This is a genomic window from Legionella nagasakiensis, from assembly GCF_900639915.1.
GTDB classification, from domain to species: domain Bacteria; phylum Pseudomonadota; class Gammaproteobacteria; order Legionellales; family Legionellaceae; genus Legionella_A; species Legionella_A nagasakiensis.
This window is the reverse complement of record NZ_CAAAID010000005.1, coordinates 1-57,671: the sequence shown is the minus strand read 5'-3', so window position 1 is coordinate 57,671 and position 57,671 is coordinate 1. Positions and strand designations below refer to the sequence as shown.

Below are 57,671 nucleotides of genomic sequence, written 5' to 3'. Positions count from 1 at the left end.
GGCAGTCTGGCACCTGGCCTCATGAGCCAGAAAACCCTTGATGAATTTCATCAATTCGCACAACAAAGCTTGCCTTCAGCCATCGCTCAGCTTGTCTTAAATACAAAAGAACCCTTTCTACAAGCAATTTATGATTTATCAGTTCCCAGTAATTATCATCAAAACCTCCTGTTGGCAGGAGATGCCAACACCATATTAAGGCCGCATATTGGCAGTGGCGCTACAAAAGCATTACAAGAAGCGCTTGCGCTTGGTCAAGCACTAAATGATTACACTTCTATGGATGAAGCCTGCAAAGCTTGGGATAGAATTCGTAGTCAAGAGTGTCACCGTTTGGAAAAGCTTGCTCAACGAATGGGGAATGCCTTAGTGCTTACCTCGCAACCCTGGGATGCAATGAATCAGGAAACGACAACAGCATGGTGGAATAACCTCATGTCAGGCGATACCTGGTATGCCACGGACGGGAAACATGCTTAAAGGTTGTTTACTCAACATTATTTAGCCTTATTGACCAAAGACACAATCCTGCGTCGTTTTACCCCAGGTTCGTAAGGATTGAACGCCTGCCAGGACCACTGAGGAATCTCACAGTTTTTGTGGATAAACAGCTGATTTAAGTGTTCAATGAGTGCTTCTTTATCTCTTACGTCCGGATATACCTGGATACTGAATTGTTTCAAATCGTGCTGACATATCCGATAATCTTCAAAATCAACACCACTGCTTGCCATTTGTTGTCGAATCACATCCGCAAACAGTGGAATCTCTTCATTTTTTCTTTTTGCAAAACAAACATCCCCTAACCGACCTTCAATCGCCGACAGTTCAGTAAAACCTGAAGTAGATTCTTTTACAACCAAAACATCATCTAGACGATATCGAATGATTGGCTGCGTTGTACGCAATAAATCAGTAACCACCGGCACAAATCGCTTCTCGTCCAACCATTCTTTTTCGATAATGAGAAACTCTTCGTTCATCCGTAAATGATTTGTTTTTTTATCACTAATAGCAAGGAATCCCTCTGTACATTGATAAATTTGCGAGATTTTACAATCAAAATAATGAGATAATTGCTCTTCTTCCTCTTGTTCCAATACTTCCGCAACCGAAAATATTTTTTTGGGCTTGATGGTTAATCGCTGTTTTTGCCGAGCAAGCATCCGTAAAACACTGGCAGGGGCTGAAAGAATGGTTGGCTGAATCCGATTCAATCGTTGGATATGCGCCTCAAAATCAGCAAGCAAATCAAAAAAATAAAACTGAATGGTTTTGCTTTTATTCAACGTGGCATATAAACGATTATTTGCTCGTAAAAAGAACGCAATGCGTTCTTTTGTCCATATTCCTTTAGGCATTGCCTTGGCGAGCATGATACCAGCCCAAGCGTCACGCTCCTTCCCACTCGCTAAAAATAACCCTCGATTTCCAGAGGTGCCAGAAGACAAACCAACAGCAATGTTTTTGATCATCGGTGAAAAATCGCGCGTGCGTTCAGCCTTTAAGGCAATCTCCAAGGCCTGCTCTTTTTTAATATTCACTGTATTAATTTCATCAAACTGCTCCATCATAATTTTTTTATTAATGATCGGCCATTGATGAAACGGCTTATCCAAATAGGGCTGATAAAAAGGCGAATATTTTAATGCATCATTGGTCAATTTTTTTAAACAAATGTCTTGATAATGACGTAATACTTCTGAGTTTTTTAAGCGATTCTTCAAATAAGTTGTTTTAAAATAATAATAAAGAATTCGAGCTATCATCATGCATTACCCTGCACACGCTTCCTCGCATGTCCACAATGTGAAGGAATAATATCAATTGACTGATGATGCTGATATAACGCATGTAAGTTTTGAATCGTTTGCCGATAAGCCTTCCTATCATCATGGACCAGATAGGTTAATTCACTGGGATAAATCAATTCCTTAAAGGTTTCCTGATGCCAACAACTATCTGCAATTAAAAAAGTAGGAACCAATGAATCAAAATATAAGCCAATTTGCCCCGGGGCATGTCCTGGTAGCGGAATAGCAATGAAATGCCCATCATCAAACACATCAAAACCAAAGGAAAACGGGGCAAGCGTTGCATCAAGCCCAACTTTATTATTTAGAATGATTAACCGTTCATAAAAATCATCTGGTAAAAGCCCGGGTAAAAAACCTTTCAGTAAGGCACGCCACCCTGTTTTATGACAAACGGCATCAACAGCCTCTTGATGACAAATAAATTGAGCGTGCGGAAAATCACATAGCCCACCAATATGATCAGCATGGAAATGAGAAATGACAATATAACGAATGGCTTCTGGTTGAATATGAACGTCGGCTAATTGCTCTTTTAGTGATTTTCTTAATGTCACAGGCGTTAAACGTCGGTACAAAGAAGCAGGTAATTTTTGAGTTAAATGATAAAACCGCTCTGTATAGCCAGTATCAAATAAAATATAACCTTTTGTCGGATGATTTATTAACGCACAAAGTGCTGGATATTCGCAACTCCCTAAGCGACCAGACTTTAATGTCATTCGCTCGCAATGTTTACAAAAACCTGCTTCAAATAACTGATAAGGGATACTCATGACGTATACCATTGGACAAATTGACGAATACCTTCATCGATCGTTACCTTAGGACGATAACCTAACTCTTTTTTCGCAGCTTCAATATTCAACGTTTGTCCCAATGCCAACACAGCAGCAGTGTATTTGGTCAATCGTGGTTCAGAGTTCAATAAGAATAAACGATGTAGATTTTCTAAGCCAAAGGCGATTGGTTTTGCTAATGCATAAGGAACCAATTTGATGTTCAATGGTTTATGCAATGCAGTAAATAATGAAGAAAGAATGCTCTGCAAAGAACGAGGTTCATCATTGGTAATATTGTATTTATTGCCGCAACATTCTGGAGCAGCATTGGCTGCCAAAATAAGACTGTCTACAACATTCTCAACGCAGGTGATATCAATCACATTATTCCCCGTTCCAATCACAGGTAAAACACCATTCCGTTCAGCACTTAACAACCTTGGTAAAATAGCGCGGTCAAACGGTCCAAAAATTGCTCGTGGGCGTATGGTAATGACATTAAGATTATTGTCCTGATAAGCCTTATCCACCAAAGCTTCTGCCAATAACTTGGTTTTTACATAGTGATTGGCTGGTTTCAATGGTAAAATCACATCCTCTTTTATATTGTGTTTTTCACTAAAATCAAAATAGATGCTTGGCGTAGAAACGTGTACGAGGCGTGCCCCTGGCGGTGTCGCTGCAATCACATGCTGCGTCCCTACCACATTCGCTGCGTAAAAATCTTTGTATTTTCCCCAAGGACTGGATAAAGCTGCACAATGAAAAATAACTTTCGCTTCTTGGGTGATGGCTTGCAACCGTACTGGTTCACTTAAATCCAATGCTCTAAATTTAGCGCCCATTTGGGTAAGAATATGACCTAATTGTTCGTTTCGTCCCAGAGCAACAACCTCATGCCCTTCCTTTAGCAAACGGCGCGTTAAATTTAAACCTAGACAACCTGTTGCACCGGTCACGACGCACATCATGTTAATACTCCAAAATCATACCCGCCGCAGACAATCCGGCACCGGTACCCAATAAATAAACAAGCTGTCCTCGTTGTATTTTTTTAGTTTGCACTAAGTGATAAAAAGCAGAAGGCATGGAAGCTGCCATTTGATTGCCATGGGTCGCGTAAATGTCCACAAATTTTTCTTGTGGAATATCAAGTCGTTTTCTTAAGTGATGCATAGCAAGCATGCTGGCTTGATGTGGGACAACCCAATCAATATCAGAAAGCGTTATCCCAGTTTGCGCCAACAACTGTTCATGAAGCTCAACCACCATATGGGTGGCTAATTTAAACACTTTTTTCCCGTCCATAGAAAACAAACCATGCTTCTTATCGTAGTCTGAGGCGGGGGGAATTCGTGTTCCCCCAGCTTCCACCTGGCAAAAACCCACACCCGAGCTATAAGTATTCATATGACTTGCAAGAATTCGACTTGAGCCATTACTTTTCTCAAGGATACAAGCCGCCGCTCCATCACCAAAAATCGTACAAGTCTCCATATCCTGCCAATTCAATCCAGCCGATGGAATATCACTGGCAGCAATTAATACGCGGTTAAACCGTCCTCCAGCTATCAAATAAGAAGCAGTATCTAAGGCTGTAAGAAAACTTAAACACGTACTATTGACATCAAAACAGGGAATTCCCGATTGTTCAAGACCAAGCTGTTTTTGTATCAGAGCAGCTGAACAAGGAAGAAGTTGCTCACTTGCGCCGCAGGCACTGATAATCGCATCAAGTTTGGATAATGCTATTCCAGCCTGCTCAACCGCAACCAACGCAGCTTGTGCCGCCATAAACGAAGTGGTTTCATGTGCTTGGGCAAAACGACGAGAGACAAGCCCTGATTTTTTTTCCACACGTCCAGTTTCAAGTCCAAGTTTTGCATCCAATTCGGTTGAAAGAATTTTATTTAAAGGCAGATATTGCCCCATTCCAGTGATTTTTACCGCAGGCATGGAACACTTCCTAATCATTAAAATGACATTCATTATACTAAAAGTATATTTTTTTATCAAATAAATTGCTCTAACAACAAATGGATTAGATCACTCTGTTGATACCTCTATGGTTCCCAGATTTCTCTTGCCATAAAAATGGACAAATGTTAACCTTATGGTCTATTAATTGCCCTCACGATACCCCATGAAGATTCTGACTGTACTAGACAGTTATCCACCAGACCTCAATGGAGGGGCTTATTTTACCCATCGCCTAGCCAAATCATTGCAAGCAAGAGGCCATGACGTATTAGTCATATGCCCATCAAGAAACTTAAAGCAAGGCTATACAAATTATGAAGAGATTCCACTTTATACCGTGCGCTCATGGCCAGTATTGAATTACACGCATTTTCGCGTTTGCTGGCCCATCTTTATTAAACGTGGCATCATTAAAGCCATACAACAATTTCAACCCGATGTCGTGCATCTGCAAGGGAAATTTTTTCTGGGCGGGATATGTTACAAAGCCTGTCGCAAGCTAAACATCCCCTTAATAGCGACGAATCATTTCATGCCAGAGAATTTCTTTCACTATACTCATCTTCCCAGCCGATGTGAACCATGGTTTAAACGTTATACCTGGCGTATTGTAGTTGATATGCTATCGCATGTAGATGTTGTGACCACACCAACTCAGACCGCAGCGACCCTGCTGCAATCGGTCGACTTACATAAACCGATTCATGTCATTTCCTGCGGTGTCGATCTAAAAAAATTCAAACCAGGACAAGACGCCAATAAGCTTCGTCAACGTTTTCAAATTCCTGATAAACCAGTTTTGTTATACACAGGACGGCTTGATAAAGAAAAAAATTTACCCATAGTGCTCAAAGCATTTCATAGAGCAAGGCAGCAAGTAGATGCTCATTTTGTGCTTACCGGTCGTGGAAAAGAGCAACTCACGTTAAAAGAATTGGTAAAAACACTCAATATGACCCAGCATGTGACATTTACCGGTTATTTAAACGATGAGGAATACCCATTAATATACGGACTCGCCGATTGTTTTGTAAATGCAAGCACGGCGGAATTGCAAAGCATCGTTGCGCTTGAAGCCATTGCCTCCGGCCTACCGCTGATCGCCGCCAACGCTGTGGCATTGCCTGAACTGGTCGAACATGGCGTCAATGGCTATCTTTTTTTGCCTAATGATGTTAAAAATCTTGCACACTATCTCATTGAACTCCTTAAGAACCCAGAAAAAAGTCAATCCATGGGCAGCGAAAGTAGAAAAAAAGCTGAATCACATGATATCTGTAAAACAGCCGAACAATACGAACAACTTTACTTAAAGATGGTGCAGGCATGAAAGTATTAGTCAATCGTTATGTTACCCTCTCTCAAGAAGCAGGGTTCCTAAGATCCCTCTTCATCGGCTTTACCTTACTCATCATTAGCTTTTTTATAGCAAACAACGCCGGATTGTATGCCTCTGAGATGGCAGGAAATCCAGTGGATGATTTAATACTTAATTACTTACCGTTATGCGATGTTACTGTCCTGCATGTGTATGCTGCCTTATTATTTTGGCTCTTCGTTTCTATTTACATGTTGACTCAGCCTGGCCTGATCCCATTTATAACGAAAACAGCAAGTGTCTTTATTGTCACTCGCAGTGCATTTATTTGTCTAACGCATCTTGGTGCTCCTCCAAATCAGTTGATGATTCCTGAAGGTTTTTCCTCATTTTTTCTTTTTAATGGCGATTTATTTTTTTCAGGCCATGTCGGTGGACCTTTTTTACTGGCACTTTTATTCTGGCAAAATAAAATCTTGCGTTATTTTTCGCTCGCTGCCAGTGTGTTTTTTGCTTATATTGTTCTTGTTGGACATATCCATTACAGTATTGATGTATTTGCAGCACCTTTTATAACCTTTGGAATCTATGAATTGAGCAAAATACTTTTTGTCAAAGAGTACTCTTTTTTTGTTCAAGAGATTAAGACCCAATAAATTGGCCGTATTTTTTGTGTTCAATTAATTTTATGTTAGGCTTGTTTAAACAAGCAAAGGACAGCATAAATCCATGCATCATGAAACGATAACTTTTCAATTAGCCACGCATTATTTATCCAAAGTCGCCTTACGGCTGGAATGTCTTTTTCTGACCATCACGCAAGCACGCGAAGAAACTCATCCAGTCATTCACCATTATGCGTTAAAAAATATCATTGAAATTATTAAATTAATTGAAAAACCTGAACTTAAGAGTCGATTTTTAAAAGAGCTTATGCGTATTGAGCATATGTTAAACAAATCAGAACTATCCATATCAAACGCACTTTATGCCAATCTTTTTGTACAAATTCAGTTTCTAAGCCATGTTGCAGGACGCTTTGGCGGAACCATTCATAACGATCCTTTTTTACAATCCATTCGGCTTGCGCAAGCCGGTGATTATAGTGATTGTGAAATGCATTCACCCCAGCTTTTATTATGGTTAGAGAGTGAGCCACAAAAAAGACAACATGATTTGAATGCCTGGCTGAAACAATTACAAACTCTATTTGATACCGTTTCCGTGTATTTAGCCTTATTACGAAACACAGCTGAATTTGACAAAATTGATATGTTCAGTGGTTTTTATCAACGTTCCTTACCCTCAAAAACATCATGCCATTTGATTTTATTAAGAATGGATAAAGATTGTGGCATTGTACCCAAAATGCAACTTGGCCATCACGGCCTAAGTTTAAGATTATGCGAAGCCAACTCCATGAATGAGGTTCGGCATGCAAATACTGCCATTGATTTAGCCATCTGTCAGCTGTGAGAATGAATAAAAACCTCTTTACGGCAAAGAAAAAGCGACCAAGTATAAAATTAGGCAGGCATTTCAGGGTATAGGTTCTGCCGAATCAGATGAATAATATCCACATTGGCAGCGGGAAATTCAAACTGGGACAACGACGCTGTCTCTGCCCAGCACAAATCCATTTGCGATTCACGACATACGGCTTGACCCGTAAAACGGCTCACATGATAAATCAACAAATTAACTTCCCGTTGATCATAAACATAGCGTACATCACCTAAAAAATGATAGTCGATAACATCCAAGCCAACTTCTTCTTTTATTTCACGTATTAATGCAGAAGCTGGACTTTCTCCTTCTTCTAATTTTCCACCAGGGAACTCCCAAAATCCGCCATGGGAAACATGAGCTGGGCGTTTGGTAATAAGGATACGCTGCTTTGCATCAACAATAACCGCAACAGCAACCTTCATGCTATCTTACCGTGACAAGTTTTATATTTTTTTCCTGAGCCGCATGGACATGGATCATTACGACCAATTTTTTTCTCAACACGTTTAAAGGTTGTAATCCCTTGTTCTTCTTCGTCAGAGGATTGCACCTCACTTTGATGAATAAACTGCATTTTTTGAATTTGCTCAACACGACGTTGCTCTTCAACCGCATCTACATCTTCCTCGGTTTTTACTTCAACAGAAGAAAGCAAACGAATAATTTCATATTTCATGTTATCCAGCATCATGGAAAACAGAGAAAATGCTTCCCTCTTATATTCCTGTTTTGGATCTTTCTGGGCATAACCACGTAAATGAATACCCTGCCGCAAATGATCCATAGCCGCTAAATGTTCTCGCCAATGATTATCCAACGTTTGCAAAATGACTGATTTCTCGAATTGTGCCAAAACATCTCGACCAATATGTTTCGCTTTCTCCTGATACTGCTCTGTACAAAGTGATATTATTTTTTCTTTGATTTGTTCCGGTTGAATGCTGTGATCTTGCTCAACCCACTGTTGAATCGGTGTATTTAATTTAAAATCGTCACGCAAAACTTGCTGTAAAGCACTCAAATCCCATTGATCTTCCATGCTTTGCGGAGGAATATAGCTATCCACCAGCGCACCCAGCACGTCTTCACGAATGGCCTGCACAGACTCTAATGGATCATGCATCGCCATGATTTCTGAACGTTGTGAGTAAATAACCTTTCGTTGTTCATTGGCAACGTTATCATACTCAAGCAACTGTTTTCTTATATCAAAATTATGGCCTTCCAACTTTCGTTGTGCATTTTCGATGGCCTTTGTTACAAGACTATGCTCTATCGGTTCCCCAGGCTTCATTCCTAATCGACGCATCATGGCAGCCACACGTTCCGACGCAAAAATACGCATCAAATTGTCATCAAGCGATAAATAAAAGCGGCTGCTTCCCGGATCCCCTTGGCGACCGGCACGCCCGCGCAGCTGATTGTCAATGCGCCGAGACTCATGACGCTCCGAACCAATGATACGCAAACCACCAGCAGCAACGACTTCATCATGACGCTGTTGCCAATCTTTTTTCACCGCATCACGCTCTGCCTCGCCAGCCTCCTCTGCTAGTTCAGCAAGTTCAGCCGCCATATTACCACCCAATACGATGTCTGTTCCTCGGCCTGCCATGTTGGTTGCAATGGTCACCGCACCAGGACGTCCTGCTTCAGCAATAATTTGTGCCTCTTTTTCATGAAATTTAGCATTTAATACCTGATGCTTAATCGTTGATTTTTTTAGTAAATTACTGAGTAATTCAGAAGCTTCAATGGAAGCCGTCCCAACCAGTACAGGCTGCTTACGGGCTACACAATCACGAATGTCCTCAATGATTGCCATATATTTGTCTTGTTGGGTTAAATAAATTAAATCTGCTTGATCAACACGAAGCATTGGTTTGTTTGTAGGAATGACGACCACGTCCAGATGATAGATCTGTTGAAATTCATACGCTTCTGTATCGGCCGTACCAGTCATGCCAGACAACTTGTCGTAAAGCCGGAAAAAATTCTGAAACGTAATGGACGCCAAGGTTTGATTTTCATTCTGAATGGGTGCATTTTCCTTCGCCTCGATCGCTTGATGCAATCCTTCAGACCAGCGCCTTCCCGGCATGGTTCGGCCGGTATGTTCATCCACAATCACGACTTGCTTGTTTTGCACGATATAATCCACATCACGATGAAACATCGTATGTGCTCGCAAGGCAGCATTAACATGATGCATGAGCATAATATTACTGGCATGATAAAGACTTTCACCAGGATCTAATAGTTTCGCTTGAACCAGCAACTCTTCAATGTGTTGATGACCAGTTTCCGTCAGATGGGCCTGTTTTTGCTTTTCATCGATCGTGTAATCTCCACCATCGCCTTCTTCCTGTTGTATTTTTAATTGAGGAATGAGTTGATTGACTTTAATATAAAGCGCTGAACTATCCTCAGCGGCACCAGAAATAATTAGGGGGGTACGTGCCTCATCAATTAAGATGGAATCAACTTCATCGACAATGGCAAAATGTAACTCGCGCTGCACCTTGTCTTCCAGGCTAAACGCCATATTGTCACGTAAATAATCAAAACCAAACTCGTTATTTGTACCGTAAAGAATATCGGCCCGATAAGCCGCCTGCTTTTCTTCATGCGGCATATCGGGATAAATCACACCAACGCTTAAACCGAGAAACTCATAGATAGGCTTCATCCATTGGCTATCGCGTTTGGCAAGGTAATCATTCACTGTAACCACATGAACACCTTGACTGGTCAGCGCATTAAGATAAGCGGGTAAAGTTGCCACCAACGTTTTACCTTCACCAGTACGCATTTCTGCAATATTGCCTTCATGCAATACCATGCCACCAATTAACTGCACATCAAAATGACGCAGTCCCAAGGTACGTACAGATACTTCTCTGACTACGGCAAACGCTTCCGCCAACAGTTCATCCAGTGTCTCCCCATCGGCAATCCGGGCTTTAAAGTGTGCCGTTTTTGCTGCTAATTGTTCATTGGTTAAAGCCTGCATTTGGGATTCAAAGGCATTAATAGCCGATACAGTTTTCTCCATGCGCCTTAAAGTGCGCTCATTCCGGCTACCAAACATCTTCTTCATCAACGTATTCAGCATGGCCCTTACAATCCTCTCAACAATCCAAATTTCAAAATTGCTTAATTTACTAGAAATCGGCTACAAAAGCCACGAATACCCACGTTTCAATATGAGGGTAAGGTCATAACCTGAATTTATTTGACCAAATAATGGCGCGCTAAGACAATTTGTTTATTTTGCCGATCGATTGATTTTTTTTCCTATCTTTTGCCTTGGATTAAAACTGGATTTTTTCTTAAGCCGATGATTGTCCCTTTTAGAGGCAATCAGGTTGGCAACAGGCAAATGATGCGTGGGTTCGAAATCATCAATTTCGATGCGTTCAAGTTTTCGTTTAATCAGTTTTTCAATAGATTGCAACTGAACTGCCTCATCGGCGCTTACCAATGATACAGCAAACCCCAAGGCACCAGCACGCCCTGTTCTCCCTATTCGATGCACATAATCCTCAGGAACTTGAGGCAAATCAAAATTCACCACACAGGGAAGTTTTTCAATATCAATGCCGCGCGCTGCAATATCAGTCGCCACGAGAATCTGTACTTTACCGGATTTAAAATCTGCCAGCGCTTTGGTTCGCTGTGCTTGCGATTTGTTGCCATGTATCGCTGCCGAATGAATATGCGATTCGGCCAATTGTTTAACCAGCTTATTCGCACCATGTTTTGTGCGCGAAAATACCAGCGTTTGCCCCCATTTATTCTTATGAATTAAATGAGCAAGAAGCGCTGACTTGCGATGTTTATCCACTGGATGAATGGTTTGCTGAATGGCGACGGCCGACGTATTCCGGGGAGCCACATCAATTTCCGTGGGGTTATTCAATATTCCCTTAGCCAGGGTGCGGATTTCCTCAGAAAAAGTGGCAGAAAACATTAGATTTTGTCTTTTTAAGGGTAATAACTTGATGATTCTTTTAATATCGTGAATAAATCCCATATCCAGCATTCGATCGGCTTCATCCAGGATCAAAGCATCAATCTCAGCAAATTTAATGGCCTGTTGTTGATGTAAATCCAATAACCTTCCAGGCGTTGCAACAAGCAACTCAACGCCTGCGCGCAATCGCATCATCTGCGGATTAATTTTTACGCCACCATACACAACCGCAGAACGAAGCGACAAATAACGGCTATATTGAACAATATTTTCATGAACCTGCGCAGCTAACTCGCGAGTCGGTGTAAGAATTAATACCCTGACGTGATTCGATCTAGTACGCGGCTTTTTGCTGGCCTGCTGTAAAAGTGGTAATACAAAGCTTGCGGTTTTTCCTGTGCCTGTTTGCGCGGACGCTAACAAATCCCCGCCACGTAAAATAACGGGGATGGCTTTCATTTGTATGGGCGTAGGTTCGACATAACCCAATTCGCTAACAGCGCGAATTAACGGCTCAATTAAACCCAATGCGGTAAAACTCATGATGATTCCTTATTATAAAAAACCCATGGCAATGTGCATTGGGTGAATGAGTGGGAGTCCAGTGAAATCGTTCTGAATGTGATGTTACATTGATTCAAAGTGATTTTTTTTAAGCCATTATAACATAGATAATAAAAGAGAAGAATTCAAGCGATCAGAAAAAGAGGATAAACGCATCTAACTGTTGGCATTTGAGAAGTCCCTACCTCCTCCTTTTAAAAAAGGAGGAGGTAATATGATTTACAACTAGCAGTCGTTAAAATCAACGCCGTTTGTGGAGCATTGCGAAGGAGGATTGCTGTCATTATTAATGATGAGTGCTTGCACGGCTGTTTCATCGCCATTTTGTGCGATGGCCGTGACAAAACTAGCCGCACCACCTTCAAAGGTCACAACACCATTTGCCGAAATGCCAACTGCATCTGCAATACCTCCATTGATGGCATTGCCGGTGGTTTCTGCCGTAATGGTTGAATCATTTATCGTTGCATTACCATTAAACGCTAAAATACCAATCGCCGAAGCAAAACCACCATCCACATTGCCACTCGTCCTGGCTGTCACCGTAGCCTGACTGACTAAAACATTTCCTATTTCAGCATAGATCCCAAAAGCAATAGTATTACCTCCGTTGATGGCATTACCATTGGTTTCCGCCAGAATGGTTGAATCACTCACTATTGCATTACCACCAAACGCTGCAACAGCAAGCGCTCGGGCAGCAGCACCGTCATCAACATTCCCGCTGGTTTGAGAAGTTACAGTAGAATGATTAATAGTAATTTCTCCTCCAGCTACCCCATAGGAATCTGTAAGACCATTGTTAGCATTACCGCGGGTTTCTGTGGTTACAATAGATTGATTGACGGTAATGCTTGAAGCATTGACCCCAAAAGCACGCGCTGTACCTGCATTAAGTGCATCACCAGTCGCTTCTCCAATAATCGTTGAATTATTTACTATAATCTCGCCACCTGCTACCGCAGCCACCGCATCTGCATTCTCCCCATTACCATCCCCATGAGCCATCGCAGTGACAGCAGAACGAGAAATGGTCAAATTAAGACCTACTCCCACGCCAGTCGCTGATCTATTGCCTGCATCACTGAATGCCTGGATGTCGCTGTCATTCACCTCCAGGTTGCCGGTGGCATATAATCCGACTACGGTGGAATCTAGCCCCACACCATCCCCTATGACTTGATTGTTGTTCAAAACACGGATGTTATAGGCGGCACCATTCTCGATGGTGTTGAAATTCCCCCAGACCAGCCCACCCTGAATCAATGGTCGGTCATTTCCGAAGGCGGGTGTTAACCAGCCGATATTTCGTCCCCAGACTGATTGACCGTCTTGCAGGTTGGCCCAACGAGGACTATTGGCAGGAATCAGATAATTGCCTGATTCAAAAAATAAATTGGCATTAGGGGTAAGTGCTGCAATTTGTTCTGCGGTGGCCGTATCAATCGTCAAACATGGATTCTCTGCAGTGCAATTGGCCAACGTCGTATTCGCACCAGGAGGATAAGCGCCCGATGGGCTAAAAAACCAAACGTTGTCAAACAAATTAAAAGAAGAGCCTGTTGCCTGGAAATTCTGGCGTAAGGGAGCCGCTTCACCGTACGATTGCCTGGCCACATGGCGGATGATTGGGGATGTCATTTGATATTGAAGGGTATTGCGTGGCGCATCCGCCCCACCCAAATTCACTCGCAGCCCCACCGAAAACCGGTTTTTATTTTGGTTGTCGTAATTGTCTTGCAAGATTAATGAGGTACGTCGATTCACCGCCAGTTCAACATTGGCTTCAACGCCATTAATGTTCTTGCTGTTACGATAATTGAAATGATAACCACCCACTCGTGCCCAAGCGCCTTGGCCATAATCAATAAAACGGCCCACCTCAAGCTCCACCCCAGTACCTAATTCCTCTACCAGGCGAACGGGCGTATCAAAAATGGTATGGCCTGTGGCGCCCGCTAAATGATTTGCTCGTCCAGAATCTGCAATAACGCTTTGCGGTATCATGCTGGCAAATGTATTTAAATACCCTTGATTGCGCGAACTCAATGGAATGTATCCTTGCAATCGTGCCTCATAACGCGCCGTTAACCATTCCAGTCCAGGGTTTAATTGCCAAAACTGGTTTTTTAACGACGTCCGGTAATAGTCAGCAAACGCAAAGGCGCCAATCACACCCGTCCCAAACCGCATTTCCTTGATTTCACGATACCCTACACCACCACTATAAGTGGCGCGTTGATTCTGACCTAACAAAATCGTGCCATCCGTGAAAAAAATACGCCGCTCATTTCCCAACAGAGGAATCATCAAATCGCCAAAACCACCCAATTGTTGCTCATCCCCTGCTAAAAACTGACCAGTCGCTCTTGCCGGATAGGCCGATACTGGATAGCTCGAAAGTAGATTGGCATAACTGGCAGTAGCATTGAATAAAGCAAGGGCAACAAGTGATAATTTTGGTTTCATCCTTAAAGTCCTGTAGTATTAAAGTTAAAACATCATGAGCAATAGCGTTTTGTCATGCACCAAAAAGCATGGTAAACACCCATACTTTTTAATCCAAGTATTTGATGAAATGCTTATTTTTAAAGTAACAACATCTGAATGATTTGACAAATTTTTCAAAACCAGCCTTTAAGTCGCTGCCACCATTTTTTCCACCAGCTCTGCTGGCTGCATCAAAAAACGGTAAAAAGACCATATCTACTCCCAGTGCCTTAAGCGACTCGACCTGATTCGTATGTTGTGTCGAAACCGCAATCTTTCCTTGATAGTGATGCGCTTTAAGTCCTTTTACCAACATCATACGAGGATCATCATGCGTTAAACCAGGCGCACGTTGTGGGATAGCACAAACAACCCATTTAACATCTTTCAATGGAAGTGAGCCAATGAATTCAATGTCGCAAGCATCTCCATACATCGCATGTTGACCACGCTTTAGCCAGTTATTTACCTCGTCAGGGTTAAAATCAATAGCAAGTAGCTTAAAATTATTTCGCAGCAAATGCTCAGCAATGGCCTGACCATAACGGCCTAAACCAAACAGCACAATCTCATAATGTTTCCCTACTAACTGCTGTTGAACATCAGACTCTTCACGATAGGGAAATTTGCGTTCAAATATATTTAATACAGGTTCAAGCCACCGGTACAAGGATTGTGAATAGGTAATCATGTACACCGAAACTGCAATAGTAATTAACCCGACCAGCGTCACCGTTCCCAACGATTCGGCGTTTATATGACCGAGCTTTAAACCCATGGCCATGAAAATAAAAGAAAACTCACTGATTTGCGCGACAGTAAGACCGGCAAGGAAACTGGTACGCTTACGGTAGCCCATCACACCCATGATCACCAAGACAATCAGCGGATTGCCAATGAGCACAAACAAAGAAAAAATAACGGCAGGAACAATTTGCTCACCCAGTTGATTGAGGTTCAATTGTGAACCTAGAACAATAAAAAAGAACAGCAGTAAAAAATCGCGCACCGAAGAAAGCCGTGAAGCAATCGCATCTCTGAAAGGTGTGGAAGCCAGAGAAATCCCGGCAAGTAACCCGCCTAGTTCCTTGCTAAACCCTAAATAGCTGCCAAGGCTTGCTAAACACGCGGCCCAGCCAATAGAAAAAATGATCAGTAATTCAGGTGAATGCGCAATACCCTTCACTAATGGGTTTGCAACGTATCGAATAAAGAACCAAAGAAAAGATAAAACAACAATCGCCGACAAAAACATCATGGTAATATCGCTCGTAACCTCACCAGAGGTTCCGTCATCAATCTTCAGACCAAAAGCAGATAAGATAATCATTGCCAAGACCACCAGAATATCTTGTACTATCAAAAATCCGATCGCAATACGCCCATGCAATGAGTCTGCTTCTCGTTTATCGGACAACAGTTTGACGATAATGATGGTGCTGGAAAAAGTCAGTGCAACACTGACGTATAATGCATTGATAACATTCATGCCGACAGCCACGGCGATAAAAAAACCGATGACTGCAGTAAAAAAAACTTGACCTGCTCCTGTGGCCAGAGCAACGGACCCCAAGGTTCTTATAAGCTGAATATCCAACTTAAGACCAACGAGAAAAAGCAACACAGCTATTCCCAGCTCAGCCAGCAATTCAATAGAATCATAAGACTGAACAATGCCCAAAAATCCTGGCCCAACAAGAATTCCAACGGCAATGAAACTGACAATCATCGGCTGGCGCAGCATAAGACTGAACCAGCCAATCGCAATAGCAAAGAGCAAAAGAACGGTTAGCTCATAAAATGGAGAAGTATGCAAAAAGGCAATATCCATCATAAAACGTCACCATGACGGTTGCGCAAACTCATATAGCGCAAAGAAACAAGGCGCAAACGGAGTTGCTTTTCTATTTCAAGTGCCGCAAAAAAAACGATGCTAACCAGTATGATCAGAATCCCATCCAGGATGGGAACCGATTCCGTTGCGAAAATTTTTTGCAATGGCAACCAGTAAGTAATGGCAAATTGCGCAACGGTAATAACAACGATACTCAACCAAACCATTTTTGTTCCCCGTACAGCACTCCAAGTCAACGATGCTCCATAAAGATTACGAATATAAAACAAGTGAACAATTTCCATAACCACCAAGGTGTTCAACGCCATGGTACGGGCGAGCATCAGTGAATATCCCTTATCCACAGCGTAATAATAGATGCCAAAAACACCCCCTATAAACAACATTGATACAAAAAGCATGTGCCAGGCCAATGCCCCTGTTAGAATAGGTTCATTACGAGGGCGAGGTGGGCGCTGCATCGTATTGTCTTCGGTTGGCTCAAACGCCAGAGCTAATCCTAAGGTGGTTGCAGTAATCAAGTTAATCCATAAGATTTGAATAGGAGTAACCGGAAGACTTAAACCAAGAAATAACGCCAGAATGATAACCATTGCTTCTCCCGCATTCGTAGGTAAAGTCCAACTGATGACTTTTTTCAGATTGTCATAGACTGTACGACCTTCCCGTATCGCTGCCACAATCGAGGCAAAATTATCATCGGCCAAAACAAATTCAGACGCTTCTTTTGACACTTCATTGCCTTTTTTACCCATGGCAATGCCCACGTCCGCGCGTTTTAAGGCGAGTGCATCATTCACACCATCACCCGTCATTGCGACAATCATGTCATGAGATTGCAAGGCCATGACAAGGCGCAGTTTATGTTCTGGGCTTGTGCGAGCATACACATCATACTGTAATACAACACCTACCAACTCAACATCGCTCATTTTATCCAGCTCGACCCCCGTTAGAATTTTATCTGGATAGCGAAGTCCTATTTGTTGTCCTATTGCCCTTGCAGTGGCTGCATGATCACCCGTAATCATTTTTACCTGGATACCGGCACTTAAACATTGAGAAACCGCAGCAATGACTTCTTCTCGGGGTGGGTCAATCATTCCAGTCACGCCAAGCAAGATCAATTCTTGCACATCAGAACATTCAAGAACGGTTTGTTTGGGTTTTACTGGCTTCAACGCGAATGCCAACACACGCTGACCTTTTGCGGCAATCGCTTCAATTTGTTGTTGCCAATAGTCAATATTGACTGGCTCTAACCCATCATCGTCGATTTGTTGTTGCCGACACATTCCTAAAATCTGCTCAGGCGCGCCTTTGACAAAGATAAATGCTTCTCCCTGGTGATTATGATGCAGGGTTGCCATAAAACGATGCCTGGAATCAAACGGAATCATATCGGTGCGCGTCCATATTTTTCGTTCATCAGCAATGGACAAGCCGATTTTTCCAGCCAGCGCCAGTAGCGCTCCTTCCATAGGATCACCGCTCACCATCCAGTGTCCATCACGTTCAAACAAGGCAGCATCATTACAAAGCATTGCCGTACGAGCCAGCTCATTCGGCAAAGGATATTGTCCATTTTCAACGGGATACTCGTTTAATCGAATCAAGCCAGACGGCACATATCCTGACCCTGCAATTGTAAAAACATGGCGGCTAGTCACCATAGAAACAACCATCATTTCATTGCGAGTTAGCGTGCCCGTTTTATCCGTGCATATCACGGAGATCGAGCCAAGGGTTTCAATGGCAGGCAAGCGGCGTACGATGGCATTTTTACGAGCCATCGCCTGTACTCCAACGGCCAGTGTGATGGACAAAACGGCAGGAAGTCCTTCCGGAATGGCTGCGACGGACAACCCAACCACGATCATGAATAATTCACTAAACTCATAATGTTGTACGAAATAACCATAAGTAAGAAGCAATGCTGCCATCAGTAAAATCAACAAGGTAAGCCATTTGGCAAATAATCCCATTTGTTTAATCAATGGCGTGGTTAACGTTTCCACTCGAGACAATAAACGGCTGATGCGACCAATTTGAGTCATTCTTCCCGTAGCAATCACTATACCTTTTCCCTGACCCCTGATCACTAAGGTTCCGTTATACGCCATACAAGCTCGATCGCCTAAAGTGGCATCCTCACTCACTGGCTCGCTATGTTTTTCCACAGGAACCGACTCCCCTGTAAGAATGGCTTCGTCAATAATTAGGCTGTGCGTTTTAAGAAGACGTAAATCTGCAGGCACTTTATCACCTGCTTCCACAAGAACAATATCGCCAGGAACCAACAAATAACCCTCAATGCTCTGGCGCTCGCCATCACGCAATACTGTAGCCGTGGGTGATAATAAATGGCGAATCGCATCCAGTGCTTTCTCTGCTTTCCCTTCCTGGATAAAACCAATCATGGCGTTCACAAAGACAACAGCAAGAATGACTAGAGCATCCACTTTATGATGCAATAGAATCGTGATGGCTGCCGCAACCAATAGCACATAAATCAAGATGTTGTGAAACTGCAGAAAAAAGCGACTCCAGATACTTTGTTTTACAGTCTCAGGCAAACGATTTTGGCCGTATTTTCTCAATCGAGTTGTTGCCTCAAACTCACTTAATCCTGTTATTTCGGTTTGCAACTTGGCCATAGCATCATCCACCGATTGTGTATGCCAATTCATTTCATTAAGGTTGCTTTCTTCTGCCAGCATAACCTTCATCCTTGGTCCAGTAAGTTTTAAACAGATTATGGCACCTAAAATTTACCGTAACAGACATCAACAATAAGACACAACACAAATGCTTGCCGACCAATGTGTTCTATTTATCACAGTATAAGGATTATTTACCGCAATGACCTTGAATCAGTTTGCAAAACAGATTAATTAAATTTAACTGTTCAACATTCTTTGCGGACGCTTCCAGTAATGCCGGACTATAAACAATGATGGCCATACACTGAGCTCGCGATATAGCAACGTTCATGCGGTTTTTATTAAATAAAAAATTTAGGCCGCGAGGCGATTCATTTGCATTGCTCGCACACATGCTTAAGAAAACGACTGGAGCTTCTTGTCCTTGAAATTTGTCAACGCTCCCGACTTTTGCCTGCTTTCCCAAAGCAGACTTAAGTTTATTAACCTGATGATTATAAGGCGCAACAAATAATAAGTCTTCCCAACGGATTAACTGTGACGAGCCATCTTTATTAGTAAATGCACGTCCAAGCAATTGCTTGGTTAAATTCACAATACATTCAATCTCTTCATCACTGGCCTGGGTATTTCCTTCATGCATCACAGGCACGGTGATGATTCCAGCGTCCTGACTTAAGATCCCTTCATAATCGTTAGGAACTTGAATACGTTGTCGGTCATTTTCTGGAGCTGATTCAAGCTTTCCTTCATAAATGGCATCACTGATAAATTGATTAATGGCAGAATGCATACGATACGTTGTTCCCAGAAAAATCCCCATGTCCTCCGCAATGGTGGGTGTTGCATGCAAAAGATAATCAAGGATGGATAAGCCACTTTCTTCAGGATGATTGCCTTGTGATGGTTGCCCCAGCTGCATTTGATCGCCCATTAAAATAATATTTTTAGCGGCGAGGCTCATGGCGATTAAATTAGCGACACTCACCTGGCCCGCCTCATCAATAAACAGATAATCAAAGGCATCCGTCAACTCATCGCGAGCAAACCCCCACGCCGTTGTTCCAACAACACTGGCAGATTGCAAGTATTGAAAAATACTTTTGTTTTCAATAATGGTCACGCCCAATTTTTTTAATGATTCATCGGTTTCCCTGGTACAGGCAAAATGCCCTTTTATCTTTTCTCTTTGGCAATATTCAACCGTACTGAGCAGAAGATGATTAATGGCTTTATGACTGTTGGAAGAAATTCCTATGGTTTTACCTTGTTTCAGTAGCGCGGCAATAATATGTTTAGCGGTATACGTTTTTCCGGCCCCCGGTGGACCCTGGATCGCCAAATAACTGGCATCCAGATGATTCACGGCGTGAATGATTTGTTCCAGGCGTTTTTTAGGTTCGTGGCTTGGAGCGATTGGATGCCCGCTTTGATGACCAATCATTCTTGGTCTGTTTCTTTGAAGAAAATCCAAAATAGCGGATTTCTCAAGCCTGCCTCGTTCAAATGCCTCGGCCTGTTTGGCAATGGCTTGGGGAATGGGCTCAGGCTGCAAATAATCATCAGGAATTAACGTAATCATTCCAGCTAATTCGTCTTTCATTTGCAAGACAATAAACCCGTCTGCCAATCGACTGTCCTCTTTATAAAACGTGACTTTTAAAGGTTTACCATCAGCCGTTTCTTTTCCTAAAACATAATATTGCTCGCTGGTTCCTTTAAATTCCTGATTAGGGTCAAAGGAATATTCGTAAGCAAGATGACGTGCTTTGGGCGTTGGCTTATAAGGCGGTTTATCAGTGCGCATGCAATAAGCAAGACAATCCAAATCATCCAATAATTTCTCATCACTTAAACCAAGCCTGTCAAACAGTCGCCAGAAAACAGGTTTAGACTCACGGCGATGGAATTCAAGTGACCAGGCAAACATGGAATAAATGGCAGCGTCTCTGTTTTTGCCTTGTGCATTTAAATCATGAGCCATCTGCAATAATCGATCACGCAATTGCAGTCGTTCATGAAGTTCTTCTTTTTGCGGCACTTCAACGATTTCGGTTTTTCCAAGATAAGGGATACCCTGCTCTTCTTGTCTTAGTCTAAGCCAGTCCACTAACTCCTGAGTTGAATTACAATCATCGACGTTATAGTCACGGATGGCTTGCAAAATTGTTGATGTCTGCCAGGTATCCCCATCTGGGTTTTCCCGCCAATGCTCATAAACGACAACCGAATCACTGCCTGTTCCAACGTCTGTCAAACGCTTGGAGCGATATAAATGTTCCACATTTTTAATGGAATATCGTGGTTCTCCTAAAATCAAGGCACTCTTTACTACTTTGTAAAGATCAATCAATACCTCATTTCGTAATAATTCATCGACTTCCTGCTCACATACGCCATACCGTCCCATCAATTTGCGACAGGCCGTCACTTCATAACTGGCGTAATGATAAATATGCAGGTTGGGATCTTGCTGCCATCTTTTATAAACCCAAGCAATAAACGCCATGAACGCTTCTTTTTCCTGCGCTGCATTGTGCGCCCAAAAATCCTTATATTGACGAATGCCTTGTTCATCGAAGTAAGTCACGCCCCAGAGATACTCCAATCCCCCTTCTTCCAGAGGAAACCCTTCGATATCAAAAAACACATCGAGAGGCGATGGCGGAGGCAGTAATGCCAAACCTTGTTTTTCCCCTGCTTCATGCGGCAATAGTTTGTATGAAGGAACCTCATGACCAAGGCTTTCTTTTTGCATGGCGGCTTGTGCTTGCAGACGCTCAAATACAGTTTGACTCATGCCTTTAATGCGCTTGCAATCCATAGCCGCCAAAGCTTGCATGGTGTAAATTCCAGCTTTATGCAATTTTTTAATCTGACTTTTGGTCATGGTTGCGACCTGAGCAAGATGATCGGATTGCTTAAGCAACTCCTCCGCATAATGACTCCACCCACCCCAATGTTCTGAATCCGCAGGATCAGGCGGCTGATGAGCATTAAAGAATTGGTGCGCTTGCAAGAAGCGGTCTTTTAAATTGAGATAATAATAAAAATAATCCTCCGTACGTATCGACTGCTTCGTACCATCACCTAACATGATCCAAAGTCGTTTTGGTCTTCTTCCCTGCATGGCTTCCAATAAGTCTGCATAGCAGCACAATTGCATGATAACCTGCGGTTTTAGCGTCTTAGCCAGTTTAGTATCTAAGATTTCATAATGGTAATTGCCCAACAAACTGTCGCCTTGGACTTTTATTAAAAAATCGGCAAATCCTTTGAAGGACATTAATAGCAGGCCAGCTTGATAAATGACATCAGCACCGGCTTGCATGGCTAATCGCGTAGCATGGACTGCATCCATGGCCTTTGATAAATTAACGACATTTAAGCCATCTGCTGCAAATGAAGCTAATGCGGTAAGTTCATGTTCGTATCCCTTTTTTTGCAATACTGCTCCCAAGGCCTCTTCTGCGTCACGCATGGGTAATAACTCAGGATTGGTCAGTGCCAAATGCTCCATCCAGGAAGCAAATGGACTATCCATGTATTGAGTCAGATCCGAGGGTGAGAAAACAATTTGGTCGGACTCAAGATGCATGGCCTTTCCCATGACAATGTTTGAATTTTCTCTGACTTCCACAAGGGCACAAACGATTGCGACCGATGTTTTGATTATTTGGTGCCTTGCTGTTTGCCGGACAGCATCCATCCACGTAATACCACTGTCCTTGCTGACGATGAAATTCACTGATTTCATGGATAGACTTTATGGTGGTTCCATCCATAAAACGCGCAATGAATTCAACATACCCCTGCTCAGGCGTTTCATGCCTTGCATTGACTACCTGCAAACCAAGCCATACTACTTGCTCTGCCCATAATCGTGCTTCCTCTTCATGAAAACCGTTTAATGCTCTTCCACGCATTGTTTTTTTGATGTAATCAATATTGGCTAAGGAATAAGCCGTATAACGTGAACGCATTAATGCTTCTGGAGAGAGAGGTATTTGTTCTCCTTCCAGATACAATCCACAACAATGAGAATAATCAACATTAGAACCGCATGGGCATCGAGTCATAAAAATTTAGCTTAAATTCATTTGATCCATTGATTGAGTCTAATCCATAAGACTTTAGAACAATTTAGAACACTTTTCACCAGGTGATTCCAGTATGAATCATAATGCCAGCCACAATAAATGAATAAAGTACTAGATAAATAAGATTTGTACAAAAAGCCAAACAACTATCTATCTTCTCGCAGAAACCGAGCTGATTTTTTTTCTAAAGCAATGGAACAAAGCATAAGAATTGTTCCCATGAGAGCGCCTAGGAGAGTCCCCATACCAAGCAATTTTAAACTGCCAATAATGGCACCTATAGCCATGCCAATGGCTATCTCCAGACTAATACCAAAACCACTTAAAAAAATCTCAATGACCTGTTCGGAAGACAATTGAGGTGACTGATGTGTTTTCTTGTGAATTTTATAAAGAGAAAAACCTCCTGTGAACATACCTCCCAAAACAGTCCCTATGATAAGACCGAGGAGTGCTCCCGCGATACTGCCAAGATTTACGCCAACCAAAGGAGCTACCCATCCTGAACATAACTCAAACCTGGTGCCAATAAATCCCCCAGCTACCGCGCCTACTGCCCCTCCTACTGCTCCGCCTGGAACCGTACCAACCACAGCAGCCACATACAGATTAGGATTTTTGATAAGATTTGTAATATTTTCTTTAATGCTCATGCAGGGCCATATTAGAATTTCAATCGCCATTTATAAGAGTTGTTAGCATAGCCTATTTTTTTTCTCTTATCATCATGAAAAATTATGCTACCTTGGTTTTATTTATAATCCTGAAAGGAATTATAGTTTGTGCCACTTAAAAGAAATACAATAAAATTTGAATATAACATAACAGTTCCGTTGCAAATTATTTTTGTATGGTTAGGACTGCCTTTCCTTGTATTTTTAGATAGTCCCTGGTTAAGCCATTATTTTTTATATGGACAAGACACCGTCAATGCAATTATGGTTTTTTTCTATAGTTGGTTTTTACTGGGCGCAAAACCTCGATTGCGCTGGCTGATATTGCTGATGACTACAGTAAGTTTTTTTGCTGAAATATTCGGCTCACTGATCTTAGGCTTATATCAATATCATCTAAAAAACATCCCCATGTATATCCCCCTAGGGCACGCTGTTATGTATGCTACCGTATATCAATTTTGTCGACGACCTCTCATTTGGCGATATCACACAGCGATAGAAAAAAGCTTACAACGATTAGCGTTTATCACAAGTTTTATGTCGTTAGTCCTCTTAAAAGACGCTGCGGGTTTTATTTGTTATATTCTTTTTTTGATTATCTTATATCGCAGGAAAAAACCTTTATTCTACTTGAGCATGTTCATCATGGTGTACTATTTAGAGTTTTTGGGCACCGCTTTCTCTGCGTGGTCATGGTATTCCGTTCTTGGTAATCATCCTTATTTTCCACCCATCGCCTACACACCCTCTGGCATCGCAGGCCTTTACATGCTCATTGATATCACCACAAATGCTGCGTATTTTTATGGCAAAAAGATAAAAAAATTCCTTTATAATTTGGCAACAGGCCCAACATTAAATTTGAAAAGTAACACGCGTTATTTCCTATTAAAGCGTACGATCCACAAGCTTTAACACCGCTTCAGGATAACGTTCTCCTGCAATTGGAAACCCGTCTGAATCCCAGGTAAACCCAAATTTTGTAGCAATAATGATAGACGGACGTGGCTTACTATTTAACCAATTTCCAATTAATTCTTCGTTTTTATAAGGGCCATATACTTCAGCCGTATCAAAAAAGTTAACCCCCAATTCCAGGGCGCGATCCAGCACTTGTAAGCATTCTGTGCGATCGGCAAAGCCATAAGCATAAGACATACCCATGCAACCTAAACCTAATGAAGAAACCTCTAATCCTTGTTGACCTAATGTTCTTAATCTCATCCTGTAACTCTACATTATATTGGTACTATACTGATTTTGAGTTTTGCCCATAAACTCATTCACTGTATTCTATCATGACTTTATAAACAACAATCTCTCTGCCTTGATTCTGAAAATGGACTATATTTATAGAAGGCTCAAATTTCAAGGAGAGAATTATGTTGGGTTGGGCTATTCTTTTTTTTATAATTGCCATCATTGCCGGAATATTTGGCTTTGCAGGTATTGCCGGTGCCGCGGCTGGGATCGCAAAAATATTATTTTTCCTATTTCTTGTGGTTTTTGTTGTATTTCTGGTTCTGGGTCGCAGAGGTCCCCCTCCTCCCCTTTGATGACGTTATAATGACTTATCCAGCTATAGTTTCACCTCCCAATACCGGTAACACAAGTCCGGTAATGTAATTTGAATCAGCATTCGATGCTAAAAAAACATAGACAGGTGCTAATTCTTCGGGTTGAGCTGGGCGCCCCATGGGCGTATTAGAGCCAAATTCTTTAATATCATCATCATGTCTTTCGGCAGGATTCAGCGGAGTCCACACTGGCCCTGGTGCTATGCAATTTACACGAATACCCTTGTCCACTAAGTTCTGTGCTAATGACTTTGTAAAAGCATGTATCGCTCCTTTGGTGGACGCATAATCCAAAAGCGCTTTGCTGCCTTCCAATCCGGTCACAGAGCCGGTATTGAGAATCACTCCCCCTCGCTTCATATAAGGTAGAGCATACTTAGTCATGTAATAATAACTATAGATATTACTGGTAAATGTAAGATTCCATTGCTCTGGCGTTAATTCACTTAATCCTGGTTGATGTTTTTGATAGGCTGCATTATTGACTAAAATATCTATTCTTTTATATTGCTTAATGGTTTTATCCACCGTCTTTTTACAAAAATAAGGATTTTTAATGTCACCTGGAATAAGAAGAACATGCCGCTTTATAAGCCCTATTTCTTTTTTTATTTTTTGTGCATCAGGTTCTTCTTCTTTTAAATAAACCAAGGCCAAATCAGCTCCTTCCCGTGCAAAAATAAGTGCTACAGCTCGCCCAATACCCGAATCACCGCCGGTTATTAAGGCAACTTTATTTTTTAATTTCCCTGCGGGTTTATAATCTTCGGCCTTATAGTGAGGTTTAGGATGCATTTTCTCTTCTAATCCAGGCGGAGTAATAGGTTGTTTTGGAAAAGGTGGCCTTGGTTGCTTTGGCATATTTCCTCCTATCAATAATGCTCTACCTTGCAACTGGTTGTGAAACACATTTCAGTATAGAAAGCTAATGACTCTGATCACGATTGATCAGAGTCAACATCTACTTCAGTGCCAATAATTTTTTCTAAATTCTTTTATAATTCTCTCTGCTTCCTCTCTAGAGTAACCATAATGTTTTTGAATTTTCCCATAGAGCTCCTGGTGATTTCCCTCTATTTCTTTTAAATCGTCATCCGTTAGCCATCCCCAGGCTTGTTTCATTTTCCCTTTCGTTTCTTCCCATTTTCCTTCAAAAATATCCCTATTCATAAGATGCTCCCTCTTCAAAATGAAATTATTGCTGATTAATGGTTGAATCTGAATCCGTCTTCATATTCATTCCATTACTTTGTTCACTGCCCTGGTATTGCAAGGTATCGCCTTGTTTTAATCCTGTGAGGTCATTTTCATGAATTAATGCATTAATGGTTTGTCCATTATTTGTTTTAAGTTGCACATCCACATGATTATCAGCCGGTTGCATGCTTTGCATGGCAGCATTCATATTGCCGTTATCTTGCATCGCATTAGAGTCGGTACTATCCGTTTGAGAAAATGCCACAGGTGAACAAAACATGGCAAAGGCTGCGGTTAATCCTAGTATATTTTTGTTCATCATTGCTCTCCTTGCTATGTGTACAACCTAAGTTTAGTACAAAAAAAATAGGGAATAATTTTTTATTTTTCTCTAAATAAATTTTTTAAATAAATTCAAAAGAATCGATGAAAAAAAAATTTATTTGGAGAAAACGCATCTAATTGCCGGTAGGATCGGATTAGGAAGCATGGATTTCAATTAATTCTTGCCCGTCTTCTTTTTTTAAACGCACAAAAATGATTGTTGATAAAAGTGTCAATACACCCATTGCAAAAAATACTTGTTGAAAAGTTTCTATTGTCAAAAATAGATGATCGGGAAATTTAATCGAGAATAGCTTTACTAAAATAGCAGCAATGGCTACGCCAAAACTTTGTGCCAATTGCTGAATTGTGCTCATAATACTCGTTGCCGCACTGAGATCGTCATGAGAAATATTCGCATAGGCTAATGAATTCATGCCGGTGTATTGTAATGAAATTAAAAACCCATAGATAAATGTCAAAAATCCAATACTATAGATTGAAAATGATTGATTAATGAAGGAAAAAATCCAAAGGGCCAATCCTACCAAAATTGTATTTAAAATTAATAATCTTTTATATCCCAAAACCCTTAATATGGACACGGATAAGGGTTTCATCAAAAGAACGCCCAGGGCGGTAGGCGCCAATAATATTCCAGATAACTGAGGAGAAAATCCAAGACCAATTTGTAAAAGCAAAGGCAATAAAAATGGAAGGCCACCAAACCCTAAACGAGCAAGTAAATTACCAATAACAGAAACACGGAATGTTCTTGAGCGCAATAACTCAACTCTGACAATAGGATGGGGTTGTTTATAAGAATGCCACGTATATAAAAGCAATAATATGAGCGCTATTCCAACCATAAGAATAGAATAAGCATCTTGCACTTCCGATTCGCTGAGGGTGGATAAACCGTAAGTTAATATTGCAAGTCCACTGCCAAACAAAATGAAGCCAAATTTATCTAATGCATGGATAGAAAGAGCAGGCATTGTCGGCAATAAAAAGAGGGATAAAAGTATGGCTAAAAAACCAACAGGCGCATTGACCCAAAAGATCCAGCGCCAAGAAAAATAATTGGTGATAATACCGCCTAGTACGGGACCCAGCATCATTCCTACGGCAGCCACCATAACCACAATACTCATTTTTGCAACCAATTCATGACGTTCACAAGTGCGTACAATGATTAACCGTCCAACAGGAATCGTTAAAGAGCCACCCAAACCTTGTATAAATCGCGCAATAATTAGTTCGGATAGACTATGAGAGAATCCACACCAAATTGAGCTTATGGTAAAAATGGAAATTGCAGCTATAAATACCTTTTTAACGCCAAATCTATCTGCCACCCAGCCACTAATTGGAATAAAGATGGCCAAACTGACCAAATAACTAATTAAAGCCAGTTTCAGATCAATGGGATTGACATTTAAACTGCGAGCCATCATTGGAACAGCCGTATTAATGATGGTTGTATCTACTGTTTCCATGAACATGGCAAAAGAAACAATAAATAAGATAATGTTTTTTTTCATGAATCAAACCACGATCTAGACCATATTAATATGGTGCGTACCAATAGCTTTATACTGGATAAAAAGAGATTGCCATGCACGAGAATCAATAATCACTTTTTTTATAATCTATTAGCATGTATGGTGCCTTGCACTATACATGCCCCCTGCTTTAGTTCACAATTCAGACGTGATCCTCAACATCTGTTTAATAATATTCTTGCGCAGTTCTACTTACATCTGAGTATTTTCAACTTTTTCCCGCGCCATTTTTTTCTCTAATAACATTTTACATTGTTGAATCTGAGTATCGCTAAAATTAGTACCCGCCAGAGTTTTCTCACCGCTAATAACCGGTTTAATGCAATCTTCAACAAGTCCTTTTCCAACTTTATTTCCGCCTATGTAATACCCCTCCTGCGCACAAGCTTGTGCAATTGGCTTACAAGGTTCATCTGTCCATCCATAGGTAGAAACACCCATAGTTAAAATCAATATGCTTAATTTCGAATATAATTTATTCATAAGTCGTTCCTTGATAATAAGAAAAATAATCCACGCATGCTCAAAAATTATAGCATATCTGATAACAACCTATAAAAAAGGTTATTGTACTCAAGAAGCATGAGTTATAAGCTATGGAATTCTGTAAATGTGTTCTCAGTTTTTGCCGTTCAAAGGAAAGTTATATTATGAGCCGATTTATCGTATTGATGCTACTGGCCTTACTTTTTCTGCCAACGCAAGCAGCAGATATCCCTGAAGCAGCGGTACAAGCCCAACAAAATGATCAAGAACTGTGCGTACAACAAAAGATAAAGCAATGTATTGATAAATGCCAAGAGACGGAGGATATCAATTGTACGCAACTATGCAAAAAAAATACTAAAAATGAATGTCGGCAGGCAGGAGAATAAGTAGTTTTTTGGATAACATGGATTTATGATTCATTACCAAAATAAGTGCTGTATAAGTGCCATTATTTTCCAATTCCTGGAGATGCTGGTTAAGTTGTTGGATTAAAGATGAATATTCCAAAAATGCTTATCCGTTGCATGAGTAGCTCTCTAAAGCTCCCTCTCATCCGCTCTTTGTGGCAAAATAGAAAGGGAAAATGATCTGGCAGGATGCTCATGTATTTATTTCGTGTTTGTTACAACCATTGCTTATTGTTTATCCTTACAATATTAAGCGGTTGTATGGTAGGCCCTGATTTTCATCCCCCTGCTTCCCCACAAACCACCCAATATATTCCCGGTCACTCTCCTAAAAAAACCGTCAGCGTCCAGGAAGCAGGCCTTGCTGGAAAATCACAGTCTTTTCATTTAGGTCAACAAATTCCTGCAGAATGGTGGCGTGTATTTCATTCCCCTGAACTTCATTCCTTAATTATGACAGGCCTGCATAATAGCCCCACACTTGCTGCAGCAAAAGCAACACTGATTGAAACACAAGAAAATTATATTGCTCAAGTCGGTACCTTATTTCCTACCGTAACCGGCAATTTTTCAGCAGAACGTCAACGTTTTAGCGCGGCACAATTTGGCGGGTCAAGCACCACGCCCATCATTGGATCACGGGTATTTAATTTATTCAATGCGAACATCAGTGTCGCCTATACTCTCGATGTATTCGGAGGTTTACGTCGTCAAATTGAAGCCGCCGGCGCACAAGTTGATTATCAACAGTTTGAGCTTGAAGCCGCTTTTCTTACTCTGGCTTCCAATATTGTGACCACGGCCATCACCATAGCGTCCTTGCAAGCGCAAATTAATGCAACTCATGGGCTCATTCGAGCTGAAGAAAAAACACTGTCACTCGTGAAAGAACAATTTTCATTAGGAGGCGTGTCCAAAGCGGAAGTTTTATTACAAGAAAACCAACTTGCACAAATTAAGGCATCGTTGCCACCACTCAAACAAAGTTTGTCACAAAATCAACATGTTCTATCTTTACTGATAGGTAAACTTCCAAGTGAAAAAGAACTGCCAACGCTGAAGCTCGATGGTTTACGTTTACCCACGGATTTACCATTAAGCTGCCCCTCTTTGCTGGCTAGACAACGCCCAGATATTCGAGCAGCAGAAGCCTTATTGCATGCGGCCAGCGCACAGATAGGGGTAGCAACAGCAAATCTTTATCCACAAATTACCTTAAATGGTAATTATGGTCAGCAAAGCACAAAACTTAGTACATTATTCGAACCACAAAATAACATTTGGAGTATTACCGCGGCAGTTGCACAACCTATCTTCAATGGCGGCACATTAATTGCCCAGCGGAATGCAGCCATTGCCGCTTATGAACAAGCGGCTGCCCAATACAAACAAACGGTTCTGCAAGCCTTTCAGAATGTCGCTGATGTTTTGCGAGCACTAGAATATGACGCCCAGTTGCTCAACGCGCAAACCACCGCTGAAAAGACCGCCCGTGACTCACTTGGTTTGATACGACAACAATTTCGCTTGGGCGCGGTCAGCTATTTAAATTTATTAACGGCCGAACGTAATTACCAGCAAGCACGAATTGCACGAATTCAAGCACAAAGCGCCCGATATACCGATACGGCGGCCCTGTTTCAAGCATTGGGTGGTGGTTGGTGGAATCGCTGCTTATTAAATTGCAGCCCACTTTTGGCAGATAATTTACAGCAATATAAACCAGAGGTATTTGGTTAATACATTATTGGATTATTTATGAAAAAAAGAATGATCATTATGCTGCTTTGCGTAGGCATTCTCTTTGGAGGTATCTTCATTTACAAAATCATTACCGGATTCCTATTAAAAACCGCCATGGAAAAACAATCTAAAATTCCGAACGTAGCCACCATGAAAGTAGGTTACTCACAATGGCAGCCCAAATTATTGTCCTCTGGTAGTGTGCGTGCCATACGAGGCGTTGACGTCACGACACAATTGGCAGGTATGGTACAAACGATTTATTTTAAACCAGGTGCCATGGCGCAGGAAAATGAGTTGCTAGTCCAACTCAATGCAGACAATGACATTGCACAATTACACGCCCTAGAAGCCAATGCGGAACTTGCGAAAATCACCTACTTACGTGATAAAGCCCAATACGCCATTCATGCAGTAAGCAAGCAGACGCTTGATAATGACGCAGCCAACTTGAAAAGCTTACAGGCACAAGTTGCCCAACAAGCAGCGATTGTCGATAAAAAATCAATCCGGGCACCTTTTGCAGGACATTTAGGGATCAATAACGTCAACCCGGGGCAATTTATCAACCCGGGTGATAAAGTAGTAACGCTGCAAACCCTCGACCCAATTTACATCGATTTTTATATACCCCAACAAAAATTAGCCAAACTTCAAATTGGCCAGGATGTCATAGTGACCTCAGACGCCTATCCCCGCAAAACATTTCACGGCAAAATTACAACCATTAATCCCGCCCTAGACGTCGGTACGCGCAACGTTGAAGTCGAAGCCACGCTAGCAAATCCAAAGAATCAATTAATGCCAGGCATGTTTGGCACGGTAGAAATTATCATTGGCAAACCTTCTTCATTTATTACCGTTCCACAAACAGCAATTAGCTTTAATCCTTATGGTGACATCGTTTACATCCTTAAAGAATCAGGTAAAGATAAGCAAAGCCATCCCATTTTGATAGCAACCCAGCATTTTGTTACAACAGGCGAAACCAGAGGTGAACAAATACAGGTTTTAAAGGGATTGCAAAAAGGCGATGAGATCGTCACCAGTGGGCAGCTTAAGTTAAAAAATGGCAGTCGAGTTGCCATTAATAATTCCATTGCGCTCCCCAACAATCCAGATCCCGAATTAAAGAATAATCACTAAAGGTGGCGCTATGAAATTTACTGATCTATTCGTCAAGCGGCCGGTTTTAGCAACGGTGGTGAGCTTGATGATTTTAGCATTGGGGATGCGCTCTCTTAGTTCATTACCAGTACGACAATACCCTTACACCGAAAACGCCGTTGTCACCGTCTCTACAACTTATACTGGTGCAGACCCTTCTATTGTTGCCGGATTTATCACAACGCCATTAGAAAATTCGATAGCGCAAGCAGATGGGATCGATTACATGACCTCCAGCAGCAATTCTAATGCCAGCACAATCACCATTTATTTACGCTTGAATTATGACGCACAAAAGGCTCTATCCGATATCAGCACTAAAGTAAATGCTGTACTCAATCAATTACCGCCCAACACCCAACTCCCGGTCATAACCATACAAATTGGGCAAACCATTGCTGCCATGTATCTTGGATTTTATAGTGATATTCTCGAAACAAACCATGTAACGGATTATCTTTTACGGGTTGTACAACCTAAAATACAAGCCATCGAGGGCATACAACAGGCTGAACTCCGTGGCGATAGGCAGTTTGCCATGCGGATTTGGGTTGACCCCGAAAAATTAGCGGGATTTGGTTTAAATACGAAAGATATTGCAGAGGCCTTGGCGAGAAATGACGTCATTACTGCTGCTGGTCGCACCGACGGTAGCATGTTTACTGTCAATCTTGCGGCAACCACAAATCTGACCACCGTTGAACAATTTCGAAAAATGATCATCAAATCCCAAAACGGCGCAATCATTCGATTGGAGGATATTGCCAATGTATCACTTGGGGCCACAAACTATGATACCGCAGTAAGCTTTAATGGAAAGAAAGCGGTTTATATCGGGATTCTTTTAACACCGACTGCAAATCTTTTAGAAGTCATCAATAAAGTCAAACAAATGTTTCCTGACATTCAAAGTCAGCTGCCGGAAGGATTACACGCAAAAATTGTTTACGATTCAACCGCCTTTGTAAACAGTTCTATCTATGAAGTCGTTAAGTCTCTGGCTGAAGCCTTGGCAATTGTAACGATGGTTACCTTTTTATTTTTAGGAACATTGCGATCCGTAGTCATTCCACTGGTTGCGATTCCTTTGTCATTGATTGGTTCTTTTTTTATCATGTTACTCTTGGGATATTCCATCAACTTGCTGACGTTGCTCGCCCTTGTTTTAGCCATTGGCTTAGTCGTTGATGATGCCATTATTGTCGTTGAAAACATTCAACGACACATGGAAGAAGGCGTCTCACGAATTCATGCGGCCTTACGGGGAGCTCGTGAATTAGCCAATCCCATCATTGCTATTACGATTGTACTCATTGCCGTGTATGTACCAATAGGATTTATGAGTGGTTTAACTGGGGCGTTATTTACAGAATTTGCATTTACGTTAGCTGGAGCAGTTACCGTGTCAGCCATTATCGCATTAACGCTATCACCAATGATGTGCTCCAAACTGTTAAAACAACCACATCATCAAAATAATAATCACCATCGTTTTTTAGAATTTATTGACAAGCAATTTGATCGTTTGAAGCAAACCTATCAACGCTTACTGCATGAATCACTGAATTCACTAAGCGTCACCATTGTTTTCACAATCATTATCTTACTGAGTATCTATTTTCTATATACAACGTCTAAATCAGAATTAGCACCGCAAGAAGATCAAGGGGTTATTATTTCACAATTGACCGCTGCCCCTAATGCCACACTTGCGCAAACACAACTTTATTCCAATGCCGTCAGGGAAATTTATAACTCATTTCCTGAAACCGAACGTATATTCCAGCTTGATGGCATTAGTGGACTGAATTCCAGCCTCATTGGCATGGGGCTCAAACCATGGGATGAACGCACAAGAACTTCCAACGAGCTACAGCCGCTTGTGCAAAAAAAATTGGATACAATTACCGGTGGTATTATTGCAGCCTTTCAACCACCGCCCTTACCGGGAGCTCGCGGCGTTCCTATTCAATTTGTTATTGGAACGACCGATTCTTTTGAGCGACTTAACGAAGTCAATCAGGCTTTAATGGATAAGGCTCGCGAAAGTAACCTTTTTGTCTTTCTGGACACCGATCTTAAAATCGATAAAGCTCAAACAAAAATTATCCTGGATAGAAATAAGCTGGCAGAATTTGGTCTTACCATGTTGGATATCAGCGGTGTATTAAGCGGCGCCTTAAGCCAAGCCTATATTAATTATTTTGATTATTCAGGCCGTTCTTATCAAGTCATTCCTCAAGTCACACGAGAAAAGCGTCAAAATGATGGACAACTATTAAATTATTATTTCAATGCAACGAATGGCTCTTCCATCCCATTATCAACCGTTGCCTACTTAGATAAAAAAGTGGTTCCCCAGTCATTAAACCATTTCCAACAACTCAACTCAGCCACCTTATCGGGCGTTCCCTTTCCTGGGATTACTATGGGTGAAGCGCTCAACGCTTTGAAAGCAATGGCACAAGACATCCTCCCGCAAGGATATTCCATTGATTATGCTGGACAATCTCGCCAATTTGTACAAGAAAATACCGCTCTTTTCATGATCTTTTTCTTTGCTCTCATCATCATTTTTCTCTCGCTGGCTGCCTTATTTGAAAGCTTTCGTGACCCACTCACCATATTAATCAGTGTGCCTATGTCCATTTGCGGTGCAATGATTTTTATCAGCCTCTCCATCGGCGGTGCCAGTCTTAATATATACACCGAAGTTGGGCTGGTTACTTTAATCGGACTGATCAGTAAACACGGCATTTTGATCGTACAATTTGCCAACGATTTGCAACGAGAAGGAAAAAGTAAGCGCGAGTCAGTAGAAATGGCTGCCAGCATACGACTTCGCCCAATTCTAATGACCACAGGCGCTATGGTTTTAGGTGTTGTACCACTTATTTTGGCCACTGGTGCAGGGGCTGTAAGTCGTTATAACATTGGCCTAGTTATTGCTTCCGGCATTGCAATTGGAACACTATTCACTTTATTTGTTGTGCCTGCGATGTACATGCTTCTAGCCACAGAACATTCATCTGAATCTGGAGCAAACTAGTATCGATTGAACATTGAAATATCCTCATTTAAAAACTAAATCAATCATGCTCACCGAAAAATGAAAATCTAAAAGACGTACTTTCTATCGATTTTTATAACCATTGATTCAAAGGGGTTTTATTTTTAAGGATGTCCACGGATGAACGTCAATCATTTCTCATCTCACTTAAGCCCTGTCGCATTATTTTTTATTATTTTAATCACCTGCCTTCTAATATTTATTATCTTTCTAGGGTATTGGAATCTATTGTAAAAAGAGCACACGATATTAAGAAATTTCCCTACCATTGGCTATGGTCGTTATATTGCTGAATCATTAGGAGTTTATTTCCGGCAATATTTTTATGCTCGTGATCGCGAAGAGCTGCCATTCAATCGTACTGAGCACACTTGTGGGTATATGAGGCAGCAAAAAATACGGATACTACGATAGGATTTGGAACAACCCGTGATCACAGACCAATCAACACCATTTATTTTGTTGATTCTCCCTTTCCGGTACTAAAACGCGATGTAGTAAAAGCCCATGCAATAACCGTTGGAGAAACTTGCAAATGTCCTTATACCACTAATTCTTTAATCAATATTTCTGCCATGAGTTACGGATCTATTTCAGAAAATGCGATCTTAGCATTATCACACGGCGCAAAGAAAAAGGCGCAAAAATTCACAGGAAAGAGCAAAAAGAATAAATTTATTAAAAATAAACCCATAGCTTATATTTTTTAATCTAAAATTAAACAACAGGCCTCTACTTTTTAAATGCATTTTAAATAACAGGATTGAATGATGCGTATTAAATTGGCTATCTTGATCGTTTTCGTTTTTTCCTATGCCCATGCGGATGATATGACAACGATTGGGGATTGGGCTCAGCACATATTAATGGAGACACTTTCAGCCAGTTATAAGGACACACCTGCTGAAATTAAGGCCGTACGCAAAAATTATCTTCCAGGAGCCTGGGGGCCCATGCATCAATTTTTGCTTAATAGACGCGTTGAGATCAATGAAAAAAAACTAACTTTACATCCACAACCACTGACCTCACCTACGGTAGTACCCAATAATGATTGCGGATTGTCCCAATGTTGGCGAGTAAATCAATCTTTTAATATCCCAGAACTGTCTCTCACAATGCATTTTTCTCTTCAGATTGTTCCAGCAAGCCTGATTAAAGGCTCCACCTCTCTTTTTTTAATTCAAAGTCTTTCTATTGTCATGCATGATTATTGAAGCCCTTTTATCTGTAAATAAAAAATATCGTCTTCAACTAACTATGCAACAAGCGTCTTATTAGGAAATTCCTAGTCTGCATTCATTGTAAATTCGGTGGGTTACCTCTTACTACCTTTCTCTTCTTATTTTAAGCAACCATCTTATCCGTCCATAAATTTCTCAAATGAAATCAAGTAGTCTAATATTTACTATAAAAACAACTAAAATTTTCTGAAATCAGGGCACCCTCTTGTTTGCTCCAAGCTCAGGTTTTATAGGAAGCAATTATTTGGAGAAAGCTATGAAGAAAACTAAGGCATCTGAACAAGATGTTAAAAAACCGATTAAGCTGCACGATATAACCACGTTAACGGATGAAAAACTATTTCAATCCCGACTTAAAAGCGTCATCGAAAAAGCTCAAAAAGATAAAGATTATTTACAACATCTAAAACAGCATCCCATTCAGGCTCTCAACGAAGCAAATTTGAACATCGTCTCCAATGTGAATATTAAAGTCGTTACTGACACTTCCGACGCAGCAAGCGAGAGCGGCAAGTTGATTTTATTCGTACCGGTTCGCGGGGTTTCTGTTGAGGAACTAAATCAAGTCACAGGAGGTGGCATAGACCCGACTTGGGGGCGGACTGGATCCAATTGGACTGACCATCTTTATTTAAGTGAGATAATCAGAGCTTAACCCAAGGCGCTGCTGGTGGTACTGAGAAGCACGTCTCTTTTTAATGTACATGAACAGGTTTTTTGCCAAATATCAAATTGGAGGAATCTTGAATTGATTATCTATAACAATTCAAATTGACTAGGGTCAAATCGAGTTTGAATGACTGCAATTTAGGATAGCACAATGAGTATCATATTAATTTACTCAGCAGGGATTGTTCTTTGGCCAATCATATGGTTTTTTCTTGACGGGTATTCATTACTGTTAAAGAATAAATGGATTATATTGCCATTTATGTTGTGTATAGTGGTACTCATCAGCAATATAGCACTACAGTTTGTTGGTCACCCTGTTTTTTCGATCCAGTTAGAGGAAGAACTGTTTCGCTTTTTGGATTTTCGCTCAGCCAATATCATTAGTATCATTTCAGGCATTCTTGTTATTTCAGCAGTCATTTATGGCGTTAGTAAGCGAAAAATTCCACGATTATTTATTCGTTTCGTTGCCTTGACCTTCATTACCCTCCTGGGATTTATGATTCCCATAATATGGATACCAACGAACAAACCAGAATGGTTACAAGTTTTGCGGGCCTATCAAACAGTCCCTTTCACTTATGGTATTTTCTTTTCTACAACAGCAATATTAATTTTGTTAGAGGATATCATGAAATGGCTTGGTAAGAATAAATAATGTTTCTATTATCGTTACTTCTTAATGTTTCCGGTGAAGAGATAAAACCAACATCACCAATGCTAGGGGTACCATCGCATAATCTGCTACATGACCAGGTGCAGTGCCAGTAATATGGATAGGTTTGATATGCATGAAGAACATACGAAAGCTGTATTCTAAAAAAATCAGCAAGTACATAAAAGGAATCCATGTCTGATAACGCCAAATCACAACCAGATAGACAAACGCCATCAGAAGTTGAGAAGAACCCCATAAAGCAAAGATTAAGATAACTGTGGCCGCACCATCTTGGGTAAACGTATTGAGTGGAATCGTAGCAATACTTTGTGCCCCGCCATCCGGAAGAAACATATGAAGTAAACTACGAACAATGGTCATCAAGGTAATTAAATAAAAGACCCATTTAGCAATGGCATAACCTTGATAATTATTATTCAGTATACGGGGAAACAGGCGATCTAACATGTTTTCTCCTTGTCGACGTTTATTGAACAATGGCGTAAGTCCTGTAAATGCTCTCTAAACCAGATATATAAATCCATACATAAACGCTGAATAATCAGCTAAAAATAATTCTTTAAAATCTATTATAATGATAAAAATATTCTATCTACCAAATAATAACCATAAAATAGGAGAAAAAAATGTTTATCAGATCTTTAACCATAACACTTAGCTTCATATTATGTTTTAATCCAGCAGCCGCGTTTGCCGATGAAACCAAAGAGTGCAACACTCAGCAAACCAAAAGATGTGAGCATTTTTGTAGTCGACACAATGGGTTTAAATCCTGTGTAATCGATATTGAAAAACGTAGCGGTACTTGCACCTGCCAAGATGGAACATCACACAGCAAATAATCATGGCTCAGAAGAGCAATTGAATTGTGGTCTACCAATTTTTACCCTATAACTAAACGGCCATATAAATTCCTAGGAATTTCTGGCTGTTTATTATGTTTAGTTTTATCGACAATATAAGTTAGGAAATTTGGAATATAAAATGAGACTTTTCCTGAAGCTTCTTTAATTTCTCTTATTTTTTCCTACGTTCAACCCCATTTTCTTGAGTATGTCTGAAGTTTTAGTAAATTGAATATCAGCGTATTCAACAACCTGTATGCGGTTACCCCATGGGTCAAGAAAATCTAAAAACTTTCCTTCCAACAATGTGGCGCCAGCTTTCTCTGCCAGTTTTCTAACATGTTCTCGATTATCAACAACTAAACCAAAATGGCGAATATCATCAATATATTTTTTGTCTCTTTGCATGAGCGCAAAAAATTGATCGCCTAAATCAATGAATGCGTGGGACTTATCTTTATGACGTATAATAAATTCAAAAATCTTTCCATAAAATACCAAAGCTTCTTCAATATCACCTACTTCAAGCGCAACATGATTAATCCCTATCATTTTTGGCTTTTTCATAAAATTCCTTTTTAATCAAATATTAACCATATCGGTTTATTTTGCAATGAATATGCGTTAAACAAGATATAAGTATTCATCAAAATACTCAAAATTAAAGGATACATGATGCAATACATATTAACGGTCGTTTGTAGTTTGCTGATTTTTTCAAATCTGGCATGGTCGCAACCTCAGATATCAATCAAAAAGATACGAGGCAATGATGAACGAGGCCAATTCAATCTAGAGTATATAGAGCTAGGTAAAACACTTGGCACTCAACGTCGTGAAGCTGCTAATCGTCTTTTATATCAAGATATGATTTCTGATAAATTGTGTTCTGCCGATCCCACCAATAAACATAAAATGCACTCCAAAAGCGTGGTGCAGTTAAAATACTCATCAAAGCACTTACTAAGCTTTACAAGCAATGTAGATATTTATTGTGCAGGCCCTTATCCAGATTCAGCTATTTTGTATTCTACTTATGATTTAAACACTGCAAAAAGAATAGAATTGTTGAAAGAGGGCCGCAATGAAAAACAGCTCAAAAAACTAATAAGAGAGCAGTTTATTAAGCAAAAACCCAGTCTATCAAAGGATTGTAATGATTTATTTACTCAGAAGGCAAGCTCTGATCTTTATGTTCAATTTTTTATTGAGCAGGGGCAGTTAATAATAAGACAAGAATATCCCCACGTCATCAGAGCCTGTGAATATGATATAACAATAAGCTGCTGTAACTTAATTAAACTTTTAAAGAAAGAGTCACCATTAGCCAATTTTTGCCAACCAGCTTGCACGACATCTGGTTGATGCATTGGCCAGTACTCGCATGTAATTACTCTCTTAAAGAGAGTAATTACATATAATCTTGCTGAATATCATAAATCACTATCTGGATGGTATATGGCCAGTTAGTTCAGCCTCTTTCTCATGCAGCACTGATTTTAATCGGGTGGCGTGAACACGCCTGAAAAAAGATTGTAATGTACAAGCATGACGGAATACATCCTCTGATACAAAATGGCTGGGCCTTCCCTTTTTATCTTCTTTTAAGATGAATCCTTTCTCTGCTGCTTCAGATGCTTTCATAAAAGATACAACGCATTTATTACTCGTTTTCTGGATTTCAAAAATAGCTGCATTATGCCATGGGGTACCACCCGGCGAATGATCCTCGTTAAACCATATGCCGATTTTGTCAGAATCTACTGTTTTAGGGTGGCACGATAAACGAAGTGCTTCGGGTTCAATCATTGATAGATAATTACTAAGTGCAGCACTCATACGTGCCACACCACGCGCAATAATAGCAGCATCCTTTTTTATTCGTGAAGTGGATCTATCCGGGTAAGCCATGCTTAATTCCGTTGTAAAAAATCGAATTTCACCGCGGTATAAATTGAGACTATCAATATCCGCGTGAGTTTTAGGCTTTCTAACTCGCTCTGCGAAACTGGCATCAGTTTCTGCATACTCGTTTAAATCAACAATACCTGATAGGTTAACAATTTTTATATTGCTTAAATGATTTCTCTCGATCATATCCGCTAATTCTGATAGGTAATGTTCGCGTTTTTCTCTAGTATGAATATCGGGAAATACATCTTCAAATGCAAATCCATCTGTGTAAATAACAACTTCAGCTCCTGAAGGATAAACAGCTGCTATGCTCTGACAGATATTATTCAAATGTTTCAAAGAAACTAATTCAGCCATATCCGGGGAGTCGCTCAATGTCTTTCCTCTAACGGGGGCTTTTTCTGGAAACGCAGGCATAACGATTCGTATTGTTTCACTTCGCTCTACCATTGCATCTACCGTTGCAATGATTTTACTTGAAAACTCGGTTACACTAAGCGTTTCCCTTCCATCTTTAGGAATTCTTCTATGTTCTGATAATACATTGAGAATTTTTCTTGTATAAGGACTTGGCATTTTAATACCTCTATGAATATTAATTTGTCGACATATTATATATTTTTTAACCAATTGGATCAACAAATAATCATAAAGGTTATTTTTTATCCTTCAAGATTAATCATTAAAGATTAACCATCAGCTGATTTATACGACTGGTTATGTAGCTCTCACTAATAAGAAAAACCAAACCTAGCTGCAATAAGTAGTAAAATGTAAAAATAATGTTGGAATACGAGAGTACTTAAAAATAATAGAATTGTTAAAAAGTATTCTATCTAGAAACCGTCTTCGCAGGATTTACACGTGCATTATTCATAGGTTTGAGGCTTTTTTCGTAATAGTTTCAATTGACTTTGTTTAGATTTTTCATCCAGGATCTTTTGTTTCGCACGTCTTGAACGTCTTTGTTTTTGCCGTTTTATTTTTTCAATTCCTCGCTGTTCCTTCGATTTTTCATCGCTAAGCATCGCATGCAATTTTTCACAAAGCCGCATTCTTGCAAAATAGCGATTATCTTCTCGACTGCGAGATTTCTGACACTTTATTTCAATCCCAGATGGTCTATGCTTTAAATAAACCGTAGAGGCAGTTTTATGTAATTTCTGCCCGCCTTTACCGCTGCCTATGATAAATTTTTCCGTGAGATCACCGTCATGAACAAACAAATTTTGCATCCAGGTTGTCAAGTTGTCCCATTTTTCTTTGCTGATCATGATTGAAGACATTCATTTGTTAGGTTATTGATTATAATATTTAAATTAGCCATAAATAAAAAATTATCTACTGATAGGATCAGTATTAGGCGAATCTGACTGGTACAACGTATATAAAGCCTCGAATAACCATTTTATTAAATGATCATTAAGAAGAGAAAATTCTCTCCTAGACTAGTGATTATTCATCTATGAGCATAAACTGCGTTTTATAAGGAGCAACATAACTCATGACCTTCTTACAAAGTTGCTCATTAGTCGGGTCTTCAATCGCCACGGTCAAGCATTGATTACCTTCATCTACCTTCAGAGGACTTACACCATGCTTAACCAACCATTTCATCTTTCTTTTAGACAATAATGCTATGCAACGATTTCTGGCGGCAGGGATTTGATTACGCGGGAATAAAGAGAGATCGTACTGAGTCGCTAAAGTTTGTATGAGCTGTGTATGATTGATGAAATTAAATCGACACAGGATCCGGCCCAACCGTTCTCCAGTTTTGTATTGTTCCAAAAGACCTTGACGCAATTGCTCCCTGGTGATTAAAGAATTTTCAAGTAATAAATCGCCCAATCTTCTCCTGTACGGCACAAGCAAGTGGCTGCCCGGAAACTGATGTTCGGTTTTATCCCAGGCAGGCTGACTATTGGATGATTTCCTTTTCGGCGAGCTAAAATAGATGCTGTATGCTCGGATTAAGGCATGCAAATTTAATATATTGCCATACAATGATCGTGGGATAGCAAGAAAAGCCGGTATAAAACCATAAATACGAAAAGTCGCTACCGTTCTTTGGATAAGCCGCTCGCACATAATCATCACGGCGATAAAAACGAATCCTTTAACCCAAGGATGTAAATTAAATTGCTCTTGCAAGGCAGGGTATTCTGGGTTGGCGCTGGTAAAAAAAGAATAAAGTATCCAAAAAATAAACGTCATGTAGCCAAATCCATTAATAAAATGGGTGATGAAGGCCTTTCTATCATGTGCCAACGTATAGCGAATTCTCCATCCGTGCGGCCACCGGCTATGCCGCCATTCCTGAAAGACAATACCAATGATCCAACGCGATTTTTGCCGAATGGCTTTGGCATACTCGAGTGGGAATAAGGCACGAGTTGCAATAATTTCTTTCACGGGTTTTTGTCTATATTTTTGGCCAAAAAACCAACGTTTTTTCCATTGCATACGTAGGATATGACGAGTCAAAAATATTTGTTTTAATCCATGAACTCGCAATGCCAATGAAGTACGATAATCTTCGGTTAACGAATCGGTAGAAAATGGTGCTCCTATGTCTGTATTTTCAAGCCTCTCTAAGGCACGTCTGGAAAATGCAGTACCAACGCCAGCAGATGGCACATGGGCTCCTATGGACTCACGAACAACAATATCTTTTGTATGGCTTTCTGCAAACTCATCCGCATACAACCAATGGGTGAAATTCCAATAATTCACCTCTGATGGGAAGATTGGAATTTGAATCATGTCTTTACGAGGAATTAAATAGTTATAAAATTTGAAGGATAAGGGATGGATAATATCCTCTGAATCATGCAGCACAAAAATAGTAAACGACTGATTGAGTGTGCGTTCAAACGTTTTAATAAATTTGTATATTCCATTTAAATTTGCTGCTTTATTCGTTGGCCCGGGATGTTTCCCAATAATACACTGAACGTGTTTATTCAGCTTTGCCACCTGTTGCACTTCTGCAAGTGTTTCGGGATCATTGGGGTAGACGCCAACAAAAAAATAGTAATTATTATAATCAATAGAATAAGCATTGTGTTTCAGCATGGTTGCAATAACATTTGCCTCATGCCAACAAGGAATCAATACAGCGATTGGTTGCTCATCGTGAGCAAGCAATTGTTCGTACGTGAGAGGACTATAATGACGTGTTTTCCAAATCCGCCATACGTATCGCAACCAATAGTAAAAATCGATAAATAAGTCATCTAATCCCGAAAGAATAAACAACAAGCATAAACCAACGAGCAAATACCACATCAAAAAATATATAATCAATATTGTTTCATTTGGCATTACATATTCACATAAAAATGAAGTTGAACGAGATTATTGCTGTAGTATTTCCCGTAAGGATTAACCGAAGCTCCACCTACTGGTAAATAAGCACCCTTTATATGTTCAAATCGCAATTGCAAATTGAAGCGATTTGAAGGAACAAACGCAATGCCAGGCCCAATTTCAGCCAAGTTATTGAAAAATTCACGACGTGTATCAGCAATGACCCGCCCTGTCATATATAGATTCAACATGCTACTATGATATTGCAACAACCGCATGCCCTGATGCGTACGTATTAACCCAATCACATTATTATTGTATCTGGAAAAATAAATAGCATCAGCATACCAATCACTGTAATAACAGGAACTTATTTGCAATTTATCAAAATAAGCAGGCCTTGCACCATATTCCTGGTAATACATGAAACCACCACGTAAGTCCCCTCGCCAACGATTCCGGTCGCGATACACCAGATCGTATGCGGCACCCGTTTCAATAAATCCAACAATAGGCAATCCTCTAAAAGGTGTTATTTGCCCACCAATGCCCATGATTTGTACATTATCTTCGTATATTTGTGAAATTTCACCTAAGTTTTCCGAACGATTATCATCCGTTCGACGAAAAAATAAATACGTTTTACTCTGCATTGGATTGTGTTGCTCGATGCCAATCCTGAAAACAAATGGTGTTACCGTTAAACCAAAGCGGCTTTGCGTAAACGGATTAAAATAAATTTCTGAAAAATAAGGTGGTGGCAATGCTTTGGTTTGTTGGCCGCCAAGCATTGTTAATGCATTTTTAGCTGCAAAAGATAGTTTTGTATTCAGGCTGCGACTTGCTAATCTAAAATACTGATAGGCTGCAGGTTTGTTATTGATTTGATCATATAAATAAGCCAATTGCATGGCCAAACTTGGCTCATCACTCTGATCATAAGCTTTAGTAAAATAATTTATTGCTTCGATTGTATGCCCTTTTCTTATGGCAGCATAACCTGCCTCTTTGAGCGCTTGTATATGGTCAGGTTGCTCATCAATAACTTGCTTGAAGATACGACTTGAAACCACAGGATTTTTTTCCCTAATCTCATAATATTTATTTAAAAGCACATTTGTTTCTTTCACTGGCTCAATTTTATTTTTTAACTCATGGCTTGTTTTTAAATTTGTTACAGAAGAGGTAAGTTTCGTGCAACAATCTGTAACTGATTCTTGTATTGGTTCAGCAGAAGCATACATGCTATGCAGCTCTTCCACAGAAGCGTAATCTTGATAGGAAGGCAAATAGGAAGCCATGGCATTTAACGCTTGTTGCGCCTGGAGCCTAATTGTTCCTTTAACATGTTCCATCATCCGTATGTATAAACGTGTCGACTTTTCCCACTCGCCGTTCAAATAATACAAATAACCTAATTGCAAAACATATATATCGTCGTTGTCAGACAGGAGGTTATCGATACGCTCTAATGAATAAAGCGCTTGCTGCATATTATCACCATTCAGTAGCCATTGACTAAATTCCTTATGGGCGGGCAAATAATTATTGTTCTGATTTAAAAGAATAAGCAGCGCTTTTTTTGCCGCCTCAGGATGTGTTTTTTTTAATTGATAATATTTATTCATCAATACGATTGGATCACGATGCAATGTCTTGGCCTGCTTCATCGCAAAATAGCATGACGTTGATACAATAAGCATCAACATGACTATTAAAATAACACTCCGCTTTCTAAGCATATTTTCCTCTGCTGTCCTGCCAAGCGAATCAAAAGGTCTACAATCCTTTAGCCATCCTAAGAAGTAAATTTCTCATGGTGACAATATAAAGCTGTTGATATCACTGGCATCGCATACAACGGTATAATAACTATTCAAGTATCTACAAATGAGTCGCTAAAAGCAGAAAAATTTGTAAATAATCCATTTTTTAACGCTGCAACAATTCGTTTAGCCGCATTTCCGTCCCCATAAGGTGAAACATCCCGTGCCATATTCGAGTACATGTTTGCATCAGTCAGTAATTGACTGACCACATGAATAATGTTGCTTGTTTCTGCTCCAATCAATAATCCGACCCCTTCTGTGATAATGGCAGGCCGTTCCGTCCTGTTTCTTAACACAAGAACCGGTTTGTGCAAAGCAGGAGCCTCCTCCTGGATACCGCCTGAATCTGTTAACACAAATAATGAGCGTTGCATTAGATGTGCGAATTCATCATATTTTATGGGAGGTAAAAGATGAATGCGTGGTTTATCGTGAAGTACAGATTCAATCTCTTGTTGTACATAAGGATTAGGGTGAATCGGTAGAATAAAATGAATGTGCTCAAATCGGGCAGTCAGCTCAATCATCGCTGAACAGATGTTTTGTAAATTTTTACCGAAATTTTCTCGACGATGCACTGTAACCACAATGATGTTTGCCAAACCGCGGACATTGACATTTTGATCTGGCCTATTTTTTAAAACCCAAAACAGCGCATCAATCACAGGATTTCCAGTAACAACAATTTTAGCGGCAGGAATATTCTCACGCAGAAGATTTTCTTTTTCCAAAAAGGTTGGAGCGAAATGCCAGGTCGCTAGTGGAGCTGTTAACGTACGGTTCATTTCTTCCGGAAAAGGTTCTTGAGCATTAAACGTTCGTAATCCTGCTTCAATATGCCCAAAAGGGATTTGATGATAAAATGCAATTAAGGATGCAGCAAAGACCGTTGTAGTATCTCCAACTGCCAGCAGTACATCAAAATGCTTATTTTTCATCAATCTATCGAGCTTTTCACACAAATTAGCCGTCAGCTCTCCCAGAGATTGATTGGCAGTCATCACCTTTAAATCGGCATCAGGACATACATTGAAAACGTCTAACATGTCATCAAGCATGTCCTTGTGCTGACCTGTATTAATGACAAAGACCTCTGCCCAAGCGCACGTTTGTAATTGAAAAATAACGGGAGCCATTTTAATGACTTCAGGCCTCGTTCCTAGAACGCAGCCAACGGTAAAGGGCTTAAATTCTTGCATCCCTTAATCCTTGATGTTTAATGCCTATTGCTGTGATGATTTCTACCTGCAAAGAAGAACGTATTAACCACTATTAAGTTCACTTAATATCATGAGCTAGCAATGAAAAAAAGATTATGTCGCTCTTTATTTTGTTATATACATTTCGTCAACGATTTTTGGGCCAATTATCAAAAATGATCTTGAAAATATTCCTACTAAGATCATGCTGATGATTGCGATGATCACGAAAAAAACACGCATCGGTAGTATTACAAGAGATTTCATCTAACATCTAAAAAGTTTCAAACGGCATAAATAATAGGCACTTAGTGTAGTTTTATCAAGCCTAATTCTAAGTTTAAGTGTGAACTCTTGATTTTTCTGATGCCGTTACTCAGAATCCAGACTTATCGATTAAGAAATAAATTCCATTGGAGAAATTAAGCGCTCTATGAAAACCATTCTCCTGTTACTTGGTTCTAATGTTTTTATGACGTTTGCATGGTATGGCCATCTCAAAACTTTAAATAATAAACCTTTGATAATCGCTATTCTACTGAGCTGGGGCATTGCATTTTTTGAGTACGTCTTACAAGTGCCTGCTAATCGTATTGGTTATAAAGACTTCGATTTAGGCCAATTAAAAATAATTCAGGAAATCATCACCATGTGCGTTTTTGCTCTGTTTGCTTATTTTTATATGAATAAGCCTTTGGGACTAAACTTCTTTTACGCCGTTTTATGCATGATCGCTGCCGCGTATTTCATATTTAATCAATAAATTTCTATAACATCTTGCAATCAGGCCTCAATAATAAGTTTTTGTTTTTGGTTGTTACAAAGGTCTTTGAAATGAAAAAATGGTCGATCTAACTGTTTTACACCCTTACTTTATTACTCCTTAAAGCTAAACAACCGAATACAATAAATAAAAACAGGCTCTACCGGCTACGTAAGTGATTAGTCATTTGACATTAAACTTACCTGTATAACAAACGTCTTGAACTCGCTGATTAATTAATTCGGCTTGAGCGCCGCTAACAATCTTCTTATTAAATTTTGTCAGTTCCCAAACCCCATCTTTTCCGGTAATAACGAGCGTACCTTGTCTGAATTCATTTGCCTGAATTGAGGTCAGTAATATTTTAAATAATTTGCCAACATTAATCACAACGTTTGTAGCAACAACATGATCGCCAAGAGACGTTTGATCCGACATCCAACCAATAACCTTAACATGCTTAAATTGATTCACTACGTGAATAGGGCTTGCATTGGCATTAGTAATTAACACATCTGCTCTGCGATTAATTTGACTCACTGCCATGTCTTCCGCACCTTTTTTGTCATTCCAATTTTCTGTCCATTCCACAATGGGTTTTATATTAGAATTAAATAGTTTTAAAGTATGAGTAAAACTAGCAGCCTCAGAATGTTCTATAGACGACACCCCGCCAACAAAGCCAACAATTTTAGAGTGGGTAAGGACTGAGGCGGCAGAAGCGGCTAAGCACCCACCAATCGGAATACAATCCAGGCAATAGTTGACAACGTTTTTCCCTTTAGCGTTACCCGAGATGACAGCAAAAAAAGCATCGGTATGATCTTTTGCAAACTCGGTGATAACAAAAGAGAATTCATGACCACCACCTACGATAATATGAAAACCGTTATTATAATATTTATCCAAAAGCTGTAATAACTTATCTTGAGATAACATTCCCGCATTATCAATAAATGCAGCAGTATATCCTTGTTGCTTGATAACTCCCATTCCATCGTATATTGCTTGACTAAAGTTTAGATCATTCTTAGACCCTGGAATTAGTACCAAAACTTTTTGATTTTTAGTATGGGAAATAGGATGTGCATGTACAGCAATTGGCGAGAATATCGTGATAAGCAAATACATTCCCAATAAAAATAGATACTTATTTTTAACATTGCCCTGTAAATATTTCATTTTTCACCAATTGATTATGACAGCCTAGCAAAGATTTTACTCAAGCTGCTGCTGCACTGAAACTCGCCTTACCCAATTATTAACGCGTAGCGATTCAGAAAAATATTTATCTTCTTGGCTTAAGCTCAGGAGTGGTGTTCCAATCATACGACCCAAAATTTCACCACCCTCATAAGTTTCTTCTGTCATGTTGCCGTCAATATAACAAGCATCAAAATCTATTTTAGCTAAGGCATGAGTGCCATCAGGTAATCTTGAAAAACCAAAGTTTTCTGAGTTTGGGTCCGCTTCCAAAAGAAAATGACACACTTCATCAATGATTCCGGTTCCAGACATCATTCTTCCCTCATCAAAATCTCTCGCAATTTCAGGGTGCAAAGTAGAATAGCCAAGACCAAGAGGAATCACAATTGGCTTTCCATATTCTTGTAAATGACGTGCTGCAGCCATTTGGTTATCTAATACACGTTCTGATGAAAAGTGTCGCGGACTGATGATGGTTGCAATTTTAGAGGCTAAAATAGCATTCGGTGCTAAATTTTCCGCGCCTCTTACGTATAATTTCTTGGCTGCATCATGACGGACTGCCAAAAAAGTCAAATCCCCTTTATCGCCACGAAACAATTTATTAATGTTCTTGATGGGGTAATAATCATCGCTTCGTTTAATTCCTCTTTTAATCGGCAAACGATCCGCATTTAAGTGAGGCGGATATAAGGGCTTACTGAGATCCATATTTCCATAAGTTCCTTCACGCGGCAATTTACCACGTAAACGCAGTTCATTGATGGCAAATGGTAATTCATAACCAATTTGCTCATAACGCCTCCCTATTTGAGATTTAACCTCATGAATACCTCTTCTTTCCACGATGATGCTCATTACTTGTTGGGCGTTTAATAACGCATTATAATTTCTTGCACCATCTCCCGCAGCTTGCGGCACACCAGTTCCCTTTCCTACGGCCGCTTCAATTTCCTGGATGTCATGTTGTATGTCGTCTTCCACCGTTTTATAATGATGAATGGCTAATTCCACAAGCCGCTCTGTCAATGCTTCTTGATCTTCTTTTTCCAACCCGCTAAAAATGGCTTGAAACTCCTCTCTTGCAATGGTTTCGCCACGCTCAAATTTCACTAAAAACTCATCTAAACGCATTGCATTGACTCCCAAATGGGCCTGTCTAAATTATAGGCTAACAAGATTGGATGATGTTCTATGCAAGAAAGATTTTCTCAGTTATCGGCTACTTCAATTCCAACGCCTTCATCCCGAGTATTGTTCGATGTACGCCCAAGGATATGTTCATGTCTCTGCTTGTTACTAAACCCCTTTATAGGACATTTTCTTTACCAACGAATAAACTTGTTCGTTTGCATGCTTTAATCCTTTAGCCTTGAGGTGCTCTGGTATATCCTTCACCGCTTTACTGTAAGCTTGTGTAATATCGAAGTTATTTTTAAACAGCTCATCTACTTCTATTTCGTTTACTGAAAATGGCGGGCCTTGCATTTCGTTTTGATCGTAAAAGGTAGTGACTAACAATACTTTTGAATCAGGCTCAAGCAGTTTGGCCAATTGTTCTGAATAAAGTTTCCTTAGTTCCTGTGGTAGCGCAATGAGAGCCGCTCGGTCATATATGGCATCTATTTTACCAAGTAGCATTTTGTTTAATTTAAAGAAATCACCACCAAATAAAGTAATTTCATCACTGTTATAGACTGAAAAGTCATACATTTCAGTCATCTTATAACGAATTTTATGTTCATTAAAAAACGTTTTGCATGCCTGCTCGCTAAGTTCTACTCCGATGACCTTATAACCTTGATTAACGAGCCAAATCATATCAATGCTTTTACCGCATAACGGAACAAAAACACGATCGCCAGGCTTTAAATTCAGTTTAGGAAAATAACGCTGCATTAATAAATTAGGTTGTAATTGGTTAAACCCAATTTCGTTGCATTGCCATCGTTGCTGCCAATATTGTTTATTCATCGCGATTGTCGTTGAGGTGAATCGAACACCAGACCTACTGATCGGGTTTAAATAATGTGGCACTAAAAAGTAGATCGAATACTAAGCACTATAAAACAAGTGGCTAAATTATGCAGTAAGTGGAGGTCACCTACAACATAATTCTGCAATTAGCAATAGGAGGCATTGAAAAGCCAAGAGGTGACTCAGGCTTATATTAGTAAAATTGAGAATCAAGAAAATGTGTCTGTAAAATTATTGAACAAAGTCCATAAGGCTTTGAGAGCAGATAATCTTAGTTAGTTTCATTATTTGGATTTATGAGTAAAATGGAGATAAAAATATTTCTTATCTTCCAAAGTATATTCAAGAGAGCAATGGAAGACATGTCTACAAAAATAAGATATTCATCCAAGAAGTTTTAAATAATTCAAATTATTTATTATAGGGACTGAGTATGACTTTGGATAACTTGATTGGCATCAGCCCGGAAAAAATAACACTCATTCAGATACAATAAACGGCTTTTGCATGCTGCTGAACGCAATATTGCCGATTATTCAGGAGATATTATTCCTGAGAGTATGGTGGTAACTTGTATTGCTGCTCAAACAGAAGCATTATTAAACGATTTTAAGAATGGCTGAGAATTAATGATAGCAAGCAACTTTGATGTGAAGCAACAACTCAATGAATGCCTTGCTGTTCTAACACAGGTTTTAGGAACGGATCTTTTAGGCGTCTATCTTTATGGTTCTCTCCTTGTAGGTGGTTTGCAAAAATATAGTGACATTGACTTATTCATTGTAACAAATCGCGCATCAACCTCAGAAGAAAAGATTAAGTTGGTGACTCATCTTCTGAAAATATCAGGCATTTACATGAAAAGCACAAAACCACCTATTGAAATTACTCTTGTGGAAAAAGCGGCGATCAATCCATGGCGTTACCCTCCTCTTTTTGATTTCCAATATGGAGAATGGCTACGTCAATCATTTGAAATGGGAAATTTTGAACCCTGGTCGAGTCATGAAATGCCCGATCTAGCCTTGATTATTACTCAAGTCTTATTGAAGCATCATACATTGATGGGTGAAAAGCCTGAGCAACTATTAGCCCCTATCCCCCGCAGTGACTTTATAAAAGCTATGCTACATGATCTGGGGCGGCTCTCAGCTGATCTTGAACAGGATACTCGAAATGTATTGCTAACCTTGGCCCGGATTTGGAGTACCTTAGAAACGAACCAGATTAGATCTAAACCTGACGCAGCCGATTGGGTAATGCAGCGTTTACCAAAAATGTACCAACCAGTAATGAATAGAGCTAAATCCATATGTATTGGTTGGGAAGATGAATATTGGGATAATGTCAAGGTACACATAAAACCTTGTGCGGATTTTATGCTAAGTAGAATTAATGATCAAAAATTATCAGCCAACGTAGCAGATCCTTGTAAGTTAATACAGTTAGCGTAGATACTATAGTATCCAATGCCAATTCCAAGATAAAAAATAATCCCATTAGGCATCCCCCTAGCTAAGTTTATTAGAGTTTTTCAGCCAGTGTTATAGCGCAACTTGGATCACTATTATCTTCAACATGCCAAGCGGTCATTAGAATAAGACGGACAAATACCCAATCTTTAATTCGTTGAGGGTTGAGATATGCTTTCTGAGCCAAAAGGTTAATTCGTGCTTCAAATATATTTTTTACATCATCCATATTCGCCAGTTCATTAATATACATAAAATCAAAAGCAGCAATTTCAAATTCTGGATCGCCAACGATTCCTTTAGGATCAATCGCTAACCAACAATCCCCATCTTTTAAAATATTGTCGTGATGCAAGTCCCCATGTAAAAAAATCTCGGTAGTCGTGGAAGTTAATAATTCATTTTTTAGTGCAATGGCTTTTTTTACTAAATAAGATGGGCAGTCAGTATCTTTAAGTGTATCAATCGCCATTAGCCAGTCACGGATATGACGGTAATTATTTTTATTAGATAAATATTTGTTATGAAGTTTTCTCATCGTATCAATATAGCAATCCATCACATACTCAACTTGGGATGAATATCGTGATTTAAGTGTTTCGCCTGAAATAGCTTGCTGTAAGAGTAAGGCATTATATTTTTCATTATGCCCGATAAGCTTAATTGAACCACTGCCGTCAAAATATTTTAAAGCTAGAGCTTCATCTGAAATACTTTTTTCGTCGCAGCTAATTTTCAAGATGACTGGCTGATTGGTATTCGTGATTGCTTTGGCAACATAGTTAAAAGTCATATTATCTACAGGAACAAGATTTTTTAATTTCCAGTGAGCGGCGAGAATTTCAATAGTACTCGGCAAACTGGTAAGCCATGCCTTGCCTTTTTCGCCGAGCATATTAATTACATTCTGTATTAATTTATTCATCAGTTATCATTATCTATATTTTGTAAATATATCCGGCCTATTTTAATATATCATCAATGAATTTTGTTTTGACGTCGGTGTGCTGCTCACGATCATAAGTATACTCTTGCGCCAATTTTAGGCTCTTTCTCAATTACCTAATTGATAATAAGCACTTGCGAGATAGTCTAACTACATAGAGCGCTTGATTGAACCCAAACAGTTAAAACAAGAAACCCAAGAATGAAAAGAGAAGTATCATCATCTCATCTCCTTGAACAATTACGGTTAGCCAAACAACAACGATTTGCACGCTCTTCAGAAGCACATGATGGATTTCTTCTGTTTAATACACATACACATCGGCACATCCGCTAAAACAATTTTTAATCATGAAACAGATATCTTAGGTTATAACGCATACACAGCATGAACAGTTAAAAATCATCAATTCTTATTTAAAAAAATAGTTAATCGTCAAGACTGTTTTTTTAAATTTTCTCTGGTAAGATTTAATGCCAAGCAGTGCAAAATAGCTTTGTATAAAACTGTGGATATTTTTTTGATTAATCTGCAAATTGTTCCACAGCCAAACACTCCACATACTAAAAGTCCAGTAAATACAAGGCTTATCCCAAGATTAAATCATCGCTCATTTTTAAGTTTATCCACAAAATCTGTGGATAAACCTGTGAGCAGACCATTAAAAACCTTGAAAAATAACTTCCTTTATCTCATGACTAGAGATTATTCATTTGTTCCCATAAATGACTTGAATGTACTTATGATAGAGCGCTCCTCAAGCCTTCATTCCTTATTCAAACATGAGAACAATATTGCCATCTTAATAACCCAGTATTAAGTAACGTATGGTTTGGGACTAATCAATCCAAAATCGTCAAATAAACGAGGGTTTTCTTTACTACCTAGCCCTACCCTTTCATCCAACGAAAATACAACAAGAAAATAGTTAATAAATGTGGTTAATTTATCAAAGTAAAATAATACACATAAAACAACTCATGAAATATCCTCATGGAAAGTCCATAATTGTAGAACTGATCGATTTTTTCTGGCGTTGATTATTATTTTAGCAATTCTTGATGTTCTTGTTTCGAACTGACTTCTTGTACAAACCTAACAGCATTACTGCTCAATGTGATAAAAAGGGAATCGGGCTGATTCCTCCTATACAGAGAGGCAGGTCATATAAAGAATTAACTCAATCGAGAAATCCTGGGACAGAGTAGCAAGAGAAACAATAAGCCTTGCCCTTGGTCATTCGAGGCTCAGTATTACAGAGATCTATTTAGGCTGAATAGTGCTTCTAACAAGGCATAGGACTCATAATAAACACCAGGGAAATTTGACTCTCTGGGACCTGCAGCATTCAAAATTTTAATTTTATTTTGTTTCAACCAATCTCTTATACCCTCTACCCTTGAATGACCGAGCTGATAAACATAAAAGGGTTTGTTAAGTTCTTTTGCTTTCTCAATGGTCATTTTTGTTCCATCAGATACACCTTCAGTAATTGGATAAACTGGAACTAAGATTAAAGTTTCGTCTGATTGCTTAATATTTTCAATGGTTCGTAATGAATAGTTTATAGATAATTCATTTTCATCGGTGCCAACTTCATGCATTTGATATTTTTCAGAGAGCTTACCATCTTCGGCAAACCTTCCTTTTGGACAAGCCCCTCCGTGAGGAATTGAATGAGATATGGCAAAGTCTAAAGCAGCCCTATCAACCCCTGTTTGACCTCCGGAGATAATTTTATCAATCGGCAGGCTCATAATTTTTTAACCATCCAAATTAATAGATCATCATCAACAAATACGTTAGTACCAGGTATCACTGGCTTCAAGTGAGATGTCACGCCCAAACAGTCCAGCTGGTATCCTCGCTGTGCATATAAAGCCTGTGCTGGCCCATAGTCTTTATATAAACCAACACCTAAACCACACCAAGCAGATCTTTGTTTGGCTGCTGCCTCACATTCATCCATTAGTGCACTCGCAACCCCCTTTCTTCTAAACTGTGGCAGAACAATCAGATCGGATATCTCTGGAATTCCCTTTTCTTGAAAAGTGGTATAAGGCGGTTTCCAGATTAGATTGATATGGCCAGCAAATAAATCATTATGGAACGCAACATAAACTTCCCTTAATCCCTTATGTTGTTCTTCCAGATATTGTCGATACACTGACTCATCCCTATTCCAATCAAGAACCTGGATAGATTCCATAATGGTCGGAATATCCTGCTCACTCATCAAGCGAATGCTGATACTCATTAATAATATCCTCTATAATCTGATGACTTCTATTAGCTTCCACTGCATTAGTTTTACTCATGCCGGAAGCAATGATTAATGCTTTCCACAGAGCCCATCCCCTGGCACGGTGCCATGTATTATTGTCCAAAGCCATTGCTTCTTTAAATACTTGCCTGCCCTTACTTTCGAAATAATTCCAGGCCATCACCAAATCACAGGCCGGATCACCCACTGACAACAAGCCAAAATCGATAACAGCATGCAAATGTTCATCTCTGATGATCAGATTCCCAGGGCTAATATCGCCATGAACCCAGACAGGAGCATTTTGCCAACTAACAGCCAAGGCAATCTTCCAAATTTTGAGTGTTGTTTTTGCATCTATAGATGTATCAAGAATCTGTATGGCTTGTCTTGTTTCTGAATCATACACCGCCAGTGAACCGCCACGATAAAAATTATGAGCGCCTGCTGCTGGCCCCTCCATTGCAGGGATTTGATATAAGTGAGTCAGAAAATCAGCAAGCTCTTTGGCCAGTGTTTGTTTATCAACTTCCACCTCAGCGAGGGCCCTTCCCTCGATCCATTCATATACCGACCAGGTAAAAGGATAACCCAATTCTGGCTGACCGAGCGCCAAAGGTTTTGGTATTTGCAGCGGCAATTTTGATGCAAGTTTGGGAAGCCAGATATGCTCTTTATCTACTTGAGCAGCGTATGATTCAGCGCTTGGTAAGCGAACCAACATTTCGTCGCCTAAATGATACGTTCTGTTGTCCCATCCGCTTAGAGCTACTGGTTTAACTGGTAAATCCTTCCACTGAGGAAATTGGGAAATAATTAGCTGTTTTACCAGATCTGAATTTATATTCACTGACTGATTTATCATAATTTCATCTTATAATGAGTTGATTCACATCAAACATGGCATAAATGAGATCATCTGCGGGCTTACCTGTTTGGCAGTCAATACAATTGGGATCATTCTTGAAAGAAAAGCGATAGGATTCTTTAGTTGTTTTGTTCATCATTAAGATAGTTTATGGCCTCGATGGCTGTTTAAAACTAGCTAACATTATCAGGTAAAAGTCCCTTCTCCCCTGAACACTCGATTAACCACGGTACATCATCCATCACCAGAGACACATTATTTAATTCTGAAATGTGATTTAGGTAATACGTCTCACCTTCATAACAGCCGGTAATTGTGTTGTATTTATCATACCAGAAAAATCCATGTACGATTTCTTTAAAATTGGTAATCGATTCAGAATAACAGCTCAATTGAATCAAATCTGTGGCCGCAGCATTTGCCCCAAGCTCTTCTTGCAATTCTCTTCGTATTGCATTTAGCGGTAATTCGCCCTTATCGACATGACCACCAAAACAGCAGACATATCCAGGGTAAGTTCGCCAATTATCAGGTCGTTTTTGTAACAGAATTCTTTTATCAAATGTCAGAATCATGCAACTGGTTAACTGTAGCCTATCTCCGGAATTCTCAGATTTTACAACACGAATATTCTTGGTACCTTTTTGCCCCATCCTTTTGTATCCTATTTATAAAAAGTATCTAAAGAAGAAATTGAACATGGGCTTTCCTTTTGAAATTATAGATTTAAGCCATACGCTAAGTAACGAGACCCCAGGCTGGGAGTTAGGATGTGGGTTCAGTATAAAAAATAAGCTCAATTATGAAGATTGTAATAGCGATGTCAAATTTAAAGTCCAACATATGTCATTACCTGCAGGTATAGGTACTCACATTGATGCGCCCGCGCACTGTAATCCAGATGGGGATACCATTGAAAAGCTTGGTATCAATAACCATCACTTGATCGCACAAGGAATTGTCATTGATGTCAGTACAAAATCAAACGAACAATACCTCATTTCGGCTCTACACCAATTAAGGGGGCACTTTAATCGAGTTAGTATAAACTAAGTCCTTGATTTAGCGATCAAAAGGAGATTAAAGTGCCGAAGTACAATCTTATCCTAAATTTACCTGGATTTTCCATAGTAAAAGTGAGCGGATATCAACCATTAATATTAGATGTAAGCTATAACCGATTAGCCCGTTGTAGTCATTGTCAAAGTAAGAGCG

At 39.9% G+C, this 57,671-nt stretch carries 52 protein-coding genes and 1 pseudogene (1 of these 53 running past the window's edge); 19 read left to right on the top strand and 34 right to left on the bottom strand.

The genetic code is table 11. From position 1 onward, the window contains the following. Positions 1-480: the 3' portion of an FAD-dependent oxidoreductase gene (locus tag E1O52_RS05915; protein ID WP_133127788.1), read on the top strand. It extends 753 nt beyond the left edge of the window; the window shows 480 of its 1,233 coding nt (coding positions 754-1,233); the start codon falls outside the window, past its left edge; it ends in the stop codon at positions 478-480. A gap of 17 nt (positions 481-497) precedes the next feature. Here E1O52_RS05915 and E1O52_RS05910 read toward each other — a convergent pair whose 3' ends face one another. Genes E1O52_RS05910 through E1O52_RS05895 form a run of 4 tightly spaced genes read right to left on the bottom strand, consistent with a single transcriptional unit; the run spans position 498 to position 4,552 of the window. After that, the gene (locus E1O52_RS05910; RefSeq protein ID WP_242602176.1) at positions 498-1,772 is read right to left on the bottom strand and encodes a F390 synthetase-related protein; all 1,275 of its coding nucleotides are present in this window, start codon (positions 1,770-1,772) and stop codon (positions 498-500) included. Further along, positions 1,769-2,602: an MBL fold metallo-hydrolase gene (locus E1O52_RS05905; RefSeq protein ID WP_133127787.1), complete on the bottom strand. Its 834-nt coding sequence runs from the start codon at positions 2,600-2,602 to the stop codon at positions 1,769-1,771. The genes E1O52_RS05910 and E1O52_RS05905 overlap by 4 nt, the downstream gene beginning before the upstream one ends. Further along, positions 2,587-3,567, bottom strand: a complete 981-nt coding sequence (locus E1O52_RS05900) for an NAD-dependent epimerase/dehydratase family protein (protein ID WP_133127786.1) — start codon at positions 3,565-3,567, stop codon at positions 2,587-2,589. Before E1O52_RS05900 ends, E1O52_RS05905 begins: the two co-directional genes overlap by 16 nt. Position 3,568: 1 nt before the next feature. Next, on the bottom strand, positions 3,569-4,552 hold the full coding sequence (locus E1O52_RS05895; protein WP_133127785.1) for a beta-ketoacyl-ACP synthase III: 984 nt from the start codon (positions 4,550-4,552) through the stop codon (positions 3,569-3,571). A gap of 187 nt (positions 4,553-4,739) precedes the next feature. Here E1O52_RS05895 and E1O52_RS05890 point away from each other — a divergent pair, with 187 nt between their 5' ends. From E1O52_RS05890 to zapD, 3 genes are all read left to right on the top strand, one after another. Then, positions 4,740-5,906 carry a glycosyltransferase family 4 protein gene (locus E1O52_RS05890; RefSeq protein ID WP_133127784.1) on the top strand — a complete coding sequence of 389 codons (1,167 nt, stop codon included), beginning with the start codon at positions 4,740-4,742 and terminating at the stop codon, positions 5,904-5,906. After that, a complete protein-coding gene (locus E1O52_RS05885; RefSeq protein ID WP_133127783.1) occupies positions 5,903-6,550 on the top strand; it encodes a phosphatase PAP2-related protein in 648 nt (215 codons plus the stop codon). Before E1O52_RS05890 ends, E1O52_RS05885 begins: the two co-directional genes overlap by 4 nt. 73 nt (positions 6,551-6,623) lie before the next feature. Beyond that, complete coding sequence (zapD, locus tag E1O52_RS05880) at positions 6,624-7,370, top strand: cell division protein ZapD (RefSeq protein WP_133127782.1); 747 nt, start codon at positions 6,624-6,626, stop codon at positions 7,368-7,370. 50 nt (positions 7,371-7,420) lie between these two features. Here the strand turns inward: zapD and E1O52_RS05875 are convergent, their stop codons facing one another. The 9 genes from E1O52_RS05875 to E1O52_RS05835 form a co-directional block, all read right to left on the bottom strand. Continuing rightward, positions 7,421-7,825, bottom strand: coding sequence for a (deoxy)nucleoside triphosphate pyrophosphohydrolase (locus E1O52_RS05875; protein WP_133127781.1), 405 nt, complete (start codon positions 7,823-7,825; stop codon positions 7,421-7,423). Continuing rightward, the gene (gene secA / locus E1O52_RS05870) at positions 7,822-10,518 is read right to left on the bottom strand and encodes a preprotein translocase subunit SecA (protein WP_133127780.1); all 2,697 of its coding nucleotides are present in this window, start codon (positions 10,516-10,518) and stop codon (positions 7,822-7,824) included. Before secA ends, E1O52_RS05875 begins: the two co-directional genes overlap by 4 nt. A 153-nt stretch (positions 10,519-10,671) precedes the next feature. Continuing rightward, positions 10,672-11,922, bottom strand: coding sequence for a DEAD/DEAH box helicase (locus tag E1O52_RS05865; protein ID WP_133127779.1), 1,251 nt, complete (start codon positions 11,920-11,922; stop codon positions 10,672-10,674). A 246-nt stretch (positions 11,923-12,168) separates the two neighbouring features. Further along, entirely contained in the window at positions 12,169-14,412 is a 2,244-nt protein-coding gene (locus E1O52_RS05860; RefSeq protein ID WP_133127778.1) for an autotransporter outer membrane beta-barrel domain-containing protein, read from the bottom strand. Positions 14,413-14,500: 88 nt separating this feature from the next. Then, entirely contained in the window at positions 14,501-16,267 is a 1,767-nt protein-coding gene (locus tag E1O52_RS05855; RefSeq protein ID WP_133127777.1) for a cation:proton antiporter, read from the bottom strand. Further along, positions 16,264-19,008: a cation-transporting P-type ATPase gene (locus E1O52_RS05850; RefSeq protein WP_242602187.1), complete on the bottom strand. Its 2,745-nt coding sequence runs from the start codon at positions 19,006-19,008 to the stop codon at positions 16,264-16,266. Before E1O52_RS05850 ends, E1O52_RS05855 begins: the two co-directional genes overlap by 4 nt. 130 nt (positions 19,009-19,138) lie before the next feature. Continuing rightward, positions 19,139-22,549 carry a TM0106 family RecB-like putative nuclease gene (locus E1O52_RS05845; protein ID WP_133127776.1) on the bottom strand — a complete coding sequence of 1,137 codons (3,411 nt, stop codon included), beginning with the start codon at positions 22,547-22,549 and terminating at the stop codon, positions 19,139-19,141. Next, positions 22,539-23,030 (bottom strand): YchJ family protein, encoded by a 492-nt coding sequence (locus E1O52_RS05840; protein ID WP_133127775.1) that lies wholly within the window; start codon positions 23,028-23,030, stop codon positions 22,539-22,541. Before E1O52_RS05840 ends, E1O52_RS05845 begins: the two co-directional genes overlap by 11 nt. Positions 23,031-23,197: 167 nt before the next feature. Continuing rightward, positions 23,198-23,704 carry a hypothetical protein gene (locus E1O52_RS05835; protein ID WP_133127774.1) on the bottom strand — a complete coding sequence of 169 codons (507 nt, stop codon included), beginning with the start codon at positions 23,702-23,704 and terminating at the stop codon, positions 23,198-23,200. A 129-nt stretch (positions 23,705-23,833) separates the two neighbouring features. Between E1O52_RS05835 and E1O52_RS05830 the strand changes: the two genes are divergently transcribed. Beyond that, complete coding sequence (locus tag E1O52_RS05830; RefSeq protein WP_133127773.1) at positions 23,834-24,643, top strand: hypothetical protein; 810 nt, start codon at positions 23,834-23,836, stop codon at positions 24,641-24,643. Here the strand turns inward: E1O52_RS05830 and E1O52_RS05825 are convergent. Beyond that, positions 24,617-24,952 carry an aldo/keto reductase gene (locus E1O52_RS05825; RefSeq protein ID WP_133127772.1) on the bottom strand — a complete coding sequence of 112 codons (336 nt, stop codon included), beginning with the start codon at positions 24,950-24,952 and terminating at the stop codon, positions 24,617-24,619. The two genes, E1O52_RS05830 and E1O52_RS05825, sit on opposite strands and share 27 nt — an antisense overlap. 158 nt (positions 24,953-25,110) lie before the next feature. Here E1O52_RS05825 and E1O52_RS05820 point away from each other — a divergent pair, with 158 nt between their 5' ends. Beyond that, positions 25,111-25,284 carry a DUF1328 family protein gene (locus tag E1O52_RS05820; protein WP_133127771.1) on the top strand — a complete coding sequence of 58 codons (174 nt, stop codon included), beginning with the start codon at positions 25,111-25,113 and terminating at the stop codon, positions 25,282-25,284. A 15-nt stretch (positions 25,285-25,299) separates the two neighbouring features. On the opposite strand, the gene E1O52_RS05815 is transcribed toward E1O52_RS05820, so the two are convergent. The 5 genes from E1O52_RS05815 to E1O52_RS05795 form a co-directional block, all read right to left on the bottom strand. Then, a complete protein-coding gene (locus E1O52_RS05815) occupies positions 25,300-26,166 on the bottom strand; it encodes an SDR family oxidoreductase (protein WP_133127770.1) in 867 nt (288 codons plus the stop codon). Positions 26,167-26,271: 105 nt separating this feature from the next. Further along, entirely contained in the window at positions 26,272-26,475 is a 204-nt protein-coding gene (locus tag E1O52_RS05810; RefSeq protein WP_133127769.1) for a CsbD family protein, read from the bottom strand. Positions 26,476-26,500: 25 nt separating this feature from the next. Further along, a complete protein-coding gene (locus E1O52_RS05805) occupies positions 26,501-26,824 on the bottom strand; it encodes a hypothetical protein (protein WP_133127768.1) in 324 nt (107 codons plus the stop codon). 157 nt (positions 26,825-26,981) lie between these two features. Further along, positions 26,982-28,370, bottom strand: a complete 1,389-nt coding sequence (locus E1O52_RS05800; RefSeq protein WP_133127767.1) for a DHA2 family efflux MFS transporter permease subunit — start codon at positions 28,368-28,370, stop codon at positions 26,982-26,984. 213 nt (positions 28,371-28,583) lie between these two features. Next, the gene (locus E1O52_RS05795; RefSeq protein WP_133127766.1) at positions 28,584-28,874 is read right to left on the bottom strand and encodes a hypothetical protein; all 291 of its coding nucleotides are present in this window, start codon (positions 28,872-28,874) and stop codon (positions 28,584-28,586) included. 167 nt (positions 28,875-29,041) lie between these two features. Between E1O52_RS05795 and E1O52_RS05790 the strand changes: the two genes are divergently transcribed. From E1O52_RS05790 to E1O52_RS05755, 8 genes are all read left to right on the top strand, one after another. After that, the gene (locus E1O52_RS05790) at positions 29,042-29,266 is read left to right on the top strand and encodes a hypothetical protein (protein ID WP_133127765.1); all 225 of its coding nucleotides are present in this window, start codon (positions 29,042-29,044) and stop codon (positions 29,264-29,266) included. Between the two features lie 216 nt (positions 29,267-29,482). Further along, positions 29,483-31,027, top strand: coding sequence for an efflux transporter outer membrane subunit (locus E1O52_RS05785; protein ID WP_133127764.1), 1,545 nt, complete (start codon positions 29,483-29,485; stop codon positions 31,025-31,027). Between the two features lie 18 nt (positions 31,028-31,045). Then, complete coding sequence (locus E1O52_RS05780) at positions 31,046-32,176, top strand: efflux RND transporter periplasmic adaptor subunit (protein ID WP_207384180.1); 1,131 nt, start codon at positions 31,046-31,048, stop codon at positions 32,174-32,176. A 10-nt stretch (positions 32,177-32,186) separates the two neighbouring features. Beyond that, positions 32,187-35,246 carry an efflux RND transporter permease subunit gene (locus E1O52_RS05775; protein WP_133127762.1) on the top strand — a complete coding sequence of 1,020 codons (3,060 nt, stop codon included), beginning with the start codon at positions 32,187-32,189 and terminating at the stop codon, positions 35,244-35,246. Positions 35,247-35,638: 392 nt separating this feature from the next. Continuing rightward, positions 35,639-35,977 carry a glutamate synthase-related protein gene (locus E1O52_RS13340; RefSeq protein ID WP_242602175.1) on the top strand — a complete coding sequence of 113 codons (339 nt, stop codon included), beginning with the start codon at positions 35,639-35,641 and terminating at the stop codon, positions 35,975-35,977. A gap of 57 nt (positions 35,978-36,034) precedes the next feature. Further along, positions 36,035-36,484 (top strand): hypothetical protein, encoded by a 450-nt coding sequence (locus tag E1O52_RS05765; protein WP_242602174.1) that lies wholly within the window; start codon positions 36,035-36,037, stop codon positions 36,482-36,484. Positions 36,485-36,767: 283 nt separating this feature from the next. Next, positions 36,768-37,166, top strand: coding sequence for a hypothetical protein (locus tag E1O52_RS05760; protein WP_133127761.1), 399 nt, complete (start codon positions 36,768-36,770; stop codon positions 37,164-37,166). A gap of 165 nt (positions 37,167-37,331) precedes the next feature. Next, the gene (locus tag E1O52_RS05755) at positions 37,332-37,841 is read left to right on the top strand and encodes a hypothetical protein (RefSeq protein WP_133127760.1); all 510 of its coding nucleotides are present in this window, start codon (positions 37,332-37,334) and stop codon (positions 37,839-37,841) included. A gap of 21 nt (positions 37,842-37,862) precedes the next feature. On the opposite strand, the gene E1O52_RS05750 is transcribed toward E1O52_RS05755, so the two are convergent. Together E1O52_RS05750 and E1O52_RS05740 are read right to left on the bottom strand one after the other, a co-directional pair. Next, entirely contained in the window at positions 37,863-38,309 is a 447-nt protein-coding gene (locus E1O52_RS05750; RefSeq protein ID WP_133127759.1) for a hypothetical protein, read from the bottom strand. 560 nt (positions 38,310-38,869) lie between these two features. Then, a complete protein-coding gene (locus tag E1O52_RS05740; RefSeq protein WP_133127757.1) occupies positions 38,870-39,274 on the bottom strand; it encodes a VOC family protein in 405 nt (134 codons plus the stop codon). Between the two features lie 105 nt (positions 39,275-39,379). On the opposite strand from E1O52_RS05740, the gene E1O52_RS05735 reads away from it, so the two are divergent. Next, positions 39,380-40,072, top strand: a complete 693-nt coding sequence (locus tag E1O52_RS05735; RefSeq protein ID WP_133127756.1) for a hypothetical protein — start codon at positions 39,380-39,382, stop codon at positions 40,070-40,072. Positions 40,073-40,150: 78 nt separating this feature from the next. On the opposite strand, the gene E1O52_RS05730 is transcribed toward E1O52_RS05735, so the two are convergent. The 5 genes from E1O52_RS05730 to wecB all read right to left on the bottom strand — a co-directional run bounded on the left by E1O52_RS05730 (position 40,151) and on the right by wecB (position 46,961). Further along, positions 40,151-41,251, bottom strand: coding sequence for an L-tyrosine/L-tryptophan isonitrile synthase family protein (locus E1O52_RS05730; RefSeq protein WP_242602173.1), 1,101 nt, complete (start codon positions 41,249-41,251; stop codon positions 40,151-40,153). Positions 41,252-41,490: 239 nt separating this feature from the next. After that, positions 41,491-41,895: a peptide chain release factor family protein gene (locus E1O52_RS05725; RefSeq protein ID WP_133127755.1), complete on the bottom strand. Its 405-nt coding sequence runs from the start codon at positions 41,893-41,895 to the stop codon at positions 41,491-41,493. A gap of 181 nt (positions 41,896-42,076) precedes the next feature. Beyond that, positions 42,077-43,948, bottom strand: a complete 1,872-nt coding sequence (locus E1O52_RS05720; protein WP_133127754.1) for a glycosyl transferase family protein — start codon at positions 43,946-43,948, stop codon at positions 42,077-42,079. Next, the gene (locus E1O52_RS05715) at positions 43,948-45,675 is read right to left on the bottom strand and encodes a tetratricopeptide repeat protein (protein WP_133127753.1); all 1,728 of its coding nucleotides are present in this window, start codon (positions 45,673-45,675) and stop codon (positions 43,948-43,950) included. Before E1O52_RS05715 ends, E1O52_RS05720 begins: the two co-directional genes overlap by 1 nt. Before the next feature lie 134 nt (positions 45,676-45,809). Next, complete coding sequence (gene wecB / locus E1O52_RS05710) at positions 45,810-46,961, bottom strand: non-hydrolyzing UDP-N-acetylglucosamine 2-epimerase (RefSeq protein ID WP_133127752.1); 1,152 nt, start codon at positions 46,959-46,961, stop codon at positions 45,810-45,812. Positions 46,962-47,394: 433 nt separating this feature from the next. Here wecB and E1O52_RS05705 point away from each other — a divergent pair, with 433 nt between their 5' ends. After that, complete coding sequence (locus E1O52_RS05705) at positions 47,395-47,724, top strand: DMT family protein (protein WP_133127751.1); 330 nt, start codon at positions 47,395-47,397, stop codon at positions 47,722-47,724. Positions 47,725-47,907: 183 nt separating this feature from the next. Here E1O52_RS05705 and E1O52_RS05700 read toward each other — a convergent pair whose 3' ends face one another. The 3 genes from E1O52_RS05700 to tmpT form a co-directional block, all read right to left on the bottom strand. Then, positions 47,908-48,906 carry a BMP family ABC transporter substrate-binding protein gene (locus E1O52_RS05700; RefSeq protein WP_133127750.1) on the bottom strand — a complete coding sequence of 333 codons (999 nt, stop codon included), beginning with the start codon at positions 48,904-48,906 and terminating at the stop codon, positions 47,908-47,910. A 36-nt stretch (positions 48,907-48,942) separates the two neighbouring features. Continuing rightward, positions 48,943-50,064: a hypothetical protein gene (locus E1O52_RS05695; protein WP_133127749.1), complete on the bottom strand. Its 1,122-nt coding sequence runs from the start codon at positions 50,062-50,064 to the stop codon at positions 48,943-48,945. 165 nt (positions 50,065-50,229) lie between these two features. Then, positions 50,230-50,904, bottom strand: coding sequence for a thiopurine S-methyltransferase (gene tmpT / locus E1O52_RS05690; RefSeq protein WP_133127748.1), 675 nt, complete (start codon positions 50,902-50,904; stop codon positions 50,230-50,232). A gap of 632 nt (positions 50,905-51,536) precedes the next feature. Here tmpT and E1O52_RS05680 point away from each other — a divergent pair. Further along, positions 51,537-52,361 carry an aminoglycoside adenylyltransferase family protein gene (locus tag E1O52_RS05680; RefSeq protein ID WP_133127747.1) on the top strand — a complete coding sequence of 275 codons (825 nt, stop codon included), beginning with the start codon at positions 51,537-51,539 and terminating at the stop codon, positions 52,359-52,361. A 70-nt stretch (positions 52,362-52,431) separates the two neighbouring features. Here the strand turns inward: E1O52_RS05680 and E1O52_RS05675 are convergent, their stop codons facing one another. The 5 genes from E1O52_RS05675 to E1O52_RS05650 all read right to left on the bottom strand — a co-directional run bounded on the left by E1O52_RS05675 (position 52,432) and on the right by E1O52_RS05650 (position 57,109). Beyond that, positions 52,432-53,304, bottom strand: coding sequence for an aminoglycoside phosphotransferase family protein (locus E1O52_RS05675; protein ID WP_133127746.1), 873 nt, complete (start codon positions 53,302-53,304; stop codon positions 52,432-52,434). A gap of 1,274 nt (positions 53,305-54,578) precedes the next feature. Continuing rightward, positions 54,579-55,082, bottom strand: coding sequence for a putative molybdenum carrier protein (locus E1O52_RS05665; RefSeq protein WP_133127745.1), 504 nt, complete (start codon positions 55,080-55,082; stop codon positions 54,579-54,581). Beyond that, positions 55,079-55,582, bottom strand: a complete 504-nt coding sequence (locus tag E1O52_RS05660) for a GNAT family N-acetyltransferase (RefSeq protein WP_133127744.1) — start codon at positions 55,580-55,582, stop codon at positions 55,079-55,081. The genes E1O52_RS05665 and E1O52_RS05660 overlap by 4 nt, the downstream gene beginning before the upstream one ends. After that, positions 55,554-56,453: an aminoglycoside phosphotransferase family protein gene (locus E1O52_RS05655; RefSeq protein ID WP_133127743.1), complete on the bottom strand. Its 900-nt coding sequence runs from the start codon at positions 56,451-56,453 to the stop codon at positions 55,554-55,556. The genes E1O52_RS05660 and E1O52_RS05655 overlap by 29 nt, the downstream gene beginning before the upstream one ends. A gap of 176 nt (positions 56,454-56,629) precedes the next feature. Beyond that, positions 56,630-57,109, bottom strand: a complete 480-nt coding sequence (locus tag E1O52_RS05650; protein WP_133127742.1) for an NUDIX domain-containing protein — start codon at positions 57,107-57,109, stop codon at positions 56,630-56,632. 46 nt (positions 57,110-57,155) lie between these two features. Here E1O52_RS05650 and E1O52_RS05645 point away from each other — a divergent pair, with 46 nt between their 5' ends. Continuing rightward, entirely contained in the window at positions 57,156-57,509 is a 354-nt protein-coding gene (locus E1O52_RS05645; protein ID WP_165474721.1) for a cyclase family protein, read from the top strand. 32 nt (positions 57,510-57,541) lie between these two features. Then, a pseudogene (locus E1O52_RS13460) lies at positions 57,542-57,671 on the top strand (ISL3 family transposase); the annotation flags it as partial.

Bases quoted from the DNA above. Each gene is read 5' to 3' on its own strand.
- E1O52_RS05910 (WP_242602176.1), bottom strand. From the start codon at position 1,772: ATGATGATAGCTCGAATTCTTTATTATTATTTTAAAACAACTTATTTG.
- E1O52_RS05905 (WP_133127787.1), bottom strand. From the start codon at position 2,602: ATGGTATACGTCATGAGTATCCCTTATCAGTTATTTGAAGCAGGTTTT.
- E1O52_RS05900 (WP_133127786.1), bottom strand. From the start codon at position 3,567: ATGATGTGCGTCGTGACCGGTGCAACAGGTTGTCTAGGTTTAAATTTA.
- E1O52_RS05895 (WP_133127785.1), bottom strand. From the start codon at position 4,552: ATGCCTGCGGTAAAAATCACTGGAATGGGGCAATATCTGCCTTTAAAT.
- E1O52_RS05890 (WP_133127784.1), top strand. From the start codon at position 4,740: ATGAAGATTCTGACTGTACTAGACAGTTATCCACCAGACCTCAATGGA.
- E1O52_RS05885 (WP_133127783.1), top strand. From the start codon at position 5,903: ATGAAAGTATTAGTCAATCGTTATGTTACCCTCTCTCAAGAAGCAGGG.
- zapD (WP_133127782.1), top strand. From the start codon at position 6,624: ATGCATCATGAAACGATAACTTTTCAATTAGCCACGCATTATTTATCC.
- E1O52_RS05875 (WP_133127781.1), bottom strand. From the start codon at position 7,825: ATGAAGGTTGCTGTTGCGGTTATTGTTGATGCAAAGCAGCGTATCCTT.
- secA (WP_133127780.1), bottom strand. From the start codon at position 10,518: ATGCTGAATACGTTGATGAAGAAGATGTTTGGTAGCCGGAATGAGCGC.
- E1O52_RS05865 (WP_133127779.1), bottom strand. From the start codon at position 11,922: ATGAGTTTTACCGCATTGGGTTTAATTGAGCCGTTAATTCGCGCTGTT.
- E1O52_RS05860 (WP_133127778.1), bottom strand. From the start codon at position 14,412: ATGAAACCAAAATTATCACTTGTTGCCCTTGCTTTATTCAATGCTACT.
- E1O52_RS05855 (WP_133127777.1), bottom strand. From the start codon at position 16,267: ATGATGGATATTGCCTTTTTGCATACTTCTCCATTTTATGAGCTAACC.
- E1O52_RS05850 (WP_242602187.1), bottom strand. From the start codon at position 19,008: ATGCTGGCAGAAGAAAGCAACCTTAATGAAATGAATTGGCATACACAA.
- E1O52_RS05845 (WP_133127776.1), bottom strand. From the start codon at position 22,549: ATGCATCTTGAGTCCGACCAAATTGTTTTCTCACCCTCGGATCTGACT.
- E1O52_RS05840 (WP_133127775.1), bottom strand. From the start codon at position 23,030: ATGACTCGATGCCCATGCGGTTCTAATGTTGATTATTCTCATTGTTGT.
- E1O52_RS05835 (WP_133127774.1), bottom strand. From the start codon at position 23,704: ATGAGCATTAAAGAAAATATTACAAATCTTATCAAAAATCCTAATCTG.
- E1O52_RS05825 (WP_133127772.1), bottom strand. From the start codon at position 24,952: ATGAGATTAAGAACATTAGGTCAACAAGGATTAGAGGTTTCTTCATTA.
- E1O52_RS05820 (WP_133127771.1), top strand. From the start codon at position 25,111: ATGTTGGGTTGGGCTATTCTTTTTTTTATAATTGCCATCATTGCCGGA.
- E1O52_RS05815 (WP_133127770.1), bottom strand. From the start codon at position 26,166: ATGCCAAAGCAACCAAGGCCACCTTTTCCAAAACAACCTATTACTCCG.
- E1O52_RS05810 (WP_133127769.1), bottom strand. From the start codon at position 26,475: ATGAATAGGGATATTTTTGAAGGAAAATGGGAAGAAACGAAAGGGAAA.
- E1O52_RS05805 (WP_133127768.1), bottom strand. From the start codon at position 26,824: ATGATGAACAAAAATATACTAGGATTAACCGCAGCCTTTGCCATGTTT.
- E1O52_RS05800 (WP_133127767.1), bottom strand. From the start codon at position 28,370: ATGAAAAAAAACATTATCTTATTTATTGTTTCTTTTGCCATGTTCATG.
- E1O52_RS05795 (WP_133127766.1), bottom strand. From the start codon at position 28,874: ATGAATAAATTATATTCGAAATTAAGCATATTGATTTTAACTATGGGT.
- E1O52_RS05790 (WP_133127765.1), top strand. From the start codon at position 29,042: ATGAGCCGATTTATCGTATTGATGCTACTGGCCTTACTTTTTCTGCCA.
- E1O52_RS05785 (WP_133127764.1), top strand. From the start codon at position 29,483: ATGTATTTATTTCGTGTTTGTTACAACCATTGCTTATTGTTTATCCTT.
- E1O52_RS05780 (WP_207384180.1), top strand. From the start codon at position 31,046: ATGAAAAAAAGAATGATCATTATGCTGCTTTGCGTAGGCATTCTCTTT.
- E1O52_RS05775 (WP_133127762.1), top strand. From the start codon at position 32,187: ATGAAATTTACTGATCTATTCGTCAAGCGGCCGGTTTTAGCAACGGTG.
- E1O52_RS05765 (WP_242602174.1), top strand. From the start codon at position 36,035: ATGATGCGTATTAAATTGGCTATCTTGATCGTTTTCGTTTTTTCCTAT.
- E1O52_RS05760 (WP_133127761.1), top strand. From the start codon at position 36,768: ATGAAGAAAACTAAGGCATCTGAACAAGATGTTAAAAAACCGATTAAG.
- E1O52_RS05755 (WP_133127760.1), top strand. From the start codon at position 37,332: ATGAGTATCATATTAATTTACTCAGCAGGGATTGTTCTTTGGCCAATC.
- E1O52_RS05750 (WP_133127759.1), bottom strand. From the start codon at position 38,309: ATGTTAGATCGCCTGTTTCCCCGTATACTGAATAATAATTATCAAGGT.
- E1O52_RS05740 (WP_133127757.1), bottom strand. From the start codon at position 39,274: ATGAAAAAGCCAAAAATGATAGGGATTAATCATGTTGCGCTTGAAGTA.
- E1O52_RS05735 (WP_133127756.1), top strand. From the start codon at position 39,380: ATGATGCAATACATATTAACGGTCGTTTGTAGTTTGCTGATTTTTTCA.
- E1O52_RS05725 (WP_133127755.1), bottom strand. From the start codon at position 41,895: ATGATCAGCAAAGAAAAATGGGACAACTTGACAACCTGGATGCAAAAT.
- E1O52_RS05720 (WP_133127754.1), bottom strand. From the start codon at position 43,948: ATGCCAAATGAAACAATATTGATTATATATTTTTTGATGTGGTATTTG.
- E1O52_RS05715 (WP_133127753.1), bottom strand. From the start codon at position 45,675: ATGCTTAGAAAGCGGAGTGTTATTTTAATAGTCATGTTGATGCTTATT.
- wecB (WP_133127752.1), bottom strand. From the start codon at position 46,961: ATGCAAGAATTTAAGCCCTTTACCGTTGGCTGCGTTCTAGGAACGAGG.
- E1O52_RS05705 (WP_133127751.1), top strand. From the start codon at position 47,395: ATGAAAACCATTCTCCTGTTACTTGGTTCTAATGTTTTTATGACGTTT.
- E1O52_RS05700 (WP_133127750.1), bottom strand. From the start codon at position 48,906: ATGAAATATTTACAGGGCAATGTTAAAAATAAGTATCTATTTTTATTG.
- E1O52_RS05695 (WP_133127749.1), bottom strand. From the start codon at position 50,064: ATGCGTTTAGATGAGTTTTTAGTGAAATTTGAGCGTGGCGAAACCATT.
- tmpT (WP_133127748.1), bottom strand. From the start codon at position 50,904: ATGAATAAACAATATTGGCAGCAACGATGGCAATGCAACGAAATTGGG.
- E1O52_RS05680 (WP_133127747.1), top strand. From the start codon at position 51,537: ATGATAGCAAGCAACTTTGATGTGAAGCAACAACTCAATGAATGCCTT.
- E1O52_RS05675 (WP_133127746.1), bottom strand. From the start codon at position 53,304: ATGAATAAATTAATACAGAATGTAATTAATATGCTCGGCGAAAAAGGC.
- E1O52_RS05665 (WP_133127745.1), bottom strand. From the start codon at position 55,082: ATGAGCCTGCCGATTGATAAAATTATCTCCGGAGGTCAAACAGGGGTT.
- E1O52_RS05660 (WP_133127744.1), bottom strand. From the start codon at position 55,582: ATGAGTATCAGCATTCGCTTGATGAGTGAGCAGGATATTCCGACCATT.
- E1O52_RS05655 (WP_133127743.1), bottom strand. From the start codon at position 56,453: ATGATAAATCAGTCAGTGAATATAAATTCAGATCTGGTAAAACAGCTA.
- E1O52_RS05650 (WP_133127742.1), bottom strand. From the start codon at position 57,109: ATGGGGCAAAAAGGTACCAAGAATATTCGTGTTGTAAAATCTGAGAAT.
- E1O52_RS05645 (WP_165474721.1), top strand. From the start codon at position 57,156: ATGGGCTTTCCTTTTGAAATTATAGATTTAAGCCATACGCTAAGTAAC.